Annotated in this window: 58 protein-coding genes (1 of these 58 running past the window's edge); 29 read left to right on the top strand and 29 right to left on the bottom strand. The window is 61.8% G+C overall.

Annotated features, from left to right (window positions below; translation table 11 throughout):
- The first annotated feature begins 18 nt into the window (after positions 1-18).
- Both KIP88_RS06810 and KIP88_RS06805 read left to right on the top strand, forming a co-directional pair.
- Positions 19-327, top strand: coding sequence for a hypothetical protein (locus KIP88_RS06810; RefSeq protein ID WP_214487081.1), 309 nt, complete (start codon positions 19-21; stop codon positions 325-327).
- Between the two features lie 170 nt (positions 328-497).
- Positions 498-1,676 (top strand): DUF2865 domain-containing protein, encoded by a 1,179-nt coding sequence (locus KIP88_RS06805; RefSeq protein WP_214487306.1) that lies wholly within the window; start codon positions 498-500, stop codon positions 1,674-1,676.
- A 77-nt stretch (positions 1,677-1,753) separates the two neighbouring features.
- On the opposite strand, the gene KIP88_RS06800 is transcribed toward KIP88_RS06805, so the two are convergent.
- Positions 1,754-2,662: a DUF2189 domain-containing protein gene (locus tag KIP88_RS06800; protein WP_214487080.1), complete on the bottom strand. Its 909-nt coding sequence runs from the start codon at positions 2,660-2,662 to the stop codon at positions 1,754-1,756.
- Between the two features lie 549 nt (positions 2,663-3,211).
- Here KIP88_RS06800 and KIP88_RS06795 point away from each other — a divergent pair.
- The 6 genes from KIP88_RS06795 (at position 3,212) to KIP88_RS06770 (ending at position 8,726) form a co-directional block, all read left to right on the top strand.
- The gene (locus tag KIP88_RS06795; protein ID WP_214487079.1) at positions 3,212-4,045 is read left to right on the top strand and encodes a cytochrome c oxidase subunit II; all 834 of its coding nucleotides are present in this window, start codon (positions 3,212-3,214) and stop codon (positions 4,043-4,045) included.
- An 81-nt stretch (positions 4,046-4,126) separates the two neighbouring features.
- Positions 4,127-5,902, top strand: a complete 1,776-nt coding sequence (locus KIP88_RS06790) for a cbb3-type cytochrome c oxidase subunit I (protein WP_214487078.1) — start codon at positions 4,127-4,129, stop codon at positions 5,900-5,902.
- Positions 5,899-6,603 carry a cytochrome c oxidase subunit 3 gene (locus KIP88_RS06785; RefSeq protein WP_214487077.1) on the top strand — a complete coding sequence of 235 codons (705 nt, stop codon included), beginning with the start codon at positions 5,899-5,901 and terminating at the stop codon, positions 6,601-6,603. The genes KIP88_RS06790 and KIP88_RS06785 overlap by 4 nt, the downstream gene beginning before the upstream one ends.
- A 10-nt stretch (positions 6,604-6,613) precedes the next feature.
- On the top strand, positions 6,614-7,336 hold the full coding sequence (locus KIP88_RS06780) for a heme-copper oxidase subunit III family protein (RefSeq protein ID WP_214487076.1): 723 nt from the start codon (positions 6,614-6,616) through the stop codon (positions 7,334-7,336).
- Between the two features lie 9 nt (positions 7,337-7,345).
- A complete protein-coding gene (locus tag KIP88_RS06775) occupies positions 7,346-7,747 on the top strand; it encodes a cytochrome C oxidase subunit IV family protein (RefSeq protein WP_214487075.1) in 402 nt (133 codons plus the stop codon).
- Between the two features lie 301 nt (positions 7,748-8,048).
- On the top strand, positions 8,049-8,726 hold the full coding sequence (locus KIP88_RS06770; protein ID WP_214487074.1) for a PEPxxWA-CTERM sorting domain-containing protein: 678 nt from the start codon (positions 8,049-8,051) through the stop codon (positions 8,724-8,726).
- A gap of 124 nt (positions 8,727-8,850) precedes the next feature.
- On the opposite strand, the gene KIP88_RS06765 is transcribed toward KIP88_RS06770, so the two are convergent.
- From KIP88_RS06765 to KIP88_RS06755, 3 genes are all read right to left on the bottom strand, one after another.
- Positions 8,851-10,602, bottom strand: a complete 1,752-nt coding sequence (locus KIP88_RS06765) for an NAD+ synthase (RefSeq protein ID WP_214487073.1) — start codon at positions 10,600-10,602, stop codon at positions 8,851-8,853.
- Between the two features lie 146 nt (positions 10,603-10,748).
- Positions 10,749-11,102 carry a diacylglycerol kinase gene (locus KIP88_RS06760; RefSeq protein WP_214487072.1) on the bottom strand — a complete coding sequence of 118 codons (354 nt, stop codon included), beginning with the start codon at positions 11,100-11,102 and terminating at the stop codon, positions 10,749-10,751.
- Between the two features lies 1 nt (position 11,103).
- A complete protein-coding gene (locus tag KIP88_RS06755; protein WP_214487071.1) occupies positions 11,104-12,492 on the bottom strand; it encodes a class II 3-deoxy-7-phosphoheptulonate synthase in 1,389 nt (462 codons plus the stop codon).
- A 239-nt stretch (positions 12,493-12,731) separates the two neighbouring features.
- Here KIP88_RS06755 and KIP88_RS06750 point away from each other — a divergent pair, with 239 nt between their 5' ends.
- Entirely contained in the window at positions 12,732-13,637 is a 906-nt protein-coding gene (locus KIP88_RS06750) for an alpha/beta fold hydrolase (RefSeq protein ID WP_214487070.1), read from the top strand.
- Between the two features lie 139 nt (positions 13,638-13,776).
- Here the strand turns inward: KIP88_RS06750 and KIP88_RS46360 are convergent, their stop codons facing one another.
- Entirely contained in the window at positions 13,777-14,130 is a 354-nt protein-coding gene (locus tag KIP88_RS46360; protein ID WP_249790560.1) for a hypothetical protein, read from the bottom strand.
- 201 nt (positions 14,131-14,331) lie between these two features.
- Here KIP88_RS46360 and KIP88_RS06740 point away from each other — a divergent pair, with 201 nt between their 5' ends.
- Positions 14,332-14,922, top strand: coding sequence for a cysteine hydrolase family protein (locus KIP88_RS06740; RefSeq protein ID WP_214487069.1), 591 nt, complete (start codon positions 14,332-14,334; stop codon positions 14,920-14,922).
- An 80-nt stretch (positions 14,923-15,002) separates the two neighbouring features.
- The gene (locus KIP88_RS06735) at positions 15,003-16,079 is read left to right on the top strand and encodes a flavodoxin family protein (RefSeq protein WP_214487068.1); all 1,077 of its coding nucleotides are present in this window, start codon (positions 15,003-15,005) and stop codon (positions 16,077-16,079) included.
- Positions 16,080-16,182: 103 nt separating this feature from the next.
- Here KIP88_RS06735 and KIP88_RS06730 read toward each other — a convergent pair whose 3' ends face one another.
- The 6 genes from KIP88_RS06730 to KIP88_RS06705 all read right to left on the bottom strand — a co-directional run bounded on the left by KIP88_RS06730 (position 16,183) and on the right by KIP88_RS06705 (position 21,508).
- The gene (locus KIP88_RS06730; protein WP_214487067.1) at positions 16,183-17,034 is read right to left on the bottom strand and encodes a 3-hydroxybutyryl-CoA dehydrogenase; all 852 of its coding nucleotides are present in this window, start codon (positions 17,032-17,034) and stop codon (positions 16,183-16,185) included.
- 116 nt (positions 17,035-17,150) lie between these two features.
- Entirely contained in the window at positions 17,151-17,678 is a 528-nt protein-coding gene (locus KIP88_RS06725) for a hypothetical protein (RefSeq protein ID WP_214487066.1), read from the bottom strand.
- A gap of 128 nt (positions 17,679-17,806) precedes the next feature.
- Positions 17,807-19,192 carry a glutathione-disulfide reductase gene (gene gor / locus KIP88_RS06720; protein WP_214487065.1) on the bottom strand — a complete coding sequence of 462 codons (1,386 nt, stop codon included), beginning with the start codon at positions 19,190-19,192 and terminating at the stop codon, positions 17,807-17,809.
- Positions 19,193-19,310: 118 nt separating this feature from the next.
- On the bottom strand, positions 19,311-19,856 hold the full coding sequence (locus tag KIP88_RS06715) for a DUF2059 domain-containing protein (protein ID WP_214487064.1): 546 nt from the start codon (positions 19,854-19,856) through the stop codon (positions 19,311-19,313).
- 24 nt (positions 19,857-19,880) lie between these two features.
- A complete protein-coding gene (gene rpiA / locus KIP88_RS06710) occupies positions 19,881-20,579 on the bottom strand; it encodes a ribose-5-phosphate isomerase RpiA (protein ID WP_214487063.1) in 699 nt (232 codons plus the stop codon).
- A 92-nt stretch (positions 20,580-20,671) separates the two neighbouring features.
- Positions 20,672-21,508, bottom strand: coding sequence for an SDR family NAD(P)-dependent oxidoreductase (locus tag KIP88_RS06705; RefSeq protein ID WP_214487062.1), 837 nt, complete (start codon positions 21,506-21,508; stop codon positions 20,672-20,674).
- Between the two features lie 66 nt (positions 21,509-21,574).
- Here KIP88_RS06705 and KIP88_RS06700 point away from each other — a divergent pair, with 66 nt between their 5' ends.
- The 5 genes from KIP88_RS06700 to KIP88_RS06680 all read left to right on the top strand — a co-directional run bounded on the left by KIP88_RS06700 (position 21,575) and on the right by KIP88_RS06680 (position 26,523).
- A complete protein-coding gene (locus KIP88_RS06700) occupies positions 21,575-22,261 on the top strand; it encodes an HAD family hydrolase (protein WP_214487061.1) in 687 nt (228 codons plus the stop codon).
- 153 nt (positions 22,262-22,414) lie between these two features.
- A complete protein-coding gene (locus KIP88_RS06695; protein WP_214487060.1) occupies positions 22,415-22,843 on the top strand; it encodes a hypothetical protein in 429 nt (142 codons plus the stop codon).
- A 174-nt stretch (positions 22,844-23,017) separates the two neighbouring features.
- Positions 23,018-24,007: a GTP 3',8-cyclase MoaA gene (gene moaA / locus KIP88_RS06690; protein ID WP_214487304.1), complete on the top strand. Its 990-nt coding sequence runs from the start codon at positions 23,018-23,020 to the stop codon at positions 24,005-24,007.
- Between the two features lie 378 nt (positions 24,008-24,385).
- Entirely contained in the window at positions 24,386-24,925 is a 540-nt protein-coding gene (locus KIP88_RS06685; RefSeq protein WP_214487059.1) for a TRAP transporter small permease subunit, read from the top strand.
- Entirely contained in the window at positions 24,922-26,523 is a 1,602-nt protein-coding gene (locus tag KIP88_RS06680; RefSeq protein WP_214487058.1) for a TRAP transporter large permease subunit, read from the top strand. Before KIP88_RS06685 ends, KIP88_RS06680 begins: the two co-directional genes overlap by 4 nt.
- 230 nt (positions 26,524-26,753) lie before the next feature.
- Here the strand turns inward: KIP88_RS06680 and KIP88_RS06675 are convergent, their stop codons facing one another.
- The 4 genes from KIP88_RS06675 to KIP88_RS06660 all read right to left on the bottom strand — a co-directional run bounded on the left by KIP88_RS06675 (position 26,754) and on the right by KIP88_RS06660 (position 31,160).
- Positions 26,754-27,842, bottom strand: coding sequence for a TRAP transporter substrate-binding protein (locus tag KIP88_RS06675; RefSeq protein WP_214487057.1), 1,089 nt, complete (start codon positions 27,840-27,842; stop codon positions 26,754-26,756).
- A 165-nt stretch (positions 27,843-28,007) separates the two neighbouring features.
- Positions 28,008-29,096 carry a TRAP transporter substrate-binding protein gene (locus KIP88_RS06670; RefSeq protein ID WP_214487056.1) on the bottom strand — a complete coding sequence of 363 codons (1,089 nt, stop codon included), beginning with the start codon at positions 29,094-29,096 and terminating at the stop codon, positions 28,008-28,010.
- Between the two features lie 182 nt (positions 29,097-29,278).
- Positions 29,279-30,424 carry an Mrp/NBP35 family ATP-binding protein gene (locus tag KIP88_RS06665; protein WP_214487055.1) on the bottom strand — a complete coding sequence of 382 codons (1,146 nt, stop codon included), beginning with the start codon at positions 30,422-30,424 and terminating at the stop codon, positions 29,279-29,281.
- 298 nt (positions 30,425-30,722) lie between these two features.
- Entirely contained in the window at positions 30,723-31,160 is a 438-nt protein-coding gene (locus tag KIP88_RS06660) for a VOC family protein (protein ID WP_214487054.1), read from the bottom strand.
- A 90-nt stretch (positions 31,161-31,250) separates the two neighbouring features.
- On the opposite strand from KIP88_RS06660, the gene KIP88_RS06655 reads away from it, so the two are divergent.
- The 4 genes from KIP88_RS06655 to KIP88_RS06640 all read left to right on the top strand — a co-directional run bounded on the left by KIP88_RS06655 (position 31,251) and on the right by KIP88_RS06640 (position 34,854).
- Complete coding sequence (locus KIP88_RS06655; protein WP_214487053.1) at positions 31,251-32,207, top strand: NAD(P)-dependent oxidoreductase; 957 nt, start codon at positions 31,251-31,253, stop codon at positions 32,205-32,207.
- Between the two features lie 201 nt (positions 32,208-32,408).
- Positions 32,409-34,013, top strand: a complete 1,605-nt coding sequence (locus tag KIP88_RS06650; RefSeq protein ID WP_214487052.1) for a HAMP domain-containing sensor histidine kinase — start codon at positions 32,409-32,411, stop codon at positions 34,011-34,013.
- Between the two features lie 45 nt (positions 34,014-34,058).
- Complete coding sequence (locus tag KIP88_RS06645; RefSeq protein WP_214487051.1) at positions 34,059-34,262, top strand: DUF1289 domain-containing protein; 204 nt, start codon at positions 34,059-34,061, stop codon at positions 34,260-34,262.
- A gap of 40 nt (positions 34,263-34,302) precedes the next feature.
- On the top strand, positions 34,303-34,854 hold the full coding sequence (locus KIP88_RS06640; protein WP_214487050.1) for a TIGR02281 family clan AA aspartic protease: 552 nt from the start codon (positions 34,303-34,305) through the stop codon (positions 34,852-34,854).
- Between the two features lie 165 nt (positions 34,855-35,019).
- Here the strand turns inward: KIP88_RS06640 and KIP88_RS06635 are convergent, their stop codons facing one another.
- Complete coding sequence (locus tag KIP88_RS06635) at positions 35,020-36,078, bottom strand: class I SAM-dependent methyltransferase (protein WP_214487049.1); 1,059 nt, start codon at positions 36,076-36,078, stop codon at positions 35,020-35,022.
- A gap of 405 nt (positions 36,079-36,483) precedes the next feature.
- On the opposite strand from KIP88_RS06635, the gene KIP88_RS06630 reads away from it, so the two are divergent.
- Both KIP88_RS06630 and KIP88_RS06625 read left to right on the top strand, forming a co-directional pair.
- Positions 36,484-36,960, top strand: coding sequence for a hypothetical protein (locus tag KIP88_RS06630; RefSeq protein WP_214487048.1), 477 nt, complete (start codon positions 36,484-36,486; stop codon positions 36,958-36,960).
- 202 nt (positions 36,961-37,162) lie between these two features.
- Positions 37,163-37,357 (top strand): hypothetical protein, encoded by a 195-nt coding sequence (locus KIP88_RS06625; RefSeq protein ID WP_214487047.1) that lies wholly within the window; start codon positions 37,163-37,165, stop codon positions 37,355-37,357.
- Positions 37,358-37,397: 40 nt separating this feature from the next.
- On the opposite strand, the gene KIP88_RS06620 is transcribed toward KIP88_RS06625, so the two are convergent.
- Positions 37,398-37,826 carry a MarR family winged helix-turn-helix transcriptional regulator gene (locus tag KIP88_RS06620; protein ID WP_214487046.1) on the bottom strand — a complete coding sequence of 143 codons (429 nt, stop codon included), beginning with the start codon at positions 37,824-37,826 and terminating at the stop codon, positions 37,398-37,400.
- Between the two features lie 228 nt (positions 37,827-38,054).
- Between KIP88_RS06620 and KIP88_RS06615 the strand changes: the two genes are divergently transcribed.
- The 6 genes from KIP88_RS06615 (at position 38,055) to KIP88_RS06590 (ending at position 44,411) form a co-directional block, all read left to right on the top strand.
- Positions 38,055-38,573 (top strand): flavin reductase family protein, encoded by a 519-nt coding sequence (locus tag KIP88_RS06615; protein ID WP_212420528.1) that lies wholly within the window; start codon positions 38,055-38,057, stop codon positions 38,571-38,573.
- 55 nt (positions 38,574-38,628) lie between these two features.
- Complete coding sequence (locus KIP88_RS06610; RefSeq protein ID WP_214487045.1) at positions 38,629-39,861, top strand: acyl-CoA dehydrogenase family protein; 1,233 nt, start codon at positions 38,629-38,631, stop codon at positions 39,859-39,861.
- Between the two features lie 39 nt (positions 39,862-39,900).
- Positions 39,901-40,923, top strand: coding sequence for an amidohydrolase family protein (locus KIP88_RS06605; protein ID WP_214487044.1), 1,023 nt, complete (start codon positions 39,901-39,903; stop codon positions 40,921-40,923).
- A gap of 44 nt (positions 40,924-40,967) precedes the next feature.
- A complete protein-coding gene (locus tag KIP88_RS06600) occupies positions 40,968-42,344 on the top strand; it encodes an MFS transporter (protein ID WP_214487043.1) in 1,377 nt (458 codons plus the stop codon).
- A gap of 80 nt (positions 42,345-42,424) precedes the next feature.
- Positions 42,425-43,501 carry a maleylacetate reductase gene (locus KIP88_RS06595; protein WP_214487042.1) on the top strand — a complete coding sequence of 359 codons (1,077 nt, stop codon included), beginning with the start codon at positions 42,425-42,427 and terminating at the stop codon, positions 43,499-43,501.
- 13 nt (positions 43,502-43,514) lie between these two features.
- Positions 43,515-44,411, top strand: a complete 897-nt coding sequence (locus KIP88_RS06590; protein WP_214487041.1) for an intradiol ring-cleavage dioxygenase — start codon at positions 43,515-43,517, stop codon at positions 44,409-44,411.
- A 67-nt stretch (positions 44,412-44,478) separates the two neighbouring features.
- Here KIP88_RS06590 and dusA read toward each other — a convergent pair whose 3' ends face one another.
- Positions 44,479-45,486, bottom strand: a complete 1,008-nt coding sequence (dusA, locus tag KIP88_RS06585) for a tRNA dihydrouridine(20/20a) synthase DusA (RefSeq protein ID WP_283848491.1) — start codon at positions 45,484-45,486, stop codon at positions 44,479-44,481.
- A 297-nt stretch (positions 45,487-45,783) separates the two neighbouring features.
- Between dusA and KIP88_RS06580 the strand changes: the two genes are divergently transcribed.
- Positions 45,784-46,263 carry a hypothetical protein gene (locus KIP88_RS06580; protein WP_214487039.1) on the top strand — a complete coding sequence of 160 codons (480 nt, stop codon included), beginning with the start codon at positions 45,784-45,786 and terminating at the stop codon, positions 46,261-46,263.
- Here the strand turns inward: KIP88_RS06580 and KIP88_RS06575 are convergent.
- The 11 genes from KIP88_RS06575 to KIP88_RS06525 all read right to left on the bottom strand — a co-directional run.
- Positions 46,260-46,802 (bottom strand): two-component system response regulator, encoded by a 543-nt coding sequence (locus KIP88_RS06575; RefSeq protein WP_214487038.1) that lies wholly within the window; start codon positions 46,800-46,802, stop codon positions 46,260-46,262. The genes KIP88_RS06580 and KIP88_RS06575 overlap by 4 nt on opposite strands.
- A gap of 84 nt (positions 46,803-46,886) precedes the next feature.
- Positions 46,887-47,267, bottom strand: a complete 381-nt coding sequence (locus tag KIP88_RS06570) for a hypothetical protein (RefSeq protein WP_214487037.1) — start codon at positions 47,265-47,267, stop codon at positions 46,887-46,889.
- 422 nt (positions 47,268-47,689) lie between these two features.
- Positions 47,690-48,397: an ABC transporter ATP-binding protein gene (locus KIP88_RS06565; protein ID WP_214487036.1), complete on the bottom strand. Its 708-nt coding sequence runs from the start codon at positions 48,395-48,397 to the stop codon at positions 47,690-47,692.
- Between the two features lies 1 nt (position 48,398).
- Positions 48,399-49,142 (bottom strand): ABC transporter ATP-binding protein, encoded by a 744-nt coding sequence (locus KIP88_RS06560; protein WP_308163272.1) that lies wholly within the window; start codon positions 49,140-49,142, stop codon positions 48,399-48,401.
- The gene (locus KIP88_RS06555; protein ID WP_214487035.1) at positions 49,139-50,182 is read right to left on the bottom strand and encodes a branched-chain amino acid ABC transporter permease; all 1,044 of its coding nucleotides are present in this window, start codon (positions 50,180-50,182) and stop codon (positions 49,139-49,141) included. The genes KIP88_RS06560 and KIP88_RS06555 overlap by 4 nt, the downstream gene beginning before the upstream one ends.
- Entirely contained in the window at positions 50,175-51,065 is an 891-nt protein-coding gene (locus KIP88_RS06550) for a branched-chain amino acid ABC transporter permease (protein WP_214487034.1), read from the bottom strand. The genes KIP88_RS06555 and KIP88_RS06550 overlap by 8 nt, the downstream gene beginning before the upstream one ends.
- A 78-nt stretch (positions 51,066-51,143) precedes the next feature.
- Complete coding sequence (locus tag KIP88_RS06545) at positions 51,144-52,325, bottom strand: ABC transporter substrate-binding protein (RefSeq protein ID WP_214487033.1); 1,182 nt, start codon at positions 52,323-52,325, stop codon at positions 51,144-51,146.
- A gap of 81 nt (positions 52,326-52,406) precedes the next feature.
- The gene (locus KIP88_RS06540; protein WP_214487032.1) at positions 52,407-53,213 is read right to left on the bottom strand and encodes an enoyl-CoA hydratase/isomerase family protein; all 807 of its coding nucleotides are present in this window, start codon (positions 53,211-53,213) and stop codon (positions 52,407-52,409) included.
- A gap of 28 nt (positions 53,214-53,241) precedes the next feature.
- On the bottom strand, positions 53,242-54,786 hold the full coding sequence (locus KIP88_RS06535; protein WP_214487031.1) for an AMP-binding protein: 1,545 nt from the start codon (positions 54,784-54,786) through the stop codon (positions 53,242-53,244).
- Positions 54,779-55,294: a (2Fe-2S)-binding protein gene (locus tag KIP88_RS06530; RefSeq protein WP_214487030.1), complete on the bottom strand. Its 516-nt coding sequence runs from the start codon at positions 55,292-55,294 to the stop codon at positions 54,779-54,781. The genes KIP88_RS06535 and KIP88_RS06530 overlap by 8 nt, the downstream gene beginning before the upstream one ends.
- Positions 55,291-55,538: the 3' end of a xanthine dehydrogenase family protein subunit M gene (locus KIP88_RS06525; RefSeq protein WP_214487029.1), read on the bottom strand. Its footprint extends 568 nt past the window's final position; only the last 248 of its 816 coding nucleotides appear in the window; the start codon falls outside the window, past its right edge — the gene reads right to left on this strand; the stop codon is at positions 55,291-55,293. Before KIP88_RS06525 ends, KIP88_RS06530 begins: the two co-directional genes overlap by 4 nt.

The raw sequence follows: 55,538 nt of genomic DNA, 5'->3' as shown, positions 1-55,538 counted from the left end.
TCCCCTGCCGGTGTATCCATGCGACTTTCCTCCGCACTCCTAGCCAGTGCTCTCCTGCTTGCCGCCTCGGCGGCCTCCGCCGACAGCCGCGTCTTTATCGTGGCCAATCAGGCTGACGGTTACGGCGTCGACGAGTGCCTCGCCAGGGGCGACAAGTGCGGTGCCCATGCTGCCCGCTCCTATTGCCAGTCACGGGAATTTGCACAGGCCACCGCCTATCGCCGCGTCGATCCCGACGAGGTCACCGGCGCGGTTCCGAGCGGCGGCGTCGATAAATGCTCCGGCCACGGCTGCGGCGAATACGTCGCCATCACCTGCCAGCGCTAGCGGCGATTTTTCCGTAATATCAAGGGCCCGTTTGCCACATCCGCGCCCCGGAAACGACGTGACGCTGCCCCGAGAAGCAGGTATTGGATGCGGTCTTGGCCGCAGAACGCTGCCTTGGCCGCGCGATTGAGGCTTTCGAGCCGCGCGGATCAGCTCTCTCATGGCCGGATATGCTGGAAATTCGCACCGCTCCCCTCTCCCTTCGGGTTTTGACCTGCGCCATCCTGCTCGGCATCGCTGCCCCGGCCGCGCCCGCTTTGGCGCAGACGAACGAAGACGCCAGGGCGCAGATGAACCAGGACGCCCCGCCACAGCAGGGTGCGCCGGCCAATCCGATCTGCATGCGGCTCGAAGGACAATTAGCGACCATCGACCGTGGCGCCGGCACCGGCGATCCTGCCAAGGATGAACAGATCCGCCGCTATCAGGAAGCCCAGGCCAAGCAACAGGCCGAACTCGATCGGGTCACGCTGCAGGCCAAGCGGATGGGCTGCGAAAGCTCGGGCTTCTTCTCGCTGTTCAACGGCCGCTCGGCGCAGTGCGGTCCGGTCAACAACCAGATTCAGCAGATGCGCGCCAATCTCGACCAGATCACCACCAGCCTGGAGCGGCTGCGCAGCGGCGGCATCGGCGGCGCCGACCGCGAAAACCAGCGCCGCTCGGTGCTGACGGCGCTCGCGCAGAATAATTGCGGCCCGCAATATGCCGCGGCCGCGCGGGGCCCCGGTAACTTCATCGACAGCCTGTTCGGCAACAACAATAACAACACGCTGCCGCCGCCCAGCGCCGATTTTGGCGCACCGTCCGGCACCTTCCGCACCGTCTGCGTCCGCACCTGCGATGGCGGCTACTTCCCGGTGTCGTTTGCCACCTACCAGCAGCGATTCCAGGATGACGAGAGGACCTGCAAGGCGCTTTGCCCGGCGACGGAAGCGACGCTGTTCACCTACCGCAACCCTGGCGAGGACATCAACCAGGCGGTCTCGATCAACGGCCAAGCCTATACGTCGCTGCCCAACGCGTTCAAATTCCGCACCGAGTTCAACGCGTCCTGCGCCTGCAAGGCCGTAGGCCAGACCTGGTCGGAAGCGCTGAAGTCGGTCGACGACAGAGCAGGCGTCGAACAAGGCGACATCATCGTCACCGAGGAGAGCGCGAAGCGGATGCAGCAGCGCGCGCAGCCGAAGGGCGCGCCGCCACCGCCCACCGCCAAGAAGGGCGCTGCGCCCGCCGGCACCGCCACTGCGCCGGCACCCGCAACGGCTCCTGCCGAGACGACCGCCACAGCCAGCGACAAGGACAAGCAGATCCGAACCGTCGGCCCGACCTTCATCCCGCCGAAGCAATAGACCGCACCCTACCCCTCGAACGCTTCCGCCGACGGGGGCGGAAGCGCGATCCTGGGCTCAAATCTCGCCGCTACTTTCTAGCGTTCCCGGCTCCACGGGAAGAGATTGGCCGGGAAGTCCGCCGCGTAGCGGTGTCCCTTCCGCAGGTGGGGGTGTTCCTCTGGAGGGTTGGGATTCGGCTCCACCACTTTCCGATAGAGATGCCAGGTGGCATGACCGAGCACCGGCAGAACGACGGCGAGACCGACGAACAAGGGTATCGAACCGATCACCAGCAGCGCCGCTACGATCACCCCCCACCCGGCCATCGGAATCGGATTCATCATCACAGCCCGCAGCGACGTCCGGATGGCGTCGATCGCCGTGGCATGCCGGTCGAGCATCAAGGGAAACGACACGACACTGACGCACAGCGAAACGACCGCGAACAGAAAACCAACGCCGCAACCGACGATGATGAGTGACCATCCTTCCGGCGTCGTCAGCACGCGCGTTGCAAAATCGGGGATGCTCGCAGCCGGTGCGTGACCAAAGATTGAGACGTAGATAGCGTTCGCTACGCCGATCCAGGCCCCGAACAGAACGAGCAGGAGCACGCCGAGTTCGATCATGCCGCCGAAAGCCGGAGCGCGCAGCACGTGAAGCGCATCCGATACGCTGACCTCCTCGCCGCGCTCGCGGCGGCGGCTGAGCTCATAGAGCCCAATCGCGGCAAAGGGTCCAAGCAAGGCAAAGCCTGCCGCCAGCGGAAACAGCAGCGGCAGCACCGAATAGCCAAGGACCATCCTGAACAGCGCAATACCGAGAACGGGATAAATCACGCACACGACTACCGCGTGACTTGGCATGGCCTTGAAGTCTTCCCAGCCGAGGCGCAACGCCTCGCCCAGGTCAGATAGTTCGATCTTGCGAATGGGATATGTGGCGGCCTCGCCGAAAACTTGCCGTCCAAACTTTGCGATGCTGTCAGAATACGTGGTGGCCATAGGCGCAACCTCCCGTGCTCGCAGTAGCGGCGGTCAAAACGACGCGCCGCAACCCGCGTGTCTCCGCATTGATGTGCGAGAGTCGCGGTCGAGCCGGGTACGGCAAAGTTCATCGAAAAGGAGCTTAGCCGGACGAAACTTGTCGCGACCTCCCCAACAAGTTTAGCGCGATTGGCGTCAAATAGCACTCACGAAAATAGCGCTCACGGCTGGGTGAGTTGTGCACGCCGGCGGTCATTTGGTGCATTGCGTCATCGTCAAACGATGGCTGACGCTCGCCGGCTTGCAGCATCCGCGCAGCGTTCCAACGCTCAAGTGATCTATTGACGCCAGCCCCGACGCGTACCATCCTCGTTTCTGACGCCCAAGATTCCGATGGAAGCGGTCGTAACGTGTGCTCGGTGCCACGTTTGGATGTCACGACCGGTCAAAGTGGGCGAGGCAAGACGCACTGCGATGGCGCATGTGAAGTCGTAGGCCATCGAGACAGGTGTGAGCTCCGCCCTCTGATTCGACTCCGTTGCCTTTAGTGGCAAGAAGGAGCGAGGGATGGTTGTTGCGCTCATACTGCTTCTGGTCGCGGTCGGCTCGGTGCTGTTTCACATCTACAGCCCGTGGTGGTGGACGCCGATCGCCACCAACTGGAGCTACATCGACCACACCATCAGCATCACCTTCTGGATCACTGGTTTCGTTTTCTTCGCGGTGATCGCTTTCATGGCCTATTGCGTCTTCCGCTTCCATCACAAGGAAGGAAGACAGGCAGCCTACAATCCTGAAAACAAGAAGCTCGAATGGTGGCTCACCATAGGGACCGCGATCGGCGTTGGGGCCATGTTGGCGCCCGGCCTGGTGGTCTGGCACCAGTTCATCACAGTTCCGGCTGATGCCACCGACATCGAGGTCATGGGCCAGCAGTGGCAATGGAGCTACCGCCTGCCGGGGAAAGATGGCCGGATGGGCACAACCGACGTCCGCAACATCAGCCCCGAGAATCCCATGGGCCTGAAACGCGACGACCCGCACGGACAAGACGACGTCGTGATCGAAAATGGCGACTTGCACCTGCCGGTCGGGAAATCGGTCAAGGTTCTGCTCCGCTCCGTCGACGTGCTGCACAATTTCTACGTTCCTGAATTCCGGGCCAAGATGGATATGGTTCCCGGCATGGTCACGTATTTCTGGATGACTCCGATCCGAACTGGAACGTTCGATGTGCTCTGCGCCGAGTTGTGCGGCTCTGCCCACGCGCAGATGCGCTCCAAGGTCATCGTCGAGGAAGAAAGCAAGTATCACGCCTGGCTGGAGAAGCAGCAGACGTTTGCGGAATTGTCCCGCCGGAACGCCGTAATGAAGGCGACGTACAAATCCGGCGGCAGATAGGAAAGTGCCGCTGCGCAGATAAGATCGGGTGCGTGAAACCAACTCGTCGCCCCCGATGGAAACGACCGAGGAGGTATTTCTATGGTCGACGTTCCGTATGATGCCGTCACAGACGTTCCGCCTGCCGAAGTGCCGGAGGTTGACCTCTATCATCCCAAGAGCTGGTGGACGCAGTATGTCTTTTCGCAGGACGCCAAAGTCATCGCCATCCAGTACTCGCTCACAGCGACGGCAATTGGGTTGGTGGCCCTGGTGCTGTCATGGCTGATGCGGCTGCAGTTGGGATTTCCCGGCACATTCTCCTTTATCGATGCAAATCAATATCTCCAGTTCATCACCATGCACGGCATGATCATGGTGATCTACCTGCTCACGGCATTGTTCCTTGGAGGCTTCGGCAACTACCTGATCCCGCTGATGGTCGGCGCCCGGGACATGGTCTTCCCCTATGTGAACATGCTGAGCTACTGGATCTACCTGCTCGCCGTCATCGTACTGGCGTCGACCTTTTTCGTGCCGGGCGGACCCACCGGCGCCGGCTGGACCCTCTACCCGCCGCAGGCAATTCTCTCCGGCACCCCCGGGCAGGATTGGGGCATCATTCTCATGCTGGCCTCGCTGATCCTGTTCATCATCGGCTTCACGATGGGCGGGCTGAATTATGTGGTGACCGTACTGCAGGCGCGCACGCGTGGCATGACGTTGATGCGCATGCCGCTGACGGTGTGGGGCATCTTCACGGCTACCGTGATGGCGCTGCTGGCCTTCCCGGCGCTGTTCGTCGCCTCGGTCATGATGCTGTTCGACCGTCTCCTGGGAACCAGCTTCTTCATGCCCGCACTCGTCGAGATGGGCCAGCAGATGAAGTATGGCGGCGGCAGCCCGATCCTGTTCCAGCACCTGTTCTGGTTCTTCGGCCATCCCGAAGTCTACATCGTCGCACTTCCGGCCTTCGGCATCGTTTCGGATCTGATCAGCGTCCATGCACGGAAGAACATCTTCGGCTATCGCATGATGGTGTGGGCCATCGTTGGAATCGGCGCGCTCAGTTTCGTTGTGTGGGCGCACCACATGTATGTGAGCGGCATGCACCCGAAATTCGGGTTCTTCTTCGCCACCACCACGCTCATCATCGCGATCCCAACCGCGATCAAGGTCTACAACTGGGTGCTGACGCTGTGGCGCGGCGACATCCATCTCACCGTGCCTATGCTGTTCGCGCTCGGCTTCATCATCACGTTCGTCAACGGCGGGCTCACCGGCCTCTTCCTCGGCAACGTGGTCGTGGATGTCCCGCTATCGGATACCATGTTCGTCGTCGCGCATTTCCACATGGTGATGGGCGTGGCCCCGATCATGGTCGTGCTGGGCGCGATCTATCATTGGTACCCCAAGGTAACGGGACGGATGCTCGATGACTGGATGGGCAAGTTTCATTTCTGGGTGACGTTCCTCGGCGCCTATCTGATCTTCTTCCCCATGCATTATATTGGACTGCTCGGTGTTCCGCGCCGGTATCACGACGTCGGCGAAGCCGCGTTCATTCCCTCATCGACCCATACGCTCAACGCCTTTATCACCGTCATGGCTTTGACCGTGGGCTTCGCCCAGATGGTGTTCCTGTTCAATCTTGTCTGGAGCTACTTCAAGGGCAGGCCCTCAGGTGGCAATCCATGGCGGGCGACAACCCTCGAGTGGCAGACGCCCGAGACCCCGCCCGGGCACGGCAACTGGGGCAAGGAGCTCCCGGTGGTCTATCGATGGGCGTATGACTACAGCGTGCCGGGTGCAGCGCAGGACTTCATTCCGCAGAACCAGCCACGGGCGACGCCGGCCCTTCAGGGAGCTGCGCCGTGAGCGCCATTGTCCTGTTCATGGCGGTGATCGCGATCATCGCCGGATGGTGGCTCTCGCAGCAACGGCTGATGAGCAAACCGTGGCTGGAAGAAGGCCCGATCGGTAACTACCCCGGCACGGGCGCGGCGACCTGGCCCGCAGCGAAGATCGGACTGGGCGTGTTTCTCGCCGTCGCCGGCTCGCTGTTCGCACTTTTCATCAGCGCCTACTCCATGCGCATGGTCATGGTGGACTGGCGCACGATGCCGGTGCCCGGGCTGCTGTGGTTCAATACCGGCGTCCTGGTCGTAAGCAGTGTCGCACTGCAATGGGCCTACGTGGCCGCGCGCCGGGACGACATGGGGAATGTGATCATCGGCCTATGCGCGGGGGGCGCCTCCGCCATCACATTCCTGATTGGGCAGCTTCTGGCGTGGCAACAGCTGAGGGCCGCGGGCTATTTCGTTGCGTCCAATCCAGCCAATTCCTTCTTCTACATGATCACCGCGGCCCATGGGCTGCACTTGATGGGCGGTCTGGTGGCCCTCGGCAGAACGACTGCCAGGGTGTGGCGTGGCGCCGAGATGGCCCAGGTGCGCCTGAGCGTGGAACTCTGCGCGATCTACTGGCATTTCCTGCTGTTGGTCTGGCTTGTCTTGCTGGGTCTGCTGACAGGCTGGACGGACGAATTCGTCGACATCTGTCGCCGGTTGCTCACCTAGGAGAGGCCAGATGGCAGAGACTGCGCTGACAAATTCCGCACAATCGCCTGTACTAACTCCAGGCTGGCGAGGCATTGCTGACGACTGGTCCTCGGATCAGCGCGCTTTCAAAAATGTCTCCTGGGGGAAGGCCATGATGTGGATCTTCCTCCTGAGCGACACCTTTATCTTCAGCTGCTTCCTGCTGTCCTACATGACCGCGCGAATGTCCACGACCGTGCCGTGGCCGAATCCGAGTGAGGTATTCGCTCTCGAGATTGCGGGGCACCATATCCCCCTCATCCTGATCGCCATCATGACCTTCGTCCTGATCTCCAGCAGCGGGACCATGGCGATGGCCGTCAATTTCGGTTACCGCCGTGATCGCACCAAGACCGCGGTACTGATGCTGCTCACGGCGGCACTTGGCGCAACGTTCGTCGGAATGCAGGCCTTCGAATGGACCAAGCTGATCATGGAGGGCGTACGGCCCTGGGAAAACCCATGGGGAGCAGCGCAGTTCGGCTCCAGCTTCTTCATGATCACAGGCTTCCACGGCACCCACGTGACAATCGGCGTGATTTTCCTGATCGCGATCGCGCGAAAGGTCTGGCGCGGAGATTTCGATCACGGGCGGCGCGGGTTTTTCACGAGCAGGAAGGGAAACTACGAGATCGTCGAAATCACCGGCCTGTACTGGCACTTCGTCGATCTGGTGTGGGTGTTCATCTTTGCATTCTTCTATCTTTGGTGAGGTAAGCGCATGGCAAACGTGGCGGTACATCTAGAAGGACATCAACCTTCACTGCAAACCCATGTGCATGACGCCGTCGCAGCTGGAGCTGCGCACGCAAAGGGGCAGCAGCACCCGATCAAGCTCTATCTCGTGGTCTGGGGATGGTTGTTCGTCCTCAGCACGTTCTCCTATCTCGTCGACTACTTTCACCTCCACGGCTATCTCAGATGGTCGCTGATCCTGTTGTTCATGATGTTGAAGGCCGGCCTGATCGTCGCCGTCTTCATGCACATGGCATGGGAACGGCTGGCGCTGGTCTATGCAATCCTGCTGCCGCCGGTGGCGGTGCTGGTTTTCGTGGCCATCATGGTGTTCGAATCCGAGTACACGCACTTCATACGGGCCCTGTTCTTCGCCGCGCCGGCTTGAATACTGTCGCCCCGCATCCGCAGGCTGAAAGCGTTTCCCGAAGCAGCCCTATCGGGAAATCATCAGCTCGCTGAACTACCTGTTGATTAGGTCGGAATGGATGTCACGGCTTTAGAACCCGACTGCATCGCTATGTTCGCGATCCCAACATATTTGCAAAGAAATATTTTCATTTTAATTGACTCACTCAATCGAATTGGGAAATTATATGAGAGTCGACATATCAACACTAAAAATGATATGAGAGTCGACATTCAATACTGAATACGCGATATATTAAATTAAGTGGGAGCTTTGGCTTATGATGAAAATGCGTTGGTTGGTTTTGCAGGCGCTCGTTTTTTCGATATCGGCAATTGGCGGCGCACCCGCAAGTGCGGGCGTGGTCGTCGGAGCCACATCGGTAACGGCTTCGGCTGGCATTCCATCAGGTTATAGTTCACCCACAAGTGTGAATAACTTGATCGACCAATCCGGTTTGACCGCAAATTACGTGAGCGGCGTCACCGACTTCGCAAGCTTTACCTCGACCACCGTAGCCTCATATAGCTGTTGTTTCCCTGAACTTGGAGGTGTAGCGGGACCGGTCAGCGGATCGTATGTAGATTTCGCCCTCAATAACCCCACAACAATCGGTGCAATTGTAATGTGGAATCAATCCGGCGCTGCATCACTACAAACTTTTAACCTACTCGGTAGCAACGGCGGTCCGTTCTCGTTACTTGGTACGTTTACGATGGTAGATGGTGGGTCGCCGGCTCAAGTTTTTCACTTTTCTGCGGGCGTGTTTCAGGAATTCCGTGTGCAGATTCTAACCAACTTTGGTTATGAGGGCGGAACGATCTGGAATGAAACCGCCTTTGAGGGAGTCTCTGCCGTGCCCGAACCTTCGACTTGGGCTATGATGATCCTTGGCTTTGCTGGCGTCGGCTTCATGACTTATCGCCGTCGCAATCAAGCCGCAGCACTCGCAGCCTGATCCAAAATCGAAATCAAGAACACAGAGACCGCCTTAAGGCGGTCTTTTCGTGTGTATGACTGAAATCTCCATTTCGAAAGAATCCCGAAGCGAAGACCCATGCGGTCAGGCGGCCCTATAGAGTTTAGCCGTCAAATACGTCCGCTGAGGCGCGGCCGGCGCGCGCGACCAGCTTCTCGTCCGGCGCAGGCAACGCCTTGCCGTTGTCGCGGAAGCGGTTGGTGATGGGATAGCGGCGGTCGCGGCCAAAGTTCTTTTCCGTGACCTTGACGCCAGGTGCGGCCTGCCGGCGCTTGTATTCGGCAATGTTGAGCAGCCGGTCGATCCGCGTCACCACGTCTGCCGGGAAACCGGCCGCGATGATCGACGCCAGCGGCTCCTCGCGCTCGACCAGCCGCTCCAGGATGCCGTCGAGCACCTCGTAGGGCGGCAGCGAATCCTGGTCGGTCTGGTTCTCGCGCAACTCCGCCGTCGGCGGCCGCGTGATGATGTTGACCGGAATGACTTCGCCCGCAGGCCCGAGCGCGCCATCCGGCTTCCATTCGTTGCGCAGGCTCGACAATCGGAACACTTCGGTCTTGTAGATATCTTTGATGGGATTGAAGCCGCCGTTCATGTCGCCATAGAGCGTGGCGTAGCCGACCGACATTTCCGACTTGTTGCCGGTCGTGACCACCATCGCGCCGGTCTTGTTCGAAATCGCCATCAAGAGCGTACCACGGGTGCGCGCCTGCAAATTTTCCTCGGTGATGTCGCGCGGCAGCCCGGCGAACGGACCGGAGAGGATCTTTTCGAATCCATTCACGGCGTCCGCGATCGGCAGCACCTCGTAGGGAAAGCCGAGCGCTTTCGCGAGCTTCGCGGCATCGTCGAGCGAGACTTGCGCGGTGAAACGGAACGGCAGCATCACGCCGCGGACCTGGTCGGCGCCGAGCGCATCGACCGCGATCGCCGCGCACAGTGCGGAATCGATACCGCCGGAGACACCGAGCAGCACGCCCGGAAATCCGTTCTTGCGGACGTAATCGCGCAAGCCCAGCACGCAGGCCGCGTAATCGCCCTTGTCGCCCTCGACCAGCGGCACCACCGGCCCGGAACAGTGCCAGCCGTCGGCACTCTTGGTCCAGTGCAGCGTGAGGATGCTCTCCTCAAACGCCGGCAGTTGCGCCGCGACCGAAAGATCGGTGTTGAGCGCGAACGACGCGCCGTCGAATACCAACTCGTCCTGTCCGCCGATCTGGTTGAGATAGACCAGCGGCAAGCCGCTTTCGGTGACGCGGGCGACCGCGATCGACAGCCGCAAATCGTTCTTGTCGCGTGCATAGGGCGAGCCGTTCGGCACCACCAGGATTTCCGCGCCGGTCTCGGCGAGGCACTCGACGACGTTCTCGTATTCTTCGGACTCTTCGAGCCAGATGTCCTCGCAGATGGGAACGCCGACCCGGATGCCGCGGACGGTGACCGGACCCGCAGCCGGGCCGCGTGCGAACAGGCGTTTTTCGTCGAACACGCCATAGTTCGGTAGATTCGCCTTGAAGCGAAGGGCTGCGATGCGGCCCTCATCGAGCAGCGCGCAGGCATTATAGAGCTTGCCGTCCTCGACCCAGGGCGTGCCGATCAGGGCGGCGGGCCCCCCGCCCGCGGTCTCGCGCGCCAGCTCCTCGACGGCGGCGCGGCAGGCCGCCTGGAACGCGGGCTTCAGCACCAGGTCTTCCGGCGGATAGCCGCAGATGAACAGTTCGGGCAGCACCAGCAAGTCAGCGCCGTCGGCGTTGGCCTTGTCGCGTGCGGCGCGCGCCTTGGCGGCATTTCCCGTGACGTCACCGACCGTCGGGTTCAACTGCGCCAGCGTGATCTTGAAGGTTGGTTCGGTCATGGGAGCGATGGTGCCTTGCACAAGAGCAAACTGCAAATGCTCGCTTCATAGCGTTTTCGAGCGAAGTGGGTACCGGTTCGCGTGAAGAGAACGCGTCAAAACAACAATTTAGATATGCGGTTCTGAGCCAGGTTGGTACCGCATATCTAGAACGCGCCTATGCGTTCGGCGATGGCAAACAGCCAGAACGCCCCGGCCATCAGCAGCGCGACACCGACCGCGGCCGATCCCATGTCCTTGACCCGCCCGATCTGCGGATCGTGGGCGGTGGTGAGGCGGTCGGCGAGCTTCTCGATCGCGGTATTGAGGATCTCGACCACCAGCACGAACGCCACCGCCGCGACAAGTTCCACGCGGCGCATCACGCTCGCGCCGACCAGCCAGGCCAGCGGCACCGACAGTGCCAGCGCAAACAGTTCCTCGCGGACGGCCTGCTCCGATCGGATCGCAAAAGCGAGGCCGTTGCGCGTGTTGATGGTGGCCCGCCAGAGTCGCAGCAAGTCAAAGTCCCGCTGCGGCCGGCATCGGCTTTTCCTTGCCGGCGCGTTCCTGCTTCAGCAGTTCGGCGATCAGGAAAGCCATGTCGATGGATTGTTCGGCGTTGAGGCGGGGATCGCAGACCGTGTGATAGCGGTCGTTGAGGTCCTCGTCGGTGATGGCGCGGGCGCCGCCGATGCATTCGGTGACGTCCTGTCCGGTCATCTCCAGGTGCACGCCGCCGGCATGCGTTCCCTCCGCCGCATGGATGGCGAAGAACGACTTCACCTCCGACAGCACCCGGTCGAACGGACGGGTCTTGTAGCCCGAGTTCGACGTGATGGTGTTGCCGTGCATGGGATCGCAGGACCAGACCACGACCCGTCCTTCCCGCTGCACGGCGCGGATCAGCGGCGCGAGATGGTCGCCGACCTTGTCGGAGCCGAAGCGGTTGATCAGCGTCAGCCGTCCGGGCTCATTGTCGGGGTTGAGGATGTCGATCAGCTTCAACAGTTCATCCGGCTTCAGCGAGGGACCGCATTTCAGGCCGATCGGGTTCTTGATGCCGCGGAAATATTCGACATGGCCGTGGTCGAGTTGGCGGGTGCGATCGCCGATCCAGATCATGTGGCCCGACGTCGCGTACCAGTCGCCGGTGGTGGAATCGACCCGTGTGAAGGCCTGCTCGTAACCAAGCAGCAGCGCTTCGTGGCTGGTGTAGAAATCGGTCGCACGCAGTTCGGGATGGCTTTCGAGATCGAGCCCACAGGCGCGCATGAAGTTCAGCGCATCCGAGATACGGTCGGCCAGTTCCTTGTAGCGGCGTGACTGCGGGGAATCCTTGAGGAAGCCGAGCATCCACTGGTGCACGCTGCCGAGATTGGCAAAGCCGCCGGTCGCGAAGGCGCGAAGCAGGTTCAGCGTCGCGGCCGATTGCCGGTAGGCCATCAACTGGCGCTGCGGATCGGGGATGCGCGACTCCGCCGTGAAGGCGATGTCGTTGATGATGTCGCCGCGGTAGCTCGGCAGCTCGACACCGTTGATCTTTTCCGTGTTCGACGAGCGCGGTTTTGCAAACTGCCCGGCGATACGGCCGACCTTCACCACCGGCAGCGCGCCGGCGTAGGTCAAAACGACGGCCATCTGCAGCAGCACGCGGAAGAAGTCGCGGATGTTATTGGCGCCATGCTCGGCAAAGCTCTCGGCGCAATCGCCGCCCTGCAGCAGGAAGGCTTCGCCCGCGGCGACACGCGCCAGCGCCTTTTTCAGGTTGCGGGCTTCGCCGGCGAACACCAGCGGCGGAAACGTGGCGAGCTGCGCCTCGACATCGGCCAATGCCTTGGCATCGGGATAATCGGGGACCTGCAGCACCGGCCTGGTGCGCCAGCTATCGGGTGTCCACCGCTCGGACATGACGTTAACTCCTGAGCAAAAACCGTAACTTATCCGCCTTCGCTAAAGCTTCGGCGGACCGGAAATTGATAGACCCGGCGAAGCCTTCGGCGTAGCCGGGCAAGCGATTGTGAAGGCCGCGTTATACACAGGCCTTTGGCCGACCGCCAGTTAGATTTCCGGTAGTCCTGACAAGCCCTTGCGGCAAAAGCCGATTTCGCTTTTGCTGTGGCCGCTCGCAAAGCTGGCAGGAGAACACGGTGGCCGAGCCGGGATTGGACGACGTATTTAGCGACGATATCACCGTGCCCGCGGCGGATGGATATCCCCTTGCCGCGACGCTGTTTCTGCCCCGCGGGGCCAAGCGCCACGCCGTCCTGATCAACTCGGCGACCGCGGTCCCCCGCAAGCTCTACCGGGGCTTTGCCGGCTATCTCGCCAAGCGCGGCTGCGCGGTTTTGACCTACGACTACCGCGGCACCGGCGATAGCAGGCAGCAGGTGCTGACCGGCTACAATCAGCCGAAATCGCTGGTCGGCTTCAAGGCCTCGATGTCGGACTGGGCCGCACAGGATATTACGGCCACCGTCGCCTGGATGCGCGAGCGCTACAAGGCGCTCCCCTTCGCCTATGTCGGACATTCGTTCGGCGGCCAGGCGCTCGGCCTGTTGCCGAACAATTCGCAGATTTCGCGCGCGCTGTTCATTGCCGCCCAGGCCGGCTACTGGAAACTGATGACGGCGCCGGAGCGCTACCGCGTCTACGCCCTGCTGAATTTTGTCGGCCTCCCCCTCACCCGCGCACTCGGCTACATGCCGGGCAAGGCCGGGCTTGGCATGGACCTGCCGAAGGACGCGTTCCTGCAATGGGTCGGCTGGGTGATGAGCCCGCGCTATCTGTTCGACGATTCCAGGCTCGAAGCCGTGCAGAATTTTCCGAACTACCAGGGCGCGTTGCGCGCGATCTGCATGTCCGACGATCCCTGGGCGACGCGGCCCGCGGTCGAATTGCTATGCTCGGGATTTACCTCGATCAAGCCAGAGATCGTCACGGTGACGCCGGCGGATACCGGCGCGAGCAGGATTGGACACATGGGATTCTTCAGGCCCGAACATCGCGACACGCTGTGGCGCGGGGCGGCGGAGTGGATCGAGGCGGGGGAATAAGTTCGCCGTCGTATTGCGGACGATCGCGGAAGCTAGAGCCCACTGTCATTGCGAGCGCAGCGAAGCAATCCATAGCGCGGCGTCCGGAGAGATGGATTGCTTCGCTGCGCTCGCAATGACGGCGAGAAGGCGCTGTTCGCTACACGCGCCTGAACGCTATTGCGCGAGCAAGCGATCGGGCTCTTGTGCGAACCGCGCCGCCATCATTGCCGCTATGAACGATCCACTGGCCGTCAGGTGTTTGTCCCGTGATGATCCCCACGTGATGCGGCCAGACCACCACCACGCCGATTCCGGGGCCGCCGGCATTCGTGCCTTCGCTCGCCCAGGAGCGTGCGAGCGCCAGGCGACGGTCCGGTTTGCCCAGATATTTGCTTAGGTAACTACCGCACCAGCCCCGGTAGCCGTGATGCCGGTGTTGGGGGCGCGCCTGTGCCTGAATGGAAGAAAAGACGACCAGGAACGCCGACGCAACAAGGAAGGGCTTTAGCATCCATTACTCCACAAAACGCTGATGGTGGGGAACTACAAACGCGGCCCCAACAGCGTTCTTCGTGGATAGTTCCTGCATGGCTGCCATTTCGCTCCACTGACAGCGGCGCGGAGCGGCCAGATCACGGAATTGCGGTCGATCCCTCTTCCTGAAACCAGTTCCTGCCTACCGAATTAGCATCAGAGAAATCAGAGGCTCTCGATGGAAGCCGTCAGCAACGCCGCGCACCTGTGCATCGATATGCAGAACGTCTTCGCCAGAGGCGGCGTTTGGGCGACGCCATGGATGGAGCGGGTGCTGCCGGTAATCTCGGACATATGCGCGCGGTATCCGGAGCGGACAGTGTTCACGCGCTTCGTCACGCCGGAAAAACCTGAAGACCGTCGCGGCCAATGGCAAGCCTATTTCATGAAATGGAGGTGCGCGACGCGTGGCAACCTTCCGCCCGGCGCGCTCGACCTGGTGTCGGAGCTTGCGCGCTACTCGCCGCCGGCGCTGGTCGTCGACAAGCCCGCCTATTCGGCATTCTTCGGCTCACGGCTTGGCCATCTGCTGGTCGAACGGCACGTCGGGACGGTGGTGGTATCCGGCGCGGAGACCGACGTGTGCGTGCTTGCCACCGTGCTCGGCGCGGTCGATCTCGGCTTCCGCGTCGTCATCGTGCAGGACGCGCTGTGCAGCTCTTCCGACACCGGGCACGATGCATTGATGACGATGTACCGCACGCGATTTCACGGCCAGATCGATCTGGTCGACGCCGAAGAGCTGTTCGAGATGTGGTGTCCGGATTAGGTGCCCCAGGGCCCCGCGGAACTGCCGCTCCCGCTCCGGCGTTGACTCCGCGAGCAGTCAGATCACACGAGGATTGATCCATGGCGGAGCCGGACGTTCGCAAGGGAATGCCGCCCGTCAAATTGCCGCGCGAGGAATTCGAGAAGCGCTATCGCAGCCGCTTCGTCGATCCGGCCTTCCGGCCACTGCAACGCGAACTCGACGTCATCGTCGCCGCCGCCTGGGATGCCTACAGCCATTCGCGAAAAGCCCCGCTGACCCGCAAGGCAGGTCCGGGCTTCGCCGATCCGGAATATGAAATCTCGGTGGACTGGCTCGCCGCGCGCGAGGCTATCCTTGAAGCGCAGCGGCGCCACGACGATGCGGCCGCGCCGCCGCGCATGCTCATCATCAACGGCTCGGCGCGCAGCGAGCATACCTGCCCCGGCGAGATGTCGAAGAGCTGGCGGCTGGTGAAGCTCGCCGAACCGGTGTTGGTCGAAATGGGATTCGCAGTCGACATCCTCGACCTGTCACGCCTGACGTCGGAATTCGGCCGGCAGATTCATCCCTGCAAATCCTGCGTCTCCACCGCGATGCCGCTCTGTCACTGGCCGTGCAGCTGTTATCCGAACTATTCGCTCGGGCAGACCGAAGACTGGATGAACGAGATCTATCCGCTGTGGGTCGCAGCCCACGGCATCCTGATCGTGACGCCGGTGAACTGGTATCACGCGCCCACCCCGCTAAAGGCGATGATAGACCGGCTGGTCTGCGCCGACGGCGGCAATCCCGATCCGACGTCGACGCACGGCAAGCACGCCGACCAGGCCAAGGCGCTCGAACTGAAAGGCTGGCCCTATCCGCGCCATCTGGCGGGGCGGCATTTCGGGCTCGTCGTGCACGGCGACAGCGCGGGCGCGGAGACATTGCGCCGCTCGCTTTCGGACTGGCTGACCGACATGTCATTGATCTCGGCCAGCAGGACAAGCGAGGCCGAAGGCTATATCGGCTACATGGAGCCCTACGCCACCTCGCACCAGGCGCTCGACGAAGATCGCGATTTCCAGGACGAGGTGCGCAACGCGGCGCGCTCGCTCGGCAATGCCGTGAAGCTGGCGCGCGCGGGCAGACTGGCTAATCCCGCCGAGGGGCTTGTCGATCCCAATCCGAAATAGCTGCGTAGGGTGGGCAAAGGCGCACCGCGCCGTGCCCACCATCTATCCGCTTGTTACACTGAATGGTGGGCACGCTTCGCTTTGCCCTACTACTCCGCCCCACTCACTTGCCGTAGCTGTAAAACCCCTGCCCGGTCTTGCGGCCGAGATGGCCGGCGGCGACCATTTCCTTCAAGAGCGGTGCGGGGCGATATTTCGGATCGTTGAAGCCCTGATAGAAGACTTCCATCACCGACAGCATCGTATCCAGACCGATCATGTCGGCGAGCGCCAACGGGCCGATCGGGTGGTTGCAGCCGAGCTTCATTCCAGCGTCGAGGTCTTCCGCCGTGGCGATGCCTTCCTGAAGCGCAAAGATCGCCTCGTTGATCATCGGGCAGAGGATGCGGTTGACCGCAAAGCCCGGGCTGTTCTTCGCCGTGATCGCGACCTTGCCGACCCGCTTTGCAAAGGCTTCCGCCTTGGCGTGGGTATCGTCGGAGGTCTGCAAACCACGGATCAATTCCAACAGCGCCATCAGCGGCACCGGATTGAAGAAGTGCATGCCGATGAAGCGGTCCGGACGGTCCGTCGCCGCGGCGAGCTTGGTGATCGAGATTGACGACGTGTTGGTGGCGAGCAGCGCCTGCGGCCGCAGCTTTGAGCAGAGATCCTTCAGGATCTTGACCTTCAAATCCTCGTTCTCGGTCGCCGCCTCGATCACGAGATCGCAGGTGGAAAACTTTGCAGTGTCCGTGCTCGTCGTGATCCGCGCCAACGCGGCCTGCCGGTCGGCATCGGTCATCTTCTGCTTGTTGACCAGCCGCTCCAGGCTGTTCGAGACGACCGACATGCCCCGCGTGAGCGCGGCATCGGAGATGTCGGTCATGACGACGGGAAGACCGGCGGCGGCACACACCTGGGCAATGCCGTTGCCCATCGTGCCTGCGCCTACGATACCGATTGATTCGATCATGGGGGTAACTCCGTTATTGAATGCTTGCCTGCACCGTTATCAGAGTGCCGCGGCCGCCGGTAGTCCGAAGCAATTGGCTTGCATCACCCGGCCATACTTGAATGGCGAACTGCTCCCTACACACCGGGACTCAATGGTATCGGGCGGTCTATGAGACGTCCTTCCGTTTCCGGCTTGCCGGGCACAACAAACAGTCGATACCACTCGATGTCTTTGCGCAGGGAAATTTCGGAAGCGGTCAGCTTGCCGTCTTCGCCAAGGCTTAGCTGGTCAATGCCTAGATTCTGCGCCGCGGCATAGATGCCATAATCGCCCGGCTCGACTTCCGCGGATAGCAACGGCTGGTCGTCCACCACAGACATCACGTGAATTTCTCCGCCCCTGGACGAAAAGTGCACACATGTAATCCGCTGCCACTCATCGGATGAAGGCGGCAGACTTGCCGCGACGAGTTCGACCCAATGGTCATTCAGGTCTGCTTCCGTGCCAATCATCCGAAATGTCGGCGTGCCGGCAAAGCCTCTGGAGAACTTCTCTTTGCTCCAGTTTGCGTCATCGCTGATCGCAGCGGAGGGATCATCGCACACGACGATCTGGTAATGGCTTCCAAACAACCGTCCGGCGCCAAGCAATCGATCTTCCATGGTCTCACCCAGCAGGTAGCGAGTGTGTAGCGGGAGACGCCCCCGGATATCGCTTCGCTCATCCGGGCTACGCGCTGTCGGCAAACCGCGATTGATGGGTATCGCTTCGCTCCACCCATCCTACGGCCCTACTCCGCCGCCTGCCTCACATACCTTGCCGTCGGCGTCCGCATCGTCACCAGCTCTTCCGCGGCTGTAGGATGCAGCGCAATCGTTGCGTCGAAATCGGCCTTGGTCGCCTTCATTTTTACCGCGATGGCCACCGCCTGGACGATTTCGGCGGCGGTGTCGCCGACGATGTGGCAGCCGAGCACGCGATCCGTCGTGCCGTCGACCACGAGCTTCATCAGCACGCGGGTGTCGCGGCCGGACATCGTCGCCTTGATCGGGCGGAAATCGGCCTTGTAGATGTCGACATGGCTCACCTGTGCGCGCGCCTGCGCTTCGGTCAGGCCCACGGTGCCGACCTCGGGCTGTGAGAACACCGCCGTCGGGATGGTGGCGTGATCGACCTGGATGGGGCGCTTGCCGAACACGGTGTCGGCGAAGGCATGGCCCTCGCGGATCGCAACCGGCGTCAGGTTGGTGCGATGGGTGACGTCACCGATCGCATAGATGTTGTCGACCGAGGTCTTCGACCAGCCATCGACGGCGATGCCGCCATTGGCCGGATTGATGGCGACGCCGGCGTTCTCGAGCCCGAGATTGGCGACGTTCGGGTGCCGCCCGATCGCGAACATCACCTTGTCGGAGGCGATGCTCGATCCGCTCGACAGATGCGTGGTGAATTCGTTGCTGTGCCTGTCCACTTTATCGATGGTGCAGCAGGTGATGATCGTAATGCCCTGCTTCTCCATCTCGGCGCGCACGTGCTTGCGGACGTCCTCGTCGAAACCGCGCAAAATGTTGTCGCCGCGGTAGATCACGGTGACGTCGGAGCCGAAGCCGGCAAAGATGCCGGCGAACTCCAGCGCGATATAGCCGCCGCCCTGGATCACGATGCGCTTCGGCAGTTCAGTGAGATGAAACGCCTCGTTCGAGGAGATGACGTGTTCGATGCCGGGGATTTCGCGCCCGTGGTTGGGCGCGCCGCCGGTTGCGATCAGTATGTATTTTGCGGTGACCTTTTCGCCGGTCATCAGCCGCAGCGTGTGGGCGTCTTCCAGCACCGCGCGGGTTTTCGCAATGCGCGCGCCGCTCTTCTCGACATTGGCGGCGTAGATGCCTTCGAGCCGCGCGATCTCCTTGTCCTTGTTGGCGACGAGCGTGGGCCAATCAAAGGAGACTTCGGGAATGGTCCAGCCGAAGCCGGCGGCGTCCGCGATCTCGTGGCGGACGTGCGAGCCGAGCACGAACAGCTTTTTCGGCACGCAGCCGCGGATTACGCAGGTGCCGCCCATCCGGTACTCTTCGGCGACCATGACCTTGGCGCCGTGGAGGGCTGCGATGCGGGCGGCGCGAACGCCGCCCGAACCACCGCCGATGACGAAGAGATCGACGTCGAACTCAGCCATATCAACCCCGCCCCGAAATCGGATCCGGCAATTTTTGGATCCGATTTCCTTTTTTGTTTTGACCGCGTTTTCTTAACGCGAACCGATTCCCGCTTCGCTCGAAAACGCTATGCCTGTTTTAAATTTCCTTGCCGCGCTTCTTCATCTCGGCGCGGAACTGGCCGTTGATGACTTCGGCAAAGTTCTGCGCCCACTGGTTCATGTAGGCCATGCTGAACTGGATGGCGCGCGGCTCGCTCGCGAGCAGCTTCTGGCCGAGCGGCGACTTGTAGAAGTTGACGAGGTCCTTCAGCTCCTGCTCGGTGAACTCGTTGGCGTAGACCTGCGCCATGCCCTCGCCGATTTCCTTCTCGCGGCCGGCGAGAGCCTTGGCAACGATGATGGCGACCTCGTTGAGGTCCTTCTGATAGTTCAGATTGCTCTGCATCAGCACGTTCTTGGTCTGCTCAACGAGATTGGGAACGGCGTTGGCGTACATCGCCGCCGCGTTCTTCATCGTCAGGATTTCCTTGGCGGCAGCGATCGCCGCCGGCGAACCGGGCTTGAGTGGCGTGGTCGTTGGCGCCGCGGGCGCGTTTTTCTGCTGCGCGTCGGCTGGAACGGCAGTCAGGGCCAGTCCCACCGCAAGGCCGGCCGCCGACAAAATCCGTGAAAGGCTCTTCATTCCGATTCTCCTCGATTACCGGCGTTACCGCCGCTCAACTACGCGAATTCCCTGGGCACCTGCCAGGACGGCGGTGCTGGCCAGACCAATGAACAACCCGTGTTCGACGACACCCGGGATCAGGCTCAACAGGACCGCCAGACGCGGCGCATCCGTGATGCGTTCCAGATGGGCATCGACAATCCAGTGGCCGCCATCGGTGACAAAAACGTGGCCGTCCTTGCCCTTGCGGAGCCCCATTTGCCCGGAAACGTCGCTTTGGGCAAATGCGGTGGCCATGGCCCGCTGGGTGGCGGCCAGCCCGAACGGAATCACCTCTACAGGTAGGGGGAAACGGCCGAGAACATCGACCCATTTGGTGTCGTCCGCAATCACGATCATGCGATCGGACGCCGCCGCCACGATCTTCTCCCGCAACAGCGCGCCGCCGCCGCCCTTGATCAGATTGAGGGCGGAATCGAGCTCATCGGCGCCATCGACGGTGAGGTCGAGCCGGTCGATTTCATCGAGCGTGGTCAGGGGAATTTTGCACGCTTCAGCCTGGGCCCGGGTCGCCTCCGAGGTGGGCACGCCCACCACTTTCATCCCGCCCGCAACCTTCTCGCCGAGCAGGTCGACAAAATGCTTGGCGGTCGAGCCGGTGCCGAGCCCGACCTTCATGCCGTCGCTGACGTGCTCCAGGGCTTTCGCCGCCGCCTGCCGCTTCAGTTGGTCCATATCCACTGCTGACGATGCCTCTCAAGAACCCGCCGGTGACGTTTCTCTAGCGTCGTTTTGGTCTTGGGAACAGCGCTTAAGATCTTGCGTGAGAAGGATTATGGGGGTGAAACCCGGTCCATCGCGGCCAGAATCGCGCCAAAGCGCCCCTCCACCTCGGCCCGCATGCCGGGATGGGTGAAAATATAGAGCTCATCATCCCGGATCGCTGCGAGCACGCGCGCGGCGACCGCATCGGGCTCAAGTCCGGCGTCGATATTACGGGCAATCTCGGCCACCAGGGCGGCCGCCGGGCTGGCAGGATCGAGCGGCTGCGACTGCCCGTAGCGCGCGGGGCGATTGCGCCCGCTTTCGCCGATGCGGGTGCGGACAAAACTCGGACACAGGACGCTCACGCCGATGCCGAGTGGCTTGAGCTGAAGGCTAAGGCCTTCAGACATGCTGACGACCGCAAATTTGGTCGCCCCATAGGGGCTGAATCCCAATCCGGTCTGCATACCCGCCATCGATGCGGTGTTGACGATATGACCGCCTTCGCCGTGGGCGCGGATATGCGGCAGAAAGCTTTTGATGCCGTGGAGCACGCCCATCAGGTTGACGTCGATGACCCATCGCCAATTATCCAGCGAGATGTCGTCGATACCGCCGCCGGCAGCCACGCCCGCATTGTTGCACACGACATGCACGTGCCCGAACGCATCGAACGAGGCCTTCGCCGCGCGCTCGACGCTTGCGGCGTCGGCCACATCGCAGATGGTGCCGCTTATGTCGGGAGAGATTTCCTGCAGGCTTTTGACGGCAGCCTGCAGTGCATCCGTCTCGATATCGGCCAGCATCACTTTCATGCCGGCCTGCGCAAACGCCCGGCCGAGCGCCAGCCCGATCCCTGCAGCCCCTCCAGTCACAAAGGCTGTCTTGCCCGCAAGCTCTCGCATGGTTGCTCCTCCCGGATTTTGAGTTCCCTACTTGCATGATGCTTTGTCTGCCGCTAGCGAATTCCCATGACCCTTCCCCGCACCATTGTCTTCGACCTCGACGGCACCCTCGTCGACACCGCGCCCGACCTGATCGCCGCGCTCAATTTCGTGCTCGACCGTGAAGGCATGCCACCGGTGCCGCTGAAATCGGCACGCAACATGATCGGCGCCGGGGCCCGCAAGCTGATCGAGCGCGGGCTCGAACTGGAAGGCCGCATGATGAGCGTGGAGGACGTCAACCGCCTGACAAAGGATTTCATCGACTATTACGCCGCCCACATCGCCGACGCCTCGCGGCCGTTCGAGGGGCTGGAAGCCGCGCTCGACGAGCTTGCGGCACTGGGTTGCCGCTTCGCGGTGTGCACCAACAAGCTGGAATGGCTGTCGAAGCGGCTGCTCGACCAACTGGGCCTGAGCGGACGATTTTCCGCCATCTGCGGCGCCGACACGTTTGGCGTCTCCAAGCCCGATCCCATCATCCTGCAGCAGACGGTGGCGCGGGCGGGCGGCGATATGGCTGCGACCATCATGGTGGGCGACGCCGGCCCCGACGTCGGCGTGGCGAGGCGGGCCGGCATTCCAGTGATCGGGGTCGAGTTCGGATATACCGATGTGCCGATCGCCGAATTGAAGCCCGACCGGCTGATCGCACATATGCGCGAGCTTCCGGCAGCAGTGGAGAGCCTCAGCAAGGTGACGTCTCGGACCTAACCATCTGATTTCTTGGGTGTATTGGAGCGCTAATGTTCGGCGTTAACCATTCTTCAGCATTTTTGCCCGTACTGGTTGCAACTCTGCCCTCGCACTCCTACGGTTCGCCATTGGGGATTGTGGCCGATTGGCCGCAAGTCAGAGTGGTCGATCATGCGTCGTGTCATCGCGATTGCCGTCACCGGGGCGAGCCTCGCCGGATGCTCGTCGTTTTCCCTTGATTCCTTCAAGCCGGCGCCGCCGCTGGTGAAGGTTGCGCTGGACTCGGCGCCACCGGGAGCGGATGCCACGACCTCGCTCGGACCGGCCTGCAAAACCCCCTGCTCGGTCGACGTGCCCGCGCCCGACGCCGGCTTCTCCGTCACCTTCGCAAGCCCCAAGTTCCAGCCGGTCACGGTTCCTGTCCAGGTGATCCGCAATCCCGGCGATTTTGCCTCGCCAGCGACGACCATCATCGAGCCGAGCCCGGTGTTCGCGGAACTCAAGCCGGCTGCGCCGCCGCCGAAGGCGCGCAAGCCGATGCGGCCGAAGAAGCCGAAGGCGGCTGCGGCGCCGGCCCCCGCCCAGCCCGCGGCCCGCTGAATCGCGGCGGCCCCTGCCGGATCTCGCAACTGCACCCGCAAGCTTGCTGATTGTAGGCGCCTTACAACGTGCCTAGATTATGCTAGCGAGCTACGCGTGAAGACCCCGGTACAAGTCAGTTGCAAGGCAGCCTGAATGAGCGGATTCCCGTCACCCAATCAGTTGTTCCAGCCGATGGTCGATCCGTTCGGTCGGACCATCCGGTATCTGCGCGTGTCGGTGACCGATCGCTGCGACCTGCGCTGCTTCTACTGCATGTCCGAGGACATGACGTTCCTGCCGAAGAAGGACCTGCTGACGCTGGAAGAACTCGACCGGCTGTGCTCGGCCTTCATCGCCAAGGGCGTGCGCAAGATCCGCCTCACCGGCGGCGAGCCGCTGGTCCGACGCAACGTGATGTCGCTGGTGCGCTCGCTGTCGCGGCATCTTTCAAGCGGCGCGCTCGATGAACTGACGTTGACCACCAACGCTTCACAACTGGCGCGCTTCGCCGGCGAATTGCGCGACTGCGGCGTTCGCCGCGTCAATGTCTCGCTCGACACGCTCGATGCGCAGAAGTTCCGCGCCATCACGCGCTGGGGCGATCTCGACAAGGTGTTGGCCGGCATCGAGGCCGCGCGCGACGCGGGCCTTGCGGTCAAGATCAACGCGGTGGCGTTGAAGAACATGAACGAGGAGGAAATCCCCTCGCTGATGGAATGGGCGCACGGCAAGGGCATGGCGCTGACGCTGATCGAAGTCATGCCGATGGGCGACATCGGCGAAGGCCGCATCGATCAGTACGTGCCGCTGTCGCTTCTGCGCGCCCGCCTCGCCAAGCACTACACGCTGACCGATCTCGACGACGATACAGGCGGCCCCGCCCGCTACGTTCGCGTTGCCGAGACCGGCGGCAAGCTCGGCTTCATCACGCCGATGACGCATAATTTCTGCGAGTCCTGTAACCGGGTGCGGATCACCTGCACCGGCACGCTGCACACCTGCCTTGGCCACGAGGATGCCTCGGATTTGCGCAAACCGTTGCGGGCTTCCTCCGACAACGATTTGCTGTCAGCCGCGATCGATCGCGCCATCGGGCTGAAGCCGAAGGGCCACGACTTCATCATCGACCGCCGGCATAACCGCCCAAGCGTCTCTCGCCACATGAGCGTGACCGGCGGCTGAGTTCGCTGATTAATTTATCATCCGCCCCAACGCGGATTTATCAGGCCAACCAATCAATTAATCCCCGCGTCAATTTGTCCATTTTCCGATTGACGCCGCCGCGGCGCGCTGAAATGGTGCGCCTGCTTCACGCCAGCACGGCCGGGACAGGCCGCTGCAGCCCTTAGGTTGCAGTCAAGACAGCGGTAGCGCGAGACGGGGGAGGACTATCGTTGCAATCGCATCTGCGAATGAGTTGCGGACTCGCGCGTTTTTCACGCGAGAGCGGCCTTGCGCGCTTGGTGCATGGTGGCAGCTCCAGGCGCCCGGCGCGAGATGGCAACGCAATATCAATGAAGACATCCGGCACGCGTCGATGACGCGTCCGAGGAGAGCGTAATGCGCCCATTGTTGGCACTGAGTAACTCAATCGATTGGATCAATGAGAAACTAGGCGGCGTCTGCAACTGGCTCGTGCTCGCAGCCTGCGTGGTGAGCGCCGCCAACGCGATGATCCGCTACGCCTTCGGCTACAGTTCCAACAGCTGGCTCGAATTGCAGTGGTACATGTTCGCCATCTTCGTGATGTTCGGCGCCTCCTATACGTTCAAGAAGAACGAGCATGTTCGCGTCGAAATTCTCTATCTGATGCTGTCCGAGCGCGGCCAGCTCTGGCTCGACCTGATCGGCACGCTGTGCTTCCTGATCCCGGCCTGCCTATTGCTCAGCTATCTGTCGTGGCCGTTCTTCATGCAGGCCTACGCCGTCGGCGAGACCTCGAGCAATGCCGGCGGCCTGCTGCGCTGGCCGATCAAGCTCGTCGTTCCCGTCGGCTTTGTTTTCCTGGCGCTGCAAGGCGTCTCCGAGGTGATCAAGCGCATCGCTGCACTGAAGGGTTATGTCGTGATCGATGCGAAGTATGAGAGGCCTACCCAATGATCACGCTGGACATGATGCCGCCGCTGATGTTCGGCGGCTTGATTCTGGCCATGCTGATCGGCTTCCCGGTGGCCTTCACGCTGGCCGCGCTCGGGCTGTCGTTCGGGTTCCTGTCGATCTATCTCGGCTTCTTCGACATGAACTTCCTGCAGGCCATTCCCGGTCGCATTTTCGGCGGCGTGCTTTCCAACGAATTGCTGCTTGCGATTCCCTTCTTCACCTTCATGGGCTCTGTCCTCGAGCGGTGCGGTCTAGCCGAAGACATGCTGGATTCGATGGGCCAGCTGTTCGGCCCGATCCGCGGCGGTCTCGGCTATTCCGTCATCATCGTCGGCTTCATCCTCGGTGCGATCACCGGCACGGTGGCGGCGCAGGTCATCGCCATGGCGCTGATCTCGATGCCGGTGATGCTCCGCTACGGCTACAATGTTCGCTACATCACCGGCGTGCTGGCCGCATCCGGCACCATCACCCAGTTGGTACCGCCTTCGCTGGTGCTGATCGTGATGGCCGACCAGCTCGGCAAATCGGTCGGCGACATGTATCTCGGCGCCTGGGGGCCGTCGCTCCTGCAGATCGCGCTGTTCGCCGGCTACACGTTCGTTCTGAGTATCTTCCTGCCCCATCACGTCCCGGCGGTGCCCAGGGACGCGCTGACACTGCGGGGCTGGCCGCTCTGGCGCAAATGCCTGATGGGCATCATTCCCTCTGCCGTGCTGATCTTCGTGGTGTTAGGCACCATGATGATGGGCCTGGCCACCCCCACGGAAGCCGGTGCGATGGGCGCGATTGGCGCGATCGTTCTCGCCGCAATCCACCACAAGGATCTGAGCAGCAAGGGGCACAAGATGCTCCTCGTCGGCATCGCCGCCACCGGCGCCGCCGTGATCGTCGGAATTCTCGTCGGCGAAGGCAAGGTGTTGAAACTGACGTTCGCGGTGCTCTATCTCGCCGTCGTGTGGCTCTGCCTCGAAGCCGTCCGCATTCCGGACCTGCGCGACCTGATCAAGCAGGGCTACGAATCGACCATGCGCCTCTCCACCATGGTGGTCTTCATCCTGATCGGGTCGACCTGCTTCTCGGTGGTATTCCTCGGCGTCAATGGCGGCGTCTGGCTCGAGCACCATTTGACCTCGATTCCGGGTGGCGTCTGGGGCTTCCTGATCTTCATCAACCTCTTCATCTTCTTCCTGGCATTCTTCCTCGACTTCTTCGAGATCGCCTTCATCATCCTGCCGATGGTGGCGCCGATCGCGCAGAAGGTGCTGGCGCCCGTGGTGGGGCCGGATGCCGCCCTGATCTGGTTCGGCGTCATGCTCTGCGTCAACATGCAGACATCGTTCCTGCACCCGCCGTTCGGCTTCGCGCTGTTCTATCTGCGTGGTGTTGCGCCGAAGGAAGTGAAGAGTTCCGACATCTATTGGGGCGCCCTGCCCTGGATCGGCCTGCAGGCCATCATGGTGGCGATCGTGATCGCTTTCCCGGTCGTGGTAACCGCCCTGCTCGACAAGCCGCTCGACGTCGATCTCAGCAAAGTCAGGATCGAGGTGCCGCAGATCGAACTGCCACCGCTCGATTTCGGCGGGCCGAAACAGTAGCGGCGCACTTTTCGTCATGCCCCGCCACCGGGTCGGCGCGAAGCGCCGCCCGATGACAGGCTCCGGCGGGGCATCCAATACTCCGCGGCTTCTCGGCTCCAGCTCCGGTCTCTGGAATACTGGGTCACCCGCCCCAGTGCGCAATTGCGCACAAGGCGGGTGACGACAGCTCGGAAAAGAAAACCCCGGAGCATTCGCTCCGGGGTTTCGCTTGTGGCTGTTGCGTGCGATCAGCCTTGCGGATTGCGCGCCATGAAGCTGTCGTAACCGAGCTCGGCGACCTGGAACCACTGGTATCCGTTGGCCGTGAACGAGTTCATCGATTCCAGCACTTTCTTGAAATTGGGATTGCTCGCCGACGTCTCGGCGTACAATTCCTTGGTCGCCTTCAGGCAGGCCTGCATGATCGGCGGCGAGAAGGCATGCAGCTTGGTGCCGCCTGCCAGCAGCTTCTTCAGCGCCGGCGGATTGCCCTGGTCGTATTTGGCCATCATCCAGCTATTGGCGGCCTGCCCCGCCTGCTCAAGGACGCTTTGATAGTGTTTCGGCAGCGAGTTCCATTTATCCAGGTTGACGAGCCCGAGCAGCATCGGTCCGCCTTCCCACCAGCCGGGATAGTAATAATGCGGCGCGACCTTGTTGAAGCCGAGCTTCTCGTCGTCATAAGGCCCGACCCATTCCGCCGCATCGATCGTGCCTTTTTCCAGCGCGGGATAGATGTCGCCGCCGGCAAGCTGCTGCGGCACGACGCCGAGTTTCTGCATCACGCGGCCGGCAAAGCCGCCGATGCGCATCTTCAATCCCTTCAGATCGTCGACGGTGTTGATTTCCTTTCGGAACCAACCGCCCATCTGGCAGCCGGTGTTGCCAGCCAGAAACGAGGTGACGTTGTAGCTCTTGTAGAACTGGTTGAGCAGGTCCCTTCCGCCCCCGAGCATGTACCAGGCCTGGTTGAGGCGCTGGTTGGGGCCGAACGGCACCGCCGTGCCGAAGGCAAAGGTCGGGTCCTTGCCGAAATAATAGTAGGACGCGGTGTGGCCCATCTCGACGGTGCCGTTCTGCACGGCATCGAGCACCTGCAGGCCGGGAACGATTTCGCCGCCGGCGAAAGCCTGGACCTGGAACTTGTTATCTGTGGCTTCGCCAACGAGCTTGGCCATCAACTCAACGCCGCCCCACAGCGTGTCGAGCGACTTTGGCCAGCTAGCCGTCAGGCGCCATTTGAGCTCCGGCATCGATTGTGCGATGGCGGGAGCCGCCAGCGTTGCGGCGCCAGCCGCGCCAATGCCAGTTACTTTAAGAAAATCTCTTCTTTTCATTGAATCCATCCCTGTTGGTGATGCGTGCCGTGGCCTTCTTGGCGAGGCCTTCATAGCCAGCATGGAACATCCGGTTCCCGATTTCCATCCCGAACTATACGGGGCAAACGAAAAAGCCCGGCCTTCTTGCGAAGGCCGGGCTGCTTTCTACGACTTAAGGCGTAATCAGCCGCGGGTGCGCGAGCGGATCATGAAGCTGTCATAGGTGTATTCGGCAACCTGCCACCACAGATACTGGTCCGAGCGGTAGGCCTGCATCGCGTCAATCGACTTCTTGAAGTCGGCGTTCTTGCCGGAGATCTCGGCCCACAACTCGTTGGTGGCCTTCAGGCAGGCTTCGAGCACTTCATTGGTGAAGGGACGAAGCTGGGTACCGCCGGCGACCAGACGCTTCAGCGCTGTCGGATTCTGCATGTCGTAACGCGCATTCATCCAGCTATTGGCGTTCGCGCAGGCGTTGGTCAGGATTGCCTGGTAGTTCTTCGGCAGCGAATTCCACTTTTCGAGATTGACGAAGGAGTGAACGGTCGGGCCGCCTTCCCAGAAGCCCGGGTAGTAGTAGTACTTCGCGACCTTGGCGAAGCCGAGCTTTTCATCGTCGTAGGGACCGACCCACTCGGCCGCGTCGATGGTGCCCTTTTCCAGCGCCGGATAGATGTCGCCGCCGGCGAGCTGCTGCGGCACCACGCCGACCTTCTGAAAGACCTGTCCGGCGATGCCGCCGATACGCATCTTGAGACCCGAAAGATCGGCGACCGTCTTGATCTCCTTGCGGAACCAGCCGCCCATCTGCGCACCGGTGTTGCCGGTGGGGAAACCGATCACGCCGAACTTCTTGAAGAACTCGTTGCCGAGTGCCTCGCCGCCGCCCTGATACCACCAGGAGTTCGCCTGACGCGCGTTGAGGCCGAACGGGACCGAGGCGAAGATCGCAAAGGTCGGATCCTTGCCGACGTAGTAATACGAGACGGTGTGGCACATCTCGACGGTGTTGTTGGAGGTCGCATCGAGCGCCTGCAGACCCGGAACGACTTCGCCGGCCGCGAACACCTGAATCTGAAACTTGTTGTCGGTCATTTCAGCGACGTATTTCGCCACCTGTTCAGCGCCGCCATAGATGGTGTCGAGCGACTTCGGGAAGCTCGACGTCAGGCGCCATTTGATCTCAGGTGATGATTGCGCGATCGCCGGCGAGGCAACGGCTGTCGCGGCAGCACCGGCCGCTGAAACCTTCAAAAAATCACGACGCTTCATTCAAGTCTCCTTAAGACGGGACGTTTCCCATAATCCTCGAGCATGTCCTCCGGCGGGCGAATTCCACGTCATCCGGGGCGCTCTGGCGGGGGCGCTTTAACACGGAAGTTGGCTATCGAAAACGCGACAAAGGCATGACTGTACTGATTAAACCAAAGTCTTAGGAGGCGCGGATAAGGGCCTCAGGCCGCGGCGATGGCGCCCTGAAGCTGGTCGCGCACTCTGGTCCCGATGGCGCGGTAGATCGCGGCATGCGGGCCGTCCGGCTCGCTCGCCACCACCGGGTTACCGTCATCGGAGGTGGTCCTGATCGACATGTGCAGCGGGATCTCGCCCAGGAACGGGACACCCAGCCGCTCCGCTTCGTGCCGCGCGCCGCCATGACCGAAAATGTCCGAGCGCGTGCCGCATTCGGGGCACTGGAAGTAACTCATGTTCTCGACGATGCCGAGCACCGGCACGTTGACCTTCTTGAACATCGCAAGCCCTCGCCGCGCGTCGATCAGCGAGAGATCCTGCGGGGTCGAGATGATCACCGCGCCCTTCAGCGGCACGTTCTGCGCCAGCGTCAATTGCGCGTCGCCGGTGCCGGGCGGCATGTCGACGACCAGAATATCGAGCGTGCCCCACGCCACGTCGCGCAGCATCTGGGTGATCGCCGACATCACCATCGGCCCGCGCCAGATCATCGCGGTGTCTTCCTCGACCAGAAAGCCGATCGACATGATGGCAAGGCCGAAGCGCTGGATCGGAATCATCTTCCTGTTGTCGTCGAGTCGCGGCTTCTCATTGATGCCGGTCAGCCGCGGCACCGACGGGCCGTAAATGTCAGCGTCGAGCAGGCCGACGCTCAGGCCAAGATCGCGCAGGCCCAGCGCCAGGTTGAGCGCGGTGGTCGACTTGCCGACGCCGCCCTTGCCCGAGGCCACCGCGATGACGGCGGCAACGCCCGGAATCTCCGCCTGCTTCGACATCGGCGACGCCCCGCCTTGCGGGGGACGGTGCGCGGAAGCCGGTTGCACGCCGGGAGGATGTGAATGCGCATGCCGATGCGGCGCGGGCGCAGGTGGCGGCGAGCCGGGCTTGCGCTCGGCCGTCAACGCGATCATCGCAGCAGTGACACCGGGGATCGCGCGTACGGCGGCTTCGGCCTGCGCGCGCACGCTTTCCCAGGCGCGGGCTTCCGCAGCGTCGACGTTGATGGAGAAGAACACCTTGCCGTCGGTGACCGAGATCTCCGACAGCACGTTGGCATTGGTCAGGGGCACGCCACGGGGCGAGGCCACCCGGCCAAGGGAATCGAGAACCTGTTGCTGCGTAACGCTCACTCGCGCATCTCCTGAAGCCCTTCGGTTCTGATTGAGAACCGGGCCCTACTCTCTTGTATTGACGCGCTTTCTTGACGCGACCCGATCCGCCTCGGTGCAAATCCGAAATGCAGGTCTCGTTCCGAAACCGCTAGAGCGTGATGATATTTCTTCGAAACATCATCCCGTTCTATCGCTTTGATTTGAGCATGATCTCCGCGCAAACGCTTCCGCGTTTGTCGCGAGGGAAAACCGGTCCCCACTTTTCCGGATCATGCTCGAGTGCGATGCGACCCATAGAGCGGTTCAGCGCAAAAGGCTACCTCGCTCCGACGTCATCGCGCCGCTCGGCGGGGGCTGCAGCCGTCTGCTCCTTGGCAGCCTCGTAGTTCAGCTCGATCATGACGCCATTGGGGTCATTGACGAAGATCTGCCAGAGGTCGCCGCCCGGCACCTGCCGGGAGTCGTATGCCATGCCCTTCTGCTCCAGCCGCTGCTTCATGCCGTCAAAGCCGTAGCTGGCAAACGCGACATGGTGGACGACGCCGGAATCGGGCTTCTGCGGTTCCTCGGTGCTGGAGATATCGACGAGGTGCACCACCGCCTTGCCCTCGCTATACATCCACGCCCCGGGGAAGGCGAAGTTGGGCCGGGCGCCCTTTTCCAGGCCCAGAACGTCTTCATAGAACCGGACCGTATCGGCAAGATTGCGGGTCCGGATGTTGAAATGGTCGAGCACGCCCACGCTGACGCCCATGCGATGTCACTCCCTTTTTTGTGAGGTTCTTCAGCCCCCTATCCTAGCACAATTCCGGCCCTGCCCGCCAAATGAAGGCGTTGCCCTCCCATGCGCAGCTTGTATGGTGCGGCTCCCTCAAGAACACCCGTCCGGCCAGCCCAATGTCGCCGGCAAAACTTCAAGGTATCGCATATGGCTAAAGTCGCTTTTCTCGGTCTCGGCGTAATGGGTTTCCCCATGGCAGGACATCTGGTGAAAAAAGGCGGCCACGAGGTGACCGTGTACAACCGGACCGGCGCCAAGGCGAAGGAATGGGCGGACAAATTCGGCGGCCGCGCCGCGCCGACGCCGAAGGAAGCGGCCGAAGGCCAGGATTTCGTGATGTGCTGCGTCGGCAACGATAATGATCTGCGCGCGGTCACGATCGGCGCCGACGGCGCTTTCGCCGGCATGAAAAAGGGCGCAATCTTCGTCGATCACACCACCGCCTCCGCCGAGGTGGCCCGCGAGCTCGACGCCGCCGCCACGAAGGCAGGCTTCAAGTTCATCGATGCGCCGGTGTCCGGCGGCCAGGCGGGTGCGGAAAACGGCGTGCTGACGGTGATGTGCGGCGGCAACGAAGATGCCTATGCCGCGGCCGAGCCGATCATCGCCGGCTCCTACGCGCGGATGTGCAAACTTCTCGGGCCCGCCGGCGCCGGCCAGCTCACCAAGATGGTCAACCAGATCTGCATCGCAGGTCTTGTCCAGGGCCTGTCCGAGGGCCTTCATTTCGCAAAGAAGTCGGGGCTGGACGTTCCGGCCGTCATCGAAACCATCTCCAAGGGCGCGGCGCAGTCCTGGCAGATGGAGAACCGCTACAAGGCCATGAACGAGGGCAAATTCGATTTCGGCTTTGCGGTCGAATGGATGCGCAAGGACCTCTCGATCTGCATCGCAGAAGCCCGCCGCAACGGCGCCAACCTGCCGGTGACCGCTTTGGTTGATCAGTTCTACGCCGAGGTCGAGAAGATGGGCGGCAAGCGCTGGGATACGTCGAGCCTGATGGCCCGGCTGGAGCGCTGAGTTAAAAAAACCGGTTAAGGCAGGTGGATTGGCCCCGCTTCTTGTCCCCACAGAAGCGGGGTTCCACCTGGGGAACAGGTTAATTTTAACTTCCCGTTAACGGATATTTTTAGCTCTTTAAGTCATCGCTTAATGATTTAGCCCCACAGATAGACAATGCAAAAAGCCCGCGCGGTTCGCGGGCAGGATTTGTGTTGTTTGATGAGTAACCCCGCAGAAAAGCCCGAGGTTGTCCAGCTTCCGGCAGAAGCGCCGGTCGCACCGCCGGTCAATACCCGGCGCGTGGCGGCGCAGCGGGTGCGCGAGGCGCGGGACCGGTTAACGTCATCAAGCGGCACCCGCCCGGCTTTCGATACCGAATTGCTCCGGCAATATGCCCAGACCCGGGTATCGGCCTCCTTTGTCGTTATGCTGCTGGTGGTTTCGACCGGCGTGCTGTTCGGCCTCTGGAAGGCCGCCGTGCCGGCTACGGTCTGGACCGTCGGCATGCTCTGCATCCATGCTGCCATCATTCGCAATTGCAGGCGCTTCCTCGGCGAGCAGCCCTCGCTCGCCGCCACGCGCAGATGGCAAACCCGGTTCGTGCTGCTCGACTTGCTCTACGGCCTGAGCTGGACGGCGATCCTGATGCATCCGGCCGGCGTCGACGTCGTCTCGAACACGATGATGATGTTCCTGATGCTGCTGGTGATCGCGGTGTCGAGCATGCTGGCGGCGACGCTCCCGATTGCGGCTATGGCAGCGACCGCGCCGGTGACGGCGGCGATCGCGCTCAATTTCATACTGGGCGGGACCTTCGACAATTACGCGCTCGCGCTGCTTGCGGTCGCCGCCGAGGCCTATTTTGCTCTCCTTGCCCATCAGCTCCATTCGACGACGCTGGCGACGCTCGAAGCGCGCGCCGAAAAGGACGCGCTGATCGGCGAGCTCGAACAAGCCAAGGCGATCTCGGACGAAGCGCGGCACCGCGCCGAATCCGCCAACGTCGCCAAGTCGCGCTTTCTGGCGCAGATGAGCCATGAGCTGCGAACGCCGCTGAACGCGATCCTCGGCTTCTCCGAGGTGATGAAGAGCGAAATTTTCGGCGCGCATGCGGTGGCGGTGTACAAGGAATATTCCGCCGACATCCACAATTCGGGCGTTCACCTGCTCAATCTCATCAACGAGATTCTCGATCTGTCGCGGATCGAGGCCGGCCGCTATGAGCTGAACGAGGAAGCGGTGTCGCTGGTTCACGTCGTTGCCGACTGCCACCATCTGTTGAAGCTGCGCGCGACCAGCCGCGGCATCACCATCCGCGAGGTGTTCGAGCACGGCATGCCCAGGATCTGGGGCGACGAACGCGCCACGCGCCAGGTCGTGCTCAATTTGTTATCCAATTCGATCAAGTTCACCCCGCAGGGCGGCGATATCTGGCTCAAGGTCGGCTGGACCGCTTCCGGCGGGCAATACCTCAGCGTCAAGGATACCGGCTCCGGCATTGCCGAGGATGAAATTCCGGTCGTGCTGGCTTCCTTCGGCCAGGGCTCCAACTCGATCAAGTCGGCCGAACAGGGCGCGGGGCTGGGCCTTCCGATCGCAAAGAGCCTGATCGACATGCATGGCGGCACCTTCACGCTGAAATCGAAATTGCGCATCGGCACCGAAGTCATCGTCACCTTCCCGCCGGAGCGCGTGATGAGCGCGCTGGCGCCGATGGCCGAGGAGGCCCCGCCCCTGCAGCCGGAACCCATCGTCACAGCGATCGCCGACGAAGAACGGCGGGCGCGTCACAAGCCGATCATGAGTGCAGGAACAGGGTTGTAGCTGGAGCGCTTGCGCAACGGACGCAAACCATTTCACTATCGCTAAATGAGCAAAGAAACGCCGTGTATCGCAGTCTGTATGATGGACCCCAAAACCAAACTCTGCTTCGGCTGCGGACGAACGTTGCCGGAGATCGCGCGCTGGCACCGCATGGAGACGGCGGAGCGATTGGCCGTGATGGAAGGGCTTGCGGCGCGCATGGCGGAGGCCGGCCTCTTGCAGATGCCGCCGCGCACCGAGCAAGGCTGATCGTGGGACGAATCTTGGGACCAATCGGCGGAGGCGCGCTATGATCCGCATCATGCTCGTTGTGGCGATGCTCGCCGCCACCGCCGGCGCCGTCGTCGCCTATGGCGATCCGGACCAGATCGCGCGCGCCAGCAACTCGGTCACGAAAATGCTGCGGCAACGCAGCCTGGAGCCGGCGCCCGCCGTGGAGATCGCGCGCGGCAAGGCCGGCGAATTCGCGCTGCATGCCAAGATCAACGGCGTCAAGGCGCCGATGGTGATCGACACCGGCGCGACGTCGGTGGTGCTGACCTGGGAGACGGCGAAGGCGATCGGCCTGCCGATCGAGATGCTCGAATACAATGTGGACGTCGAAACCGCGGGCGGTCACACCAAGGCGGCGCGGCTGACGCTCGACCGTCTCGCGGTAGGTCAGCTCGTCGAGAAATCGGTGCCGGCGCTGGTGGTACCGCGCGGGCAGATGAAGACCAACCTGCTCGGCATGAGCTTTCTGGATCGGCTGGAAAGCTGGGGCGTGCAGGCCGACAAGGTGATGCTGCACGGCTATCCCGACGTCGCAGGCCGGAGCAAGCGCCGCGCGGCTGCGAACTAGAGCCGCGGGCTGATGTCCGCTTGGCCTCCAAGAGCGGCGCAAAAGCAAGCATGTTGATGTCGACGCGATGGGCCAATCGGCGACATCAGTCCGGAGTGAATGCAGGGCGCCAGGAGCCGCATTTCCTGCAAGCATCCGGACCGATGCGCACGTTGCTCCGATCGGTCAACGCACTTCGAAGATCATGTTGAACGGCGTCTCGGTCGCGCGACGGAAGCGCTTGAAGCCCGCTTCAGTCGCCACCTGACGCAATCTGCTTTCACCCGCCTGCGCACCGAGCCCCAAGCCTACTTCTTGAGAGAGTGAAGCGGGCGTACAAATGAATGTCGAGGCGTGATAGAAAATGCATCCGACCGGGTTGAGATTGTCCTTGAGATTGTCATGCGCAAACGGCTCGACGATCATCCACGACCCATCCTTGGCTAGCGTTTCCTTGACATGCTTGCCTGCACCCACGGGGTCGCCCATGTCATGCAGGCAATCGAAGAACGCCACCAGATCGTAGTCCTTCGCCGGAAAATCCTTGGCACTGGCCTGCGCGAACGTGATGCGGTCTCCAACTCCCGCTTCCTGCGCCAGGACCTTCGCGCGTTCAATCGAAGGCTTGTGGTAATCGAACCCGAAGAACTCTGACTTGGGGTAAGCCTGCGCCATCACAATCGTAGAGGCGCCGTGGCCGCATCCGACATCGGCCACCCTGGCGCCAGCTTTCAGTTTTGCCTCGACGCCTTCGAGCGTCGGAATCCAGTTCGAAACCAGATTGGCGTTATAGCCCGGCCTGAAGAAGCGTTCGGTGCCAGAGAAAAGACACTTCGAGTGCTCGTGCCAACCAACGCCTTTCCCGGTTCGAAACGCTTCGGCGACTTTGGGTTCATCGAGATAGGTCGACTGCACGACATCGAATGCACCGGCAAAGAAAGCTGGCGACCCCTCTTCGGCGAACGCCATGGCTTGCTCCGCCGAGAGTGAGAACGCATTTTTCTCGGGGTGGTAGTCGATGTATCCAGAGGCGGCCTGCCCGGACAGCCATTCGCGCACATAACGCTCATGCAGACCGGTCTTCTTGGCAAGCTCGGACGGAGTGACCACGGCACCATCCGCCATCGCCTTGTAGAGCCCGAGGCGATCGCCGAGCAGTATGCTTGCGCCGCCTAGTGAGACGCCGAGGTCGCCGACCAGCTTTCCTACGAGCGCGTTCAACTTTTCAAGGTTTGGTTCACGCATTGCAGCTTCCTCTACTTTTTGAGAACAGCCCCAGCGTTAGTTAATCAAGCCTAGGACAACCGACGGATTACAAGTGTGAAGGGGTTCACGGTTCCGCGATTGGCAGCGCCGTGAAGTGTCGCCGAACTCACGGCTCGGTCTAAGCGGCAAGAATGATTGGCAAAATGCGTATGCAGAACGGCATCTCCATTTCCTGACATTCGACGGACGAATGTCCGCTCATGCGCGGGCGTTCGTCGGCCAGGACGCCGCATCCGCTAGAGAGATGGCCGCCGCCGGCAAAGCCAAACCGTTAACCCTGTCGGCAAACGCCCTGTACGAGGGTCGGGTTGTTAAGTCAGCCGCCGCCAAGTTGCCTCATTAGATCGGAGAATTTCACCGGCACAAATGTAGCCGGAGGACATCATGCTGAGAATGATGTTGTTGGGCCTTCTCATCCCGTTGGGTGTAGGCGTACTGGCGGCAATGGAACTCAGAACTCCACCGCGTAGTGCAGTAGCCGTCGTCCAGCCCCTTGCCGAGACAGGCGTAGGCATTTCCGATTCACAGGGTGCGTTGGCGAAGGCTGATCGACTTGAAATTACCGCTGCGAGCAGCGAGACGCCAGCGCAGCCTGCTCTCGTCGACGAACGCATTTCTCCGTCGGAAGACATCAGTATCGGTTCTTCGGAGCCCCCGAGGCTGATCAACCGCCCTCGGCACGATCCCAAACCAAAGAAGGTCGCTACCGCTGCCCTTCCTAAGTCGAAGACAAAGCCAACCCATATCAAGCGAACCACCATTTCCGAGCGTTCAAAGGGCGTCAGCGATACCGAGCCCTGTCGGCTGAGCGCGTTTGGTGGCTTGCGTAAGGCTTTGAATTCAGTCGACTGCGAAATTTGATTCAGCGAGCATAATTCCTCGTGGAACGGCTTCGGTCACTCTAACCTGAGGTCATCTCGTCGCGAAACGGCGCTTGTACGACACATCGAAAGCGGCTCGGTTAAGCCACCTCCCTGTTCGAGGAGAGTGGCCGCCGCGCCGGTCCCTCCCCATTTTGGATGCGGGGGACGAGCACATTCTCGTGGGCCATCGGAGATGGGTAATGACCATAAGAGCCTTTTGCACGCTTGCCGCCGCCATCTTTGCACTGATCGCACTTCTGCAGTTGATCCGGATTGTGATGGGGTGGTCCGTCACCTTGAATGGCGTTGATGTGCCGTTCTGGGCGAGCTGGATTGCCGTCACTGTGGCGGGCGTGTTGAGCTTCGTCGGCTTCCGCGCCGCCATGCACAGCTAAAGGCTTGGCAGAGCACGAGCTGCTCAAGCGTTACAAAGAGTCACGCTTTTGACTTTGCCGCCTTACGCGCCTTGTTCGCTTCCTCGATTTCGGGTTCGAGCGACTTCAGGCTCTCGTAGATCTCTGCCAGAATTGTCTTCAGGTCCGAAATGTTCTTCGACGCGAAATCGCGCACCGCAACCTCCTCGAAGTGGATGGCGATCGGGATCAACTCTTCGACCAGTGTCCGCCCCTTCGGCGTGAGGTTGATCGCAACGGTGCGGCCGTTGTCCTTCAGCCGCGCGCGCGTGACGAGGCCACGCCGTTTCATCTCACCCACCAGCCGCGACAACGTCGATATCTCGATCGTCGTCATCGCAGCGAGATCGCCGAGCCGCTGATCGCCGGTTTCCCAAAGCGCGGCCATGACACGATACATCGGCAGGGTGACGCCGTAGCCGGCAATGCGCCTGGAAAACAGCTCACCCATCTGCACGCCGACGCGGTTGAGCAAATAGGGAAAGGAATTTGTCAGCCTGTACAGGGTCTTGCTTCCTGGCTTGGTGCAACTTTTGCAATCTTCCAATAACCGGATGCCAATCGTTTTTCAAGGCAATTGTTGCATTTGAAAATTTCCGCTTGACCGATATTTGCAAATGCAATTATTGTTCGAGAAAATTAAGCCGCCGGACAAGAGCGGATTTCAGTGGAGGAAACCATGTCGCTGGATTCGGCATCCGACGAATTGCGAGAAACGTTCAAGCGCGCGTTGCGGCGATTTCCCGCGGCGGTGTCGGTCATTACATCGGCCGATCAGGATCGCCGGCACGGGATGACGGCGACCGCCGTGACATCGCTGTCGCTTGATCCCCCTTCCCTGATCGTCTGCATCAACCAGGCAACGCTGCTGCATGACATCATGCTGCTGGCACGCCGGTTTTGCGTCAACGTGCTGCGCCGCGATCAGGTCCCGCTTTCATCCGCCTTCAGCGGCGCGCTCCCGGCCGAAGAACGGTTCGGGCTCGGCGACTGGATGACTTCGGCCGAGGGCGTCACCTACCTCGCCGACGCGCAGATCAACATCTTTTGCAAGAAGGCGGCCGCCGTGCCCTACGGCACGCACACGATCTTCATCGGCGAAGCCGAGACCGTGAACGTGCGCGATCCGATCGAGCCGCTGATCTACCAGGATGCGACCTACTGTTTCTCGGTGCCGCACGACAGCCAGGCTGCGTGAACCCGCGCCCGCCCCCTGACCGCCTTTCAACCCATCGAAGACATGGAGCAAACCAATGGTATCAGTCGCCCAGTTGAAGGACGTGCCGCCCGCGCCGGCGCCTCGTCCTGATATTGCCGAGTTGCGGAGCCGCGTGGCGCAGATTGCGCCGCAAATCAAAGCGCGCGCCCACAACACGGAAAAGGCCGGCCGCGTTCCGGAAGAGAACATCATTGCCCTGCGAAACATCGACTATTTCGACATCGTCAAGCCGGCGATGTTCGGCGGCTACGAGCACGATTTCGACGTGCTGGTCGAACTGAACATCGAGCTTGCGAAAAGCTGCGCGTCGACGGCATGGGTCGGCGGCCTGCTCGCGGCCCATCAATGGCTGATCGCGGGATTTCCCGAACAAGCGCAGCGCGACGTCTGGGACAGCAATTCCGACGCAGTAGCCTGCGGCTCCTACGCGCCGGCCGCCAAGGCGATCGAGGTCGACGGCGGCTATCGCCTGACCGGGCGCTGGTCGTTTGCCAGCGGCTGCGATAATGCGCAATGGTCGCTGTGCGCGGCGCTGTTGCCGTCGAAAACCGAGAGCGGCCAGTTTGCGCCAGCCTTCCTGCTGGTCCCCGCTTCCGACTACGTCATCGACGACACCTGGAATGTCGTCGGCCTCAGCGGCACCGGCAGCAAGACGCTGGTGCTGAATGACGTGTTCGTGCCGGCGCACCGCCTGCTGTCCTTCGCCGACACCACGTCGGGAACGACGCCGGGCGCCGCGCTCTATGCCGCCAACCCCACCTTCGCGATCCCGATGCTGTCGAATATTCCGTCGTGCCTTGCATCGGCCGCCGTTGGCGCGGCGGCCGGCGCGCTGGAAGACTATCTTGCCGTCACCTCCAAGCGGATCACCCGCGGCGCGGTGGCCGGCCACAACAATCGCATGGCGGATTTCCCGACCATCCAGTTGCGCGTTGCGGAAGCGACCGCCTCGGTCGACGCGGCGCGCGAAGTGCTGCTGCGCGATCTCAGGGATCGTGCGACGGCGATCCGCGACCACAAGCCGGTCTCGATCGAGGATCGCATCGTCAGCCGCCGCGGCCAGGCCTTTTCGGTCGCACTGGCCATTCGCGCCACTGAAGCGTTGAACGCCTCGACCGGCGGGCTCGGCCTTGATCTTTCCAACCCGGTGCAGCGCGCCTGGCGCGACGCCAATGCCGTCGGCCGCCACATCAGCATGAACTGGGATGCCGTCGGCACCATGTACGGCCAGCTCGCGCTCGGGCTGACCCCGCAAGGACAGTACTAAGGCCAAGACTAATCACCATCAGACATCAGCGAGGACAACATGCAGGGCAAGATCGCACTAGAAGAACACTTCGCCATTCCGGACACGCTGATGGATTCGGCGGGCTTCGTCCCGGACTCTTATTGGCCGGAGCTGAAGGAGCGCCTGCTGGATATCCAGGACAAGCGGCTGGCGCAGATGGATCGGCACGGCGTCGAGATGATGATCCTGTCGCTGAACGCGCCTGCCGTGCAGGCGATTCCTGACGTTGCACGCGCCAATGAGATTGCAATCCGGGCCAATGATTTCCTCGCCGAGCAGGTCGCCAAGCGCCCATCGCGCTTTCAGGCGTTTGCCGCGCTGCCGATGCAGGATCCGGATCTTGCGATCACAGAACTCGAGCGCTGCATCAAAACGCTCGGCTTCCGCGGCGCGCTGGTGAACGGCTTCTCGCAGATCGACGGCAAGAAGCCACTCTATTACGACCTGCCGCAATACTGGCCGTTCTGGGCAGCGGTCGAGAAGACCGGCCTGCCCTTCTACCTGCACCCGCGTAATCCGCTGCCGGAGGATTGCGCGATCTACGAAGGACATCCGTGGCTGATGGGCCCGACCTGGGCGTTCGGACAGGAGACGGCCGTTCATGCGTTGCGCCTGATGGGATCGGGTCTGTTCGATGCCCATCCGAAACTCAAGATCATCCTGGGTCACATGGGTGAAGGCCTGCCCTACAGCATGTGGCGCGTCGATCATCGCAACGGCTGGGTCAAGGCGCCGCCGAAGCACAAGGCGAAGAAGAAGATCTGCGAGTACTTCAACGCCAACTTCTTCCTGACCACTTCGGGGAATTTCCGCACCCAAACGCTGATCGACTCCATTCTCGAGATCGGAGCGGACCGCATTCTGTTCTCGGTTGACTGGCCGTTCGAAAATGTCGATCACGCCTCCGACTGGTTCAACAGCGCCAGCATCAGCGAGAACGATCGCCTGAAGATCGGACGACGCAATGCGATCGACCTGTTCAAGCTCGATCTCGGCCAATCCGTTGTGGCCGAACCGAGCATCCATCAAGCCGCGGAATAAGCGGTCTCACACCACACGAACATCATCTTGGGAGGGGAACGACCATGAGCACGCAGGTAATCGATCTTCACGAAGAACTCGCCGAAGCAAAGGTGGGAAAGTTTCACTGGCGCCTCGGCGCCATGATGGGACTGCTCACGCTGTTTGACGGATATGACACGTTCAATCCGGCCTACGTCATCCATTACGTCGCAAAACCGTGGGGCCTTCAGGCCGGCCAGGCCGGACTATTGATCTCCAGCGGCCTCGTCGGATTTCTGATCGGCGCTGCGATCCACGGCATCATCGCCGACCGTCTCGGGCGCCGCGGCACCTTGCTCGGAGGCCTCTGGATCACCAGCATCTTTACGCTGCTTACCGCGACGTCGGCGGATTCGTTTCTGTCGTTCTGCGTCCTGCGCGTCCTGACCGGCATCGGCCTCGGCGTGCTGCTGCCGCTTGCGACCACCTACATCAACGAGCTGGCGCCGCGACGCGTCGCCAACACGTTCGCGCTGTGGGGCGTTGCGCTCGGCTGGGCGCTTGGCGGGACGCTCGCCGGTGTAGCCGGAGTGTTTGCGACGCCGGCCTTCGGCTGGACGTCGTTGTACTGGATCGGGTCGCTGTCGTTCCTGCTGCTTCCCTTCATGCACTTCATGTTACCGGAATCACCGAAATTCCTTGCCCTTCAAGGCCGCGTCGACGAAATCCGCGACATGCTCAGCAAGCTTCGGCCCGAGCGAGCCAGTGTCTACAAGTCCGCCGAATTTCCGGTTGGGCAGTCCGAAAAGCCGGTCAACTCGGTGGCGGTGCTGCTGCAGGCCAAGTATCGCCGGACCACGTTCGCGATCTGGGCGTCGGCGTTCCTCAGCCTGTTCTGCATCTTCGGCCTGTCGGGGTGGATTCCGACCGTGATGATGCAGCGCGGAGAAACCTTCGCGGCAAGCTTCGGCTTCGGCGCGCTGATGCAGATCATGTCGTTCGTCGGCGCTCTCGTGCTTGGGCATCTGGTCGACAAGCACGGCAGCAGCCGAGGGCTGATTGCAACCTGGTGGGCGATCGGCGGCGTCGCGGTGCTCTCGCTCGTGGTGCTGAATGATCACATCGTCAACATCACCTCGGTCGCGGCCGCCGGCTTCTTCATCATCGGCGCGCAGTTCGTGCTGAACAACTTTACCGCGGCTTCCTACGAGACCGGCGTTCGCGCCACCGCGGTTGGAATGGAACTTGGGGTCGCGCGCGTCGGCGCCATTCTCGGCCCGTTCGTCGCCGGCGCGCTGCAACAGATCTACCAGAGCCCGACGCCGATGTTCCTGTCGATAGGCATCTCGGCGATCGCGGCCGGAGGCATCATCCTGCTGGCCCGGCGGCCGGCGGGCATGCCCGCAAGCAGCCTTGAAGAGACCGCCGGCTTGCGCAAGGTTGCACAGCCCGCCTCTTGAGGCGGGGTGTCGATGCGGAAAGTCCGGCTCCGGCAGCGATCTGATCCCGGAGCCGGCCATTTCGTCCGCAAGGAGCGGCCATGCAAGACTTCGTCTATCAGAGCGCGCCGATGCGGGTGGTGTTCGGCACCGGCACGCTGCGTCAATTGCCCGACGAATTGTCCCGTCTCGGCATCAGCCGCGCCCTAGTGCTGGCGACCCCGCGACAGAAAGACCTCGTCGCCAGTATTCGGGAGATGACAGGTGAACGCTTCGCCGGCGTCTTTACGGGCGCCGTCATGCATACGCCCGTTGAGGTGACGGAACGGGCCATGGAAACCGTGCGCGATGCGCGGGCCGATTGCATCGTCGCGCTCGGCGGTGGCTCGACCACCGGCCTCGGCAAGGCGATAGCTTTACGCACCGACCTGCCGCAAATCGTGCTGCCTACCAGCTACGCCGGCTCCGAGATGACGCCGGTCGTCGGCCAGACCAGCGACGGGATCAAGACCACGCAGTCGAGCCCGAAAATTCTTCCCGAGACCGTCATCTACGACGTCGACCTTACCATGACGATGCCTCCGGCATTGTCCGCGACATCGGGCATCAACGCCATCGCGCATGCGGTCGAGGCGCTCTACGCGCGAGATCGCAACCCCGTGATATTGCTGATGGCACAGGAGGGCATCCGCACGCTGGCGCATGCGCTGCCGATAATTTGCGCCCAGCCAAACGACAAGACCGCGCGCACCGAGGCGCTCTATGGCGCCTGGCTCTCTGGCATCTGCCTCGGCGCCGTCGGCATGGCGCTGCATCACAAGCTCTGCCATACGCTCGGTGGGTCATTCAACCTGCCGCACGCGGAAACCCACACCGTGATTCTCCCGCACGCCCTCGCCTACAACGCGCCCGCCGCGCCCGAAGCGATGACGCGGATCGCCACAGCACTCGGCGTGCCCGACGCCGCGCTCGGCCTCCACGACCTGGCGCGAAAGCTTGCAGCACCTGCATCGCTGCGCGAGATCGGTATGCCTGAGAGCGGTATCGACCAGGCCGCCGACCTCGCCGTGAAGAACCCGTACTGGAATCCGCGCGAAATCGAGCGAGAGGCAATTCGCGAATTGATCGCGCGCGCCTGGCGCGGCGACGCGCCGCAAACTACCTCCGCGATCCCCTAAAGAGAACATCGACATGCGCAACTTTGACGAAGCCACCATCACCGACGCCGTCCTGCAGCGTGTCAGGGCCGCGAAGGACGATCGTATCAGGCAGGTCAGCGAGGCGCTCGTGCGCCATATGCATGCGTTCGTCCGGGAGATCGAACCCACGCAAACGGAATGGGAAGCCGGCATCGATTTCCTGACCCGCACCGGCCAGATGTGCGACGACAAGCGGCATGAATTCATCCTGCTGTCCGATACGCTCGGCGTCTCCATGCTGGTCGATGCCATCAACCATCGGACACCGGAGGGCGCGACCGAGACGACCGTGCTCGGACCGTTTTACGTGCAGCGCGCGCCCGAGCATCCGCTGGGCGCGGATATCTCCGGCACCATGGAAGGCGCGCCGCTATTGGTCACCGGCACCGTATCGGCCGCTGGCGGAAAACCACTCGCCGGCGCCGTGGTGGACGTCTGGCATTCGGACAATGACGGCTATTACGACGTTCAGCAGCTCGATGAGATCGGCGATCTTGCGATGCGCGCGCGGTTTCGCACCGATGAAAACGGCCGGTTCTGGTTCTGGTCAATCAAGCCGGCGGCCTATCCGATCCCGCATGACGGGCCGGTCGGCAAAATGCTCGAGGCGCAAGGCCGTCACCCCTGGCGCCCGGCCCATGTCCATTTCATGATTGCCGCTCCCGGACACCAGACGCTGGTGACGCATGTGTTCGCCGCGGGCGATCCATACCTGGACTCCGATGTCGTCTTCGGCGTCAAGGACAGCCTGATCCGGGAATTCGCCGGCATGCCGGCCGGAACGGCAGTGGTTGGCCGCGAGATGGCGCAGCCTTACTATCATCTGAACTATGATTTCGGACTAAAGGCGAATTCGGAAGCGCGCCGTACCGGAGAACGCGCCGCTTAGGATTTTAGTATTGACGCGTTTTCTTCACGCGAAGTGGTATCCACTTCGCTTGAAAACGCTATGGCGCTTATGCCGCGACCAACGCCGCCGCGCGGTCCTCGACCAATGCGATTGCATCGCGCAGCACGTCGACGCCGGCGCCCGGCTTGACGCCCTTCTCTGCCAGATGGCGGCGGAAGGCACGCGCGCCGGGCACGCCGTGAAACGCGCCGACGAAATGCCGCGTCATCGAATGCAGCCGCGAGCCCTGCGCCAACTGATCTTCGATGTAAGGAAACATCGCTTCGAAGACGTCCTTCATGGTGGCGTATGGTGCCGCCTCGCCGAACAATTCCGGATCGACGTCGAGCAAACGCCACGGCTCCTGGTACGCCGCCCGCCCCAGCATCACGCCGTCGACATGGGCGAGGTGCCGCGCAGCCTCCGCAATACTGCCGATGCCGCCATTGATGATGACGGGGACATCCGGCAGCGCGGCCTTGAGCCGGTAGACCCTGTCGTAATCGAGCGGCGGAATATCTCGGTTTTCCTTCGGCGACAATCCGTTGAGCCACGCTTTTCGGGCATGCACGACCAGCGCATCCGCGCCGGCTGCGACCACGCCGCGCGCCAGCACGTCGAGCGCAATTTCCGGATCCTGGTCGTCGATGCCGATCCGGCATTTGACGGTGACGGGAATATTGACCGCGCGCTTCATGGCCGCCACGCCATCGGCAACCAGCGCCGGCTCCGCCATCAGGCAGGCGCCGAAGCGGCCGTCCTTCACCCTGTCGGACGGACAGCCGACATTGAGATTGATCTCGTCATAGCCAAAGTCCTCGCCGATCTTCGCAGCGGTGGCGAGATCGCGCGGATCGGACCCGCCCAGCTGCAACGCCACGGGATGCTCGCTCGTATCGAAGCCGAGCAGCCGTTTCCGGTCGCCATGAATAATGGCCCCGGTCGTCAGCATCTCCGTGTAAAGCCGCGCGCGCCGGCTCATCAGACGGTGGAACACGCGGCAATGCCGGTCGGTCCAATCCATCATGGGCGCGACGGAAAAACTCCAGTAATTACAAGTACTTGGCCCGGTCAATGAAAGTATTCCTAAAGTCGTAAGACCCTGATCTGTCACGCTTTTATTTAGGGCGGAAATCATTGGCCGCCAGCGGTACAGATTTTCTGTACAGCGCGAGCGCAATCTGTACCAGAGCTAAGAGATTGGCCGCGTTTTGCTTTTCTTTTTGACAGTCGGCAATGCCAGTCTGTCCCGTCGGCCGGAAATGCCGTGATTCTCTCTGGGTGATACAACAAATCGTACCACCTCGGCGGGCAAGTATTTACAAGGGGCCGAATACTTTCGGTGGAAAGAATAGATGACTCGGTGCCCGCTATGACGGTGATATTCCCACACCTCAACGACGAGAAGCTTGCGCCCTTTTTGGCTCCGTTCGGCCGCATGATGTTCGGCTACGGCCGCGCGATGGTCGCGCTTCGCGAGGTCGCCCTGATGGTGCTAAGCGACGAGGAAAAGGCCGTCAGGTTCATGCTCAGGGTCAAGAGCCACATAATCGTGGAGAAATTCCACGAGCTGTGCACGCCAACTTTCGCGCCAGATCAGCTCAACGAGTTTCTTGGCTATTGCGAGAAGCTGGCCGAACTAAACCACCGCCGGAACATGATCGTTCACGGCGAGTGGTGGTTCGATGTGTTCGAGCGCGGCAGCTTCGTGGTTCGCGACTGGGACCGCGATGAAGGCGGCCCAGTTCACGATGAAACCGTCACGCCCGAAAGCCTCGACCTGCTCGCTGGGGAGTATGACGAGGTGAGCAGCAATATCGACATGTTCAGCTATCGGCCAAACGCGGACTAAACTGCAGACGCTGCGCCGGCTGGTTGTCGTTCGCGTGGCTCGTTGTCGTTGGCTGCAAGAATTCTGAATGCTGCAGCAGCCACCGCTGGAAGCTGGCCGTTTCCAATGGCTTTAAGTCGGTCCCCTTCCGGCCACGCCATCAGCCACTCGAATGCACCCGGGCTCACTCCCCCAAAGACGCTCACCCAGACCCTGCAGCAGTGGTGCTTCTGCATTGATGGAGCGCAAAAATTAGCTGTGATAAAAACAACAGGAATCCGCGAGGTGCGCTGATCCGCCATCATGCGTGCGGCGACTTGAAGCCCATCAAGATCAGGCATGCGCACATCAAGAACGACAACCGCAAAGTCGTTCTCGCGCGCGCAGCGCAATACCTCCCATCCGGATCGCGCCTGGACAATCTCGCGGTCTGGGGCCGCCAGGATCGCGTCGAGGGCCTTCAAATTCTGCGGATCATCGTCGGCGATCAGGATTTTGGGTTTCGCGGCCAGATCGCTCGCTTGATACAAGATCCGCGGCGCCGAAGTTTCGATCAGCATTCGGCGCAGCTCCCACCGGAAATAACGCAGACCCGCCCAACCGAACGCCGGATTGCAAAGACGGGATCGAATAGCAGTGCGGCGTTACAGACAACCACGATGACAGCCGATTTCAGAAAGCGACATCGTCGCTCGATGAACCTGTCTATCAATCGTGGAGAGACTAAGATCATTCGTCAGCAGGCATAAAAGTATTTTCGAACGGCTCAATGCCAAGTTGCGCAAGCATGGAGTAATCGCGACGTGCCCTTTTGGTTCCAGCGCTTGACGCACAGCGCGAGCGAAAACGCGCTTGCGGGTTTGTGACAAATGTATTTCGCGGGCGCGGACGTCATTGAGGGCGTTGGTCAGCTTCGCGTCAGAAATGATCGGCAACATCTTGCGGAAGTCGAATTCGCGATCTTGATGTTCGCACCGAGACGAGAGAACGCGCGTCGTTGCACAATCCAAGCGTACATCGCTCAATGGCCCATCCCGCGAAGCGTGGATGACGGTCAGGGGTCCTTTCCGCGAGTTCGCGAAACTCGTCGGGAACGGAACGAGAGGGTCTGCTCACATTGGCTGTCGCATGATTTTTCTTGGTCTCCCGGTGCACACATCGTGCACACGCCGGCTTCTAACTATTTGAAAAACTTGAATTCTCGTTCCAATCCATCATGGGCAAGTTTGAGCTACGTCCAGCCAGCTGGAGATGGCAAAATCCAAGATGGGGCCGCAACGAGCACTTTGCGCCAGAAGCGAACGAACCGATCTGCCGGCATTGCTTCGCTCCAGACGGTGCCGATCTCCACTACGTCAGCAGCCTCGAACAGAGCCTTCGTCCCGGCCGCGTCGTACAAAGTCTGTCCTTCGTCAAGCCGTCGCTTCTGTTCGGCCTCCTTATGCCCTCATACTGCGATGAGCTGCATCAGCCGGGTGCGGTCGGCCTCAACGCCTGCCTCGCCGCTGAATACGATCTTTCCGCGTTCGACCACATGGAAGCGGTCGGCGACCGACAGGGCCTGATGCACATTTTGCTCGACGAGCAACACGATTGCTCCTCGATTGCGCAGTTCCCGCACGATTGCGAAGACTTCTGCAACGATCATCGGTGCCAGACCTTCGCTTGGCTCGTCGATCAACACGAGACGCGGCTCACCGACCATGACCCGCGCCATTGCCAGCATCTGTTGTTCGCCTCCGGAGAGTGTCGTGCCGAGCTGATGCCGTCGCTCGCCCAGTCGGGGGAAACGATTATAAATCGCGTCAATCGCACGGCACTCGTCCTGTTTCGGACGTCCCCTCACCTGCAACAGGCCTAGCGACAGATTTTCCTCAACGGTTAGCCCTGGAAAGATGCGGCGGTCCTCCGGCACAAAGCCGACGCCAGCATGGCAGATGCGATCGGGTGAAAGGCCGCAAAGTCCATGCTCACCGAGCATGACCGTGCCGTCGCTCGCTGTCACCCAACCGGCGATGGTCTTGAGCAATGTCGTCTTGCCGACGCCGTTGCGCCCAAAGATGCCGATGACTTCACCGGGCCTGGCGTCGAGATCAATGCCTTGGATGATGTGACTGAGGCCGTAGTGGGAGTGTAATCCTCGAATGGTTAGCATGTCAGTGATGCCCGAAATATGCGGCCTGGACGACCGGATCAGATCGCACGACCTTCGGAGGACCCTCGGCCAGCTTGCGGCCTTGATGCATGACGACGACATGGTCCGACAGGTTCATCACAAGGCCGATATCGTGCTCGATGAGCAGGACGGTCACGTCTTCGGTCAGGCCACGCACAAGGGCGGCCGTGTCCTGCGTATCGGCATGGCTCATGCCCTGTGTCGGCTCGTCGAGCAGCAAGAGCTTGGGCTCGGATGCGAGGCAGACTGCTATTTCCAGCCGACGCTGGTCCCCGTGCGAGAGATTGCCAGCAAGCTCGTCGCGGCGATGCGCAAGTCTGAAGCGCTCAAGCATTCTCTCCGTCTTCTCCATCGCGCGACGCGAGCGGCGGATCGGCAAGAAGGCGTGCGTTGGTGGTTCAAGTAACTGCGCAGCGAGCCGCAGATTTTCCGCGACGGTTAGCTCGAAGAAAAGGTTAGTGATCTGGAACGAGCGGGAGAGACCCGCGGCTTTTTTCTGCTCGGCAGAACCGCGTGTCATCTCGACGCCGTCGATCATGACCTTTCCGTTTCTGGGCGTCAGCGCTCCGCTGATCAGGTTGAACAAGGTCGACTTGCCGGCGCCGTTGGGACCGATGATCGTGGTAATGCGATGGCGCTCAACGGAAAAGCTCACATCGTCGACGGCCTTGAGACCGCCGAATGAGATGCCGAGACCACGGACGTCGAGAACAGGCGGAATCACGACGCGCTCCGGGATTTGGCGATCGCGGGGGAGACCGCGGAGGCGGTGACTTCCTGAGACGGCACTCGGACAATTCGGCGCTCTATCCATGGCCTTGAGAAGCCGACGAGTCCCTTCGGCAGGAACATCACACAGAGCATGAACAGCAGACCGATGACGATGAGATGATGCTCCGTCCAGCTGCCGATGATCGATTTCAGGATGACGAGCAGCACCGCGCCGTAGATCGCGCCGATGAGCGTACCGACGCCCCCGAGGATCACCGAGATCACCGCATTCCCGGAAGTGGCGAAGAACATCAGCTCTGGCGAGACAAAACCCCGCAGCACCGGATAGAGCGCGCCAGACAGGCCGGCCACGAGTCCTGCGAAGACATAGACCGCCATACGCGCCCGCCACACCGAATAACCGAGGAAGGGCACTCGCCTCTCGTTGGCTTTCAGGGCCGTCAGCACCCGGCCGAAGGGCGTCTCCAGCAAATAGGCACTAAGTCCATACAGTCCCATGATGATGGCCAGCACGATCAGAAAGAATCCGACGGGATTGCCAGCCGAGATCGCGAAAGGGCCGAATTGGATCTGGACGACGGGAATGCCGATCATGCCGTCAGAGGCACCCAGTTCGCGCGTGTTGTAGACGACCTTGGCCACGACCTGCGCCATGCCAAAGGTGATGAGGGCGAAATATACACCGCGGACCCGGTTGGCGATCAGACCGCCGATCGTGGCGGCAACGAGCGTCGCAAGACCTGCGGCAGCCATGGCCAGCCAGAAGGAGGGAACAGTCATCAAGGTCAGGGCCGAAACATAGGCGCCGATACCAAAGTAAAGCGCCTGCCCCAGCGACAGCGCGCCCGAATAGCCGAGAAGAAGGTCGACTGACAGAGCGAGACCCGCGAAGATCAGCGCTTCAGTACCGAGGCGGAGGTAAAAACTGTCGTCCAATGCAGCGCCAAGGGCCGCAAGGCACAACGCCGCCGCGAGAAGCAGAATCGCGAGTACATGGCTCGCACGCATGGAGATAGCGAGCCGATCAAGCATGTCCGAGCCTCCCGAACAGGCCTTGAGGGCGGACCATGAGGAAGACGACCATCGTGCCGAACACGATAGGATCCGTCCATATTGGCGATATGACGAGGCTCGCGAGCGCCTGCACCTGCGTCAGCAGCAGCCCGGCAAACACACACCCCCAGATCGAGCCCATTCCGCCGACGATGACGACACTGAAGGCAAGCAAGATGAAGTCCCGCCCCATGGTGGGAAAGACCGAATAGATCGGCGCGAGCAGCACGCCGGCGAGCCCGGCGAGCGCTACGCCGAAAGCGAAGGTTCCCGCATATACGATCGAGACCGGCACCCCCAGCGAGGCCGCCATATGGCGATCGAAGGCAGCTGCACGGACCATGGCGCCGAGGCGCGTGCGGTACACAACATAGGCGACGCCGCCGATGATCGCTGCTCCCACCGCGAGAAGGAAGAGACGGTAGTTTGGCACGAGAATTCCGAACCATTCCGTTGCGCCCGGAATGGGCGTCGGCGGGCGCTGCGTGTTCGCACCAAAGATCACTTTCAGCACGTCCTCGACAATGAGGCCCAGGCCAAAGGTAACGAGCAGCGTGGTGACGTGGCGGTCCTTCGAGTCGAAGACCGGTCGGATCAAAAGCCGCTCTGCCGCCATACCGAGGGGAATCATCAGGATCGGCACCAAGACCAGCAGAAACCAGAAGCCGATACCCGCGGCTCCGAGCGCCAGCGCTGCATAGGCTCCCACTGCATAGAATTCGCCGTGGCTCATGTTGATGACGTCGAGCATGCCGAAAATGATGGTGAGCCCCAGCGCAACAAGAACAACAGCAACGCCGAGCGTCAGACCGTTCAGGATCTGCGGTGCCAGCACAAATTGCAGATAGTCTATCGGTGACATGGACGTCGTCTCCAGAGATCGGATCCGCCCGCGCTCTCTCCCGGACTCACGGGACAGAGCGCGGCCGTTTCCTTTGGTTCAGAACCGTGTGCAGGCGTCGGGCCCGATCGCCTTGTCCGCTGGCACACTCGTGACGATGTCGAACTTCCCCTTGTTTACGCGCACCACATACATCGGCTGCATTGCCTGATGGTCACCGGCCCTGATCGTCTTCTCGCCCTGCGGCGTCTTCCAGGTCAGTCCCCTTAACGCATCGCGTACCTTGTCCGTATCGGTTGAGTCCGCCTTCTCGACCGACGCTTTGTAGGCAAAGAGGAGCCCGTAGCTGTCGGCGCCGTAGAGATCAGGATCGGCCTTGTTGGCGGCGCGGAACGCCTCAACGAACTTCTTGTTCGCGGGCGTATCAATCTGAGTCGAATAACCCACCCCGGTGGCAAAGCCCTCCGCCGCCGCCCCGATCGCGCCGATGTTCTGAGAGGTCACGGTGCCTGAGGCGCCAACGACTGTCAGGTTCGACAGCATGCCGAAATCCTGCAACTGGGTCAGCAGTCGCACCGTGTCGTTCCCGGCAACCGAAGTATAGACGACCTGCGGACGGGCAGCCCGAATCTGGCCGAAATACTGCGTGTAGTCCTTGGAATCAAGAGGCGCGAACACCTCGCCCATCGATTGGGCGCCGCTCTTTTCGGCGTTGGTCTTGAAGGCGGCGACGGTGGAACGACCCATTTCATAATCCGGCCCGAGATAGAATACCTTCGACTTCGGCTTCTCCTTCTCAAGCCAGGCGGCGAGCGCGACCGACTGCTGCTCGGCGCGAGCGTTCACGCGAAACATGTTCGGCGAACATTTGTCGCCGGTAATCGAGTCGGCGAAGGAGACGGTCGTAGCGGCAAGCCTATTGTTGCGCTCGGCGAGCTGCGCGACGGCGAGCGTCGACCCGGAGTTCACCGTGCCGGTGAGAAAGTCCACCTTCTCGACCTGGAAGAGCTTCTCGGCCTTCTGAACGGCAACAGCCGGGTTGGCTTCCTCGTCCTCGAAGATGAGCGTGATCTGCCGTCCCGCAATTCCGCCCGCCGCGTTGATATCCTTGGCAGCCAGCTCCAGTCCCCAGCGGACCTGCTGCCCAATCGGCGTATACGTGCCGGACAAGGGCGTGACCACGCCGACCTTGATCGGGCCGGACTGTGCAAATGCGGCACCTTGGAGCGCGGTGGTGGCGAGCAGCGCGCTCGCAGCGGCTAAAATACCAAACGGCTTCATATTCGTTCCCTCTATTGTTTGTTGTGAGAAATTTCGGCTCAAAGTGGCGCGCGGTGGTCGCCCACCACGCGCCAGAACAGTTCAACGGCCGATGAATCTGGGCGGACGCTTGGCGTTGAAGGCTTCGACGCCTTCCTTAAAGTCGTCCGACTGGCGCAGGCGGCTGTAGCAGTGCCCCTCAAGCTCAATCGCAATCGCCAGCGTCGAATCTTCGGTGTCGTTCAGGAGCTTCTTCGCCGTCCGCTGCGCTAACGGCGAGAAGGTGCGAAGCTCATCCACCAGCCTGTCGGTCGCTTTCTCAAGATCGCTGTCCGGAACGCATTCGGTCGCGATGCCCCACTCCAGCGCCTGCTTCGCCGAGATGCGCTTGGAACGCATGACGATATCCTTTGTGCGGGTGATGCCGACCATCTTCTGCAGCCGCGCCGAACCGCCCGATCCCGGGATCTGACCGAGTTTCTGCTCCGGCAGCGCGTATTGCGTGGTTTCCGACGCAATCCGGAAATCGCAGGCGAGCGAGAGTTCGAAGCCAACACCGAAACAATAGCCACGGTTGGCGACGATCACAGGCTTGGCGCAACGCGCCGGTGCTGCGATATTCCAGGCGAGCCTCGAGACGTGTTCGGGACTTGCCTCCATGAAACCGCCAATATTGCCGCCGCTGGAGAAGTGCTCTCCCTCTGACCGCACCACGATGATGCGAACGCGCGGATCCTCGTCGAGCGTCTCGAAGGTCAGCCGGAGCTGATCGCGCTGCGGCATCGCCACGATGTTATAGGGCGGACGGCCGAGTACGATGTCGGCACGCTCATGCGCTTCATCGATTTCGACCTTGAACCCGTCGAGCTTGCCAAGGCGGGGATCGGAGAACGTGTAAGATGACGGCATCTGTGCTTCCTTCTGTTGATGCTTCGGATCAGGCGATATCGGACGGCGGCGGCCGTTCGGCTTCGTACTGGCCGGCGACGAGCAGTCGCCGAAGCAGCTTGCCGACCGGCGATTTTGGAATTGCGTCGACGAAGACGTAGCGGCGCGGCCGCTTGAAGTTGGCAAGCCCCGAGGTGCGGCAGAACTGCTCCAGCTCGCCTTCGGAAACCGGCCGGTTGCGCTTGACAAAGGCAGCGACGACCTTGCCCCACCTCTCGTCGGCAATGCCGACCACCGCAACCTCGGACACGGCGGGATGCAGCGACAAGCAACTCTCGATCTCGACCGGCGAGACGTTCTCGCCGCCGGTGATGATCATGTCGTCGACGCGGCCAGAGACATGGAGATCGCCGTTCGGATCGACGAAGCCGGTATCGCCGGTGAAATACCAACCCTCGCGCAACGCCTTGGCGTCCGCCTCGGGCCGCCGCCAATAACCTTCGAACGCCTCGTCGCCGGCAAGCAGCGCGATGATCTCGCCCTCCTCGCCGACCGCCGCGAGCTCCGCGGCCGAGCGCGCGCCGATCCGCACGACTTTGATGTGTTGATTTATGCCCGCCTTGCCGGCCGAGCCCGGCTTTGCCGGCGCGTTCTGGTCGATCGTAAAGGTGTAGATTTCCGAGCTGCCGTAGTGATTGACGAACAGCTCCGGCCTGAACACCTCGTTCAGCTTCTTCAACAGTCCGTCGGTCATCGACGCGCCGGCAAAGCCGATCTTGCGCACGCTCGAGACATCGGTCGCAGCAAACGCCTCGTGGTGGACAAGATCGTGAAAGAGGGTCGGCACCAGATAAAGGTTGGTGATCCGCTCCTTCTCGATCAGCGCCAGCGCCTGGCGGCTATCATAGCGGGGCAGGCAGATGAAGGTGCCGCCGATCAGCGACATCGCAAGCAGCGAGCGAACCCCCATGGTGTGATAGAGCGGCATCACGCCGAGCGTGCGCTCGCCGCGACCATAGAGGTTTTGCGCGACATGGGCGATCGCCGCGGCCCGTTCGGCGCGATGTCGCCGCGGCACGCCTTTCGGCCGCGAGGTCGTGCCCGAGGTGTAGAGCATGATCGACCAGGCGTCGGCGCCCACGCGCGGCTCGGCGTCCGGCGCGCGGTGCCTGATCAGCTCGGCGAATCCGATCGCATCACCTGTTCCCGGATCGACCGAAACACGTCGCAACCGGCCGGCCCGCGACGATTGCTTCACGGCCTCCGCGGAGACGTCCTCGTAGAAGATGGCGCAGGCCTCGGAATTCTCTATGCAATAGTCGAGTTCGTCGGCCTTGGCGCGCCAATTGACCGGCGTGATGACGAGCCCCGCGAACTGGCAGGCCCAGTGCAGCGTCGCCGCCTCCGAGCGGTTCTGCAACAGGGTGACGATGTGATCTCCCGGCTTCAGGCCGAGACGGTCGAACGATGCCACGAGGGCCGAAATCGTCTGGTACCACTGCCGGTAGGTGAAACGGAGATCGCCATCGATCAGCGCGACAGCATCGGGATCGCGCGCCACGCTGGCAACGAAGCTGCTGCCGAGATCAAGCATCTGAAGTCTCTTCGCTGGATGTAGCAAGCCGGGCTGCTTCGAGCGCCGCCCGGATGATCGGCGTGTAGCCGGTGCAGCGGCACAGATGGCCGCTCAGGAGTTCGCGGATCTCCTCCTCGGTCGGCGCGGGGTGCCGGCTCAGATAATGGTCGAGCGACATCAGGATGCCGGCGGTGCAGAAGCCGCACTGGAGCGCATGGTTGCGGCGAAAGGCGCGTTGCAGGGCGCTGAGCCGGTCCGGCGACGGCGCGATCCCTTCGACCGTCCTGATATCGCAACCATCGACCTGCACCGCGAGCGTGAGACAGGCGCGCGTGAGCATGTCGTCGACGACGATTGTGCAGGCGCCGCAGACGCCGTGCTCGCAGCCGACGTGAGTTCCCGTCGCACCAAGCTGTTGGCGCAGGAAATCGGAAAGCAGCGTGCGCGGCTCGGCTTCCGCCTCGACGGCCTTGCCGTTCAGCGTGAAACGGACGGGATGGCGAGCATCGGCCTCGAGGCGATTCATTGCAGCACCTCGCCGATCAGGTCGCGGCCGATCGACCGCACCAGGTCGCGGCGGTAGCGCGCGGTCGCGTGCACGTCGTCGCGCGCATCGAGCTCGTAGGCAAATCCGTTGAGGGCGTCGTCGAGCGCGCTGCCCTCAAGTCGGGGCCAGTCGCGCGCCGTCGGGACGTCCGCGACGCCGGCGACGGCGAAGCGTATGCCTGCCGGCGTCGGCATCGCCGCGCAGGCGACGATGGCGAAATCGC

The sequence above is a fragment of the Bradyrhizobium sp. SRL28 genome (genome assembly GCF_018596315.1).
GTDB lineage: Bacteria > Pseudomonadota > Alphaproteobacteria > Rhizobiales > Xanthobacteraceae > Bradyrhizobium.
Note: the sequence above shows the minus strand (reverse complement) of the source record. Positions and strands in the feature narration are given on the sequence as shown.

Bases quoted from the DNA above. Each gene is read 5' to 3' on its own strand.
- KIP88_RS06705 (WP_214487062.1), bottom strand. From the start codon at position 21,508: ATGCGAGAGCTTGCGGGCAAGACAGCCTTTGTGACTGGAGGGGCTGCA.
- KIP88_RS06550 (WP_214487034.1), bottom strand. From the start codon at position 51,065: ATGTCACCGATAGACTATCTGCAATTTGTGCTGGCACCGCAGATCCTG.
- KIP88_RS06795 (WP_214487079.1), top strand. From the start codon at position 3,212: ATGGTTGTTGCGCTCATACTGCTTCTGGTCGCGGTCGGCTCGGTGCTG.
- KIP88_RS06615 (WP_212420528.1), top strand. From the start codon at position 38,055: ATGTCGCTGGATTCGGCATCCGACGAATTGCGAGAAACGTTCAAGCGC.
- KIP88_RS06725 (WP_214487066.1), bottom strand. From the start codon at position 17,678: ATGGAAGATCGATTGCTTGGCGCCGGACGGTTGTTTGGAAGCCATTAC.
- KIP88_RS06600 (WP_214487043.1), top strand. From the start codon at position 40,968: ATGAGCACGCAGGTAATCGATCTTCACGAAGAACTCGCCGAAGCAAAG.
- KIP88_RS06790 (WP_214487078.1), top strand. From the start codon at position 4,127: ATGGTCGACGTTCCGTATGATGCCGTCACAGACGTTCCGCCTGCCGAA.
- KIP88_RS06735 (WP_214487068.1), top strand. From the start codon at position 15,003: ATGGCGGAGCCGGACGTTCGCAAGGGAATGCCGCCCGTCAAATTGCCG.
- KIP88_RS06645 (WP_214487051.1), top strand. From the start codon at position 34,059: ATGAGCAAAGAAACGCCGTGTATCGCAGTCTGTATGATGGACCCCAAA.
- KIP88_RS06695 (WP_214487060.1), top strand. From the start codon at position 22,415: ATGCGTCGTGTCATCGCGATTGCCGTCACCGGGGCGAGCCTCGCCGGA.
- KIP88_RS06580 (WP_214487039.1), top strand. From the start codon at position 45,784: ATGACGGTGATATTCCCACACCTCAACGACGAGAAGCTTGCGCCCTTT.
- KIP88_RS06675 (WP_214487057.1), bottom strand. From the start codon at position 27,842: ATGAAAAGAAGAGATTTTCTTAAAGTAACTGGCATTGGCGCGGCTGGC.
- KIP88_RS06680 (WP_214487058.1), top strand. From the start codon at position 24,922: ATGATCACGCTGGACATGATGCCGCCGCTGATGTTCGGCGGCTTGATT.
- KIP88_RS06655 (WP_214487053.1), top strand. From the start codon at position 31,251: ATGCGCAGCTTGTATGGTGCGGCTCCCTCAAGAACACCCGTCCGGCCA.
- KIP88_RS06575 (WP_214487038.1), bottom strand. From the start codon at position 46,802: ATGCTGATCGAAACTTCGGCGCCGCGGATCTTGTATCAAGCGAGCGAT.
- KIP88_RS06610 (WP_214487045.1), top strand. From the start codon at position 38,629: ATGGTATCAGTCGCCCAGTTGAAGGACGTGCCGCCCGCGCCGGCGCCT.
- KIP88_RS06530 (WP_214487030.1), bottom strand. From the start codon at position 55,294: ATGAATCGCCTCGAGGCCGATGCTCGCCATCCCGTCCGTTTCACGCTG.
- KIP88_RS06755 (WP_214487071.1), bottom strand. From the start codon at position 12,492: ATGTCCGAGCGGTGGACACCCGATAGCTGGCGCACCAGGCCGGTGCTG.
- KIP88_RS06640 (WP_214487050.1), top strand. From the start codon at position 34,303: ATGATCCGCATCATGCTCGTTGTGGCGATGCTCGCCGCCACCGCCGGC.
- KIP88_RS06770 (WP_214487074.1), top strand. From the start codon at position 8,049: ATGATGAAAATGCGTTGGTTGGTTTTGCAGGCGCTCGTTTTTTCGATA.
- KIP88_RS06765 (WP_214487073.1), bottom strand. From the start codon at position 10,602: ATGACCGAACCAACCTTCAAGATCACGCTGGCGCAGTTGAACCCGACG.
- KIP88_RS06780 (WP_214487076.1), top strand. From the start codon at position 6,614: ATGGCAGAGACTGCGCTGACAAATTCCGCACAATCGCCTGTACTAACT.
- KIP88_RS06635 (WP_214487049.1), bottom strand. From the start codon at position 36,078: ATGCGTGAACCAAACCTTGAAAAGTTGAACGCGCTCGTAGGAAAGCTG.
- KIP88_RS06535 (WP_214487031.1), bottom strand. From the start codon at position 54,786: ATGCTTGATCTCGGCAGCAGCTTCGTTGCCAGCGTGGCGCGCGATCCC.
- KIP88_RS06775 (WP_214487075.1), top strand. From the start codon at position 7,346: ATGGCAAACGTGGCGGTACATCTAGAAGGACATCAACCTTCACTGCAA.
- KIP88_RS06730 (WP_214487067.1), bottom strand. From the start codon at position 17,034: ATGATCGAATCAATCGGTATCGTAGGCGCAGGCACGATGGGCAACGGC.
- KIP88_RS06595 (WP_214487042.1), top strand. From the start codon at position 42,425: ATGCAAGACTTCGTCTATCAGAGCGCGCCGATGCGGGTGGTGTTCGGC.
- KIP88_RS06700 (WP_214487061.1), top strand. From the start codon at position 21,575: ATGACCCTTCCCCGCACCATTGTCTTCGACCTCGACGGCACCCTCGTC.
- KIP88_RS06650 (WP_214487052.1), top strand. From the start codon at position 32,409: ATGAGTAACCCCGCAGAAAAGCCCGAGGTTGTCCAGCTTCCGGCAGAA.
- KIP88_RS06620 (WP_214487046.1), bottom strand. From the start codon at position 37,826: ATGGGTGAGCTGTTTTCCAGGCGCATTGCCGGCTACGGCGTCACCCTG.
- KIP88_RS06740 (WP_214487069.1), top strand. From the start codon at position 14,332: ATGGAAGCCGTCAGCAACGCCGCGCACCTGTGCATCGATATGCAGAAC.
- KIP88_RS06630 (WP_214487048.1), top strand. From the start codon at position 36,484: ATGCTGAGAATGATGTTGTTGGGCCTTCTCATCCCGTTGGGTGTAGGC.
- KIP88_RS06715 (WP_214487064.1), bottom strand. From the start codon at position 19,856: ATGAAGAGCCTTTCACGGATTTTGTCGGCGGCCGGCCTTGCGGTGGGA.
- KIP88_RS06660 (WP_214487054.1), bottom strand. From the start codon at position 31,160: ATGGGCGTCAGCGTGGGCGTGCTCGACCATTTCAACATCCGGACCCGC.
- KIP88_RS06685 (WP_214487059.1), top strand. From the start codon at position 24,386: ATGCGCCCATTGTTGGCACTGAGTAACTCAATCGATTGGATCAATGAG.
- KIP88_RS06670 (WP_214487056.1), bottom strand. From the start codon at position 29,096: ATGAAGCGTCGTGATTTTTTGAAGGTTTCAGCGGCCGGTGCTGCCGCG.
- KIP88_RS06590 (WP_214487041.1), top strand. From the start codon at position 43,515: ATGCGCAACTTTGACGAAGCCACCATCACCGACGCCGTCCTGCAGCGT.
- KIP88_RS06555 (WP_214487035.1), bottom strand. From the start codon at position 50,182: ATGCTTGATCGGCTCGCTATCTCCATGCGTGCGAGCCATGTACTCGCG.
- KIP88_RS06800 (WP_214487080.1), bottom strand. From the start codon at position 2,662: ATGGCCACCACGTATTCTGACAGCATCGCAAAGTTTGGACGGCAAGTT.
- KIP88_RS06805 (WP_214487306.1), top strand. From the start codon at position 498: ATGCTGGAAATTCGCACCGCTCCCCTCTCCCTTCGGGTTTTGACCTGC.
- KIP88_RS06540 (WP_214487032.1), bottom strand. From the start codon at position 53,213: ATGCCGTCATCTTACACGTTCTCCGATCCCCGCCTTGGCAAGCTCGAC.
- moaA (WP_214487304.1), top strand. From the start codon at position 23,018: ATGGTCGATCCGTTCGGTCGGACCATCCGGTATCTGCGCGTGTCGGTG.
- KIP88_RS06810 (WP_214487081.1), top strand. From the start codon at position 19: ATGCGACTTTCCTCCGCACTCCTAGCCAGTGCTCTCCTGCTTGCCGCC.
- KIP88_RS46360 (WP_249790560.1), bottom strand. From the start codon at position 14,130: ATGCTAAAGCCCTTCCTTGTTGCGTCGGCGTTCCTGGTCGTCTTTTCT.
- KIP88_RS06625 (WP_214487047.1), top strand. From the start codon at position 37,163: ATGACCATAAGAGCCTTTTGCACGCTTGCCGCCGCCATCTTTGCACTG.
- KIP88_RS06545 (WP_214487033.1), bottom strand. From the start codon at position 52,325: ATGAAGCCGTTTGGTATTTTAGCCGCTGCGAGCGCGCTGCTCGCCACC.
- gor (WP_214487065.1), bottom strand. From the start codon at position 19,192: ATGGCTGAGTTCGACGTCGATCTCTTCGTCATCGGCGGTGGTTCGGGC.
- KIP88_RS06565 (WP_214487036.1), bottom strand. From the start codon at position 48,397: ATGCTAACCATTCGAGGATTACACTCCCACTACGGCCTCAGTCACATC.
- KIP88_RS06605 (WP_214487044.1), top strand. From the start codon at position 39,901: ATGCAGGGCAAGATCGCACTAGAAGAACACTTCGCCATTCCGGACACG.